The 51,660-nt window shown below is 45.0% G+C and carries 47 protein-coding genes and 1 pseudogene; 36 read left to right on the top strand and 12 right to left on the bottom strand.

Going from position 1 to position 51,660, the window contains the following annotated elements:
* The 4 genes and pseudogenes from R7Q38_RS21275 to R7Q38_RS21290 all read left to right on the top strand — a co-directional run.
* A pseudogene (locus R7Q38_RS21275) lies at positions 1–71 on the top strand (elongation factor Tu); the annotation flags it as partial.
* Between the two features lie 331 nt (positions 72–402).
* Positions 403–591, top strand: a complete 189-nt coding sequence (locus tag R7Q38_RS21280) for a (2Fe-2S)-binding protein (protein WP_005381360.1) — start codon at positions 403–405, stop codon at positions 589–591.
* Positions 592–684: 93 nt separating this feature from the next.
* Complete coding sequence (gene bfr, locus R7Q38_RS21285) at positions 685–1,161, top strand: bacterioferritin (RefSeq protein ID WP_005381359.1); 477 nt, start codon at positions 685–687, stop codon at positions 1,159–1,161.
* 206 nt (positions 1,162–1,367) lie between these two features.
* Entirely contained in the window at positions 1,368–2,645 is a 1,278-nt protein-coding gene (locus R7Q38_RS21290) for a malic enzyme-like NAD(P)-binding protein (RefSeq protein WP_005381358.1), read from the top strand.
* 112 nt (positions 2,646–2,757) lie between these two features.
* On the opposite strand, the gene metJ is transcribed toward R7Q38_RS21290, so the two are convergent.
* Positions 2,758–3,078, bottom strand: coding sequence for a met regulon transcriptional regulator MetJ (gene metJ / locus R7Q38_RS21295; protein ID WP_005381353.1), 321 nt, complete (start codon positions 3,076–3,078; stop codon positions 2,758–2,760).
* Positions 3,079–3,303: 225 nt separating this feature from the next.
* Between metJ and R7Q38_RS21300 the strand changes: the two genes are divergently transcribed.
* The 3 genes from R7Q38_RS21300 (at position 3,304) to metF (ending at position 8,053) form a co-directional block, all read left to right on the top strand.
* Positions 3,304–4,464: an O-succinylhomoserine (thiol)-lyase gene (locus R7Q38_RS21300; protein WP_005382793.1), complete on the top strand. Its 1,161-nt coding sequence runs from the start codon at positions 3,304–3,306 to the stop codon at positions 4,462–4,464.
* A 15-nt stretch (positions 4,465–4,479) separates the two neighbouring features.
* Positions 4,480–6,888 carry a bifunctional aspartate kinase/homoserine dehydrogenase II gene (locus R7Q38_RS21305; protein WP_171343379.1) on the top strand — a complete coding sequence of 803 codons (2,409 nt, stop codon included), beginning with the start codon at positions 4,480–4,482 and terminating at the stop codon, positions 6,886–6,888.
* A gap of 262 nt (positions 6,889–7,150) precedes the next feature.
* Complete coding sequence (metF, locus tag R7Q38_RS21310) at positions 7,151–8,053, top strand: methylenetetrahydrofolate reductase (RefSeq protein ID WP_005381345.1); 903 nt, start codon at positions 7,151–7,153, stop codon at positions 8,051–8,053.
* Between the two features lie 70 nt (positions 8,054–8,123).
* Here the strand turns inward: metF and R7Q38_RS21315 are convergent, their stop codons facing one another.
* The 3 genes from R7Q38_RS21315 to argE form a co-directional block, all read right to left on the bottom strand.
* A complete protein-coding gene (locus R7Q38_RS21315; protein WP_005382791.1) occupies positions 8,124–8,663 on the bottom strand; it encodes a PadR family transcriptional regulator in 540 nt (179 codons plus the stop codon).
* A gap of 425 nt (positions 8,664–9,088) precedes the next feature.
* Positions 9,089–11,722: a phosphoenolpyruvate carboxylase gene (gene ppc, locus R7Q38_RS21320; RefSeq protein WP_005381336.1), complete on the bottom strand. Its 2,634-nt coding sequence runs from the start codon at positions 11,720–11,722 to the stop codon at positions 9,089–9,091.
* A 272-nt stretch (positions 11,723–11,994) separates the two neighbouring features.
* A complete protein-coding gene (gene argE / locus R7Q38_RS21325) occupies positions 11,995–13,131 on the bottom strand; it encodes an acetylornithine deacetylase (protein ID WP_213900083.1) in 1,137 nt (378 codons plus the stop codon).
* 144 nt (positions 13,132–13,275) lie between these two features.
* Between argE and argC the strand changes: the two genes are divergently transcribed.
* From argC to argH, 4 genes are all read left to right on the top strand, one after another.
* Positions 13,276–14,280, top strand: a complete 1,005-nt coding sequence (gene argC, locus R7Q38_RS21330) for an N-acetyl-gamma-glutamyl-phosphate reductase (protein ID WP_053350729.1) — start codon at positions 13,276–13,278, stop codon at positions 14,278–14,280.
* Between the two features lie 21 nt (positions 14,281–14,301).
* Positions 14,302–15,093, top strand: coding sequence for an acetylglutamate kinase (gene argB / locus R7Q38_RS21335; RefSeq protein ID WP_005381333.1), 792 nt, complete (start codon positions 14,302–14,304; stop codon positions 15,091–15,093).
* Positions 15,094–15,177: 84 nt separating this feature from the next.
* A complete protein-coding gene (locus R7Q38_RS21340) occupies positions 15,178–16,392 on the top strand; it encodes an argininosuccinate synthase (protein ID WP_005381332.1) in 1,215 nt (404 codons plus the stop codon).
* Positions 16,393–16,634: 242 nt separating this feature from the next.
* Positions 16,635–18,509, top strand: coding sequence for an argininosuccinate lyase (gene argH / locus R7Q38_RS21345; RefSeq protein WP_017633526.1), 1,875 nt, complete (start codon positions 16,635–16,637; stop codon positions 18,507–18,509).
* A 194-nt stretch (positions 18,510–18,703) separates the two neighbouring features.
* On the opposite strand, the gene R7Q38_RS21350 is transcribed toward argH, so the two are convergent.
* The 3 genes from R7Q38_RS21350 to R7Q38_RS21360 all read right to left on the bottom strand — a co-directional run bounded on the left by R7Q38_RS21350 (position 18,704) and on the right by R7Q38_RS21360 (position 21,751).
* The gene (locus tag R7Q38_RS21350; RefSeq protein WP_017633527.1) at positions 18,704–18,985 is read right to left on the bottom strand and encodes a DUF3624 domain-containing protein; all 282 of its coding nucleotides are present in this window, start codon (positions 18,983–18,985) and stop codon (positions 18,704–18,706) included.
* Between the two features lie 373 nt (positions 18,986–19,358).
* A complete protein-coding gene (locus R7Q38_RS21355) occupies positions 19,359–20,831 on the bottom strand; it encodes a dihydrolipoyl dehydrogenase (protein WP_005382783.1) in 1,473 nt (490 codons plus the stop codon).
* Between the two features lie 191 nt (positions 20,832–21,022).
* Positions 21,023–21,751 carry a redoxin family protein gene (locus R7Q38_RS21360; protein WP_005382781.1) on the bottom strand — a complete coding sequence of 243 codons (729 nt, stop codon included), beginning with the start codon at positions 21,749–21,751 and terminating at the stop codon, positions 21,023–21,025.
* A gap of 169 nt (positions 21,752–21,920) precedes the next feature.
* On the opposite strand from R7Q38_RS21360, the gene oxyR reads away from it, so the two are divergent.
* Positions 21,921–22,832, top strand: coding sequence for a DNA-binding transcriptional regulator OxyR (gene oxyR, locus R7Q38_RS21365; RefSeq protein WP_005381326.1), 912 nt, complete (start codon positions 21,921–21,923; stop codon positions 22,830–22,832).
* Between the two features lie 53 nt (positions 22,833–22,885).
* Here the strand turns inward: oxyR and R7Q38_RS21370 are convergent, their stop codons facing one another.
* Complete coding sequence (locus tag R7Q38_RS21370) at positions 22,886–25,447, bottom strand: PBP1A family penicillin-binding protein (RefSeq protein ID WP_318114349.1); 2,562 nt, start codon at positions 25,445–25,447, stop codon at positions 22,886–22,888.
* A 144-nt stretch (positions 25,448–25,591) separates the two neighbouring features.
* Between R7Q38_RS21370 and pilM the strand changes: the two genes are divergently transcribed.
* The 14 genes from pilM (at position 25,592) to rplI (ending at position 36,780) form a co-directional block, all read left to right on the top strand.
* Positions 25,592–26,608, top strand: a complete 1,017-nt coding sequence (gene pilM / locus R7Q38_RS21375; protein ID WP_005381324.1) for a type IV pilus biogenesis protein PilM — start codon at positions 25,592–25,594, stop codon at positions 26,606–26,608.
* On the top strand, positions 26,592–27,167 hold the full coding sequence (locus R7Q38_RS21380; RefSeq protein ID WP_017821732.1) for a PilN domain-containing protein: 576 nt from the start codon (positions 26,592–26,594) through the stop codon (positions 27,165–27,167). The genes pilM and R7Q38_RS21380 overlap by 17 nt, the downstream gene beginning before the upstream one ends.
* Positions 27,160–27,753 carry a type 4a pilus biogenesis protein PilO gene (locus R7Q38_RS21385; protein WP_054575469.1) on the top strand — a complete coding sequence of 198 codons (594 nt, stop codon included), beginning with the start codon at positions 27,160–27,162 and terminating at the stop codon, positions 27,751–27,753. Before R7Q38_RS21380 ends, R7Q38_RS21385 begins: the two co-directional genes overlap by 8 nt.
* Complete coding sequence (locus tag R7Q38_RS21390; protein WP_005382766.1) at positions 27,743–28,258, top strand: pilus assembly protein PilP; 516 nt, start codon at positions 27,743–27,745, stop codon at positions 28,256–28,258. Before R7Q38_RS21385 ends, R7Q38_RS21390 begins: the two co-directional genes overlap by 11 nt.
* A 25-nt stretch (positions 28,259–28,283) precedes the next feature.
* Positions 28,284–30,029, top strand: a complete 1,746-nt coding sequence (locus R7Q38_RS21395) for a type IV pilus secretin PilQ (RefSeq protein ID WP_005382765.1) — start codon at positions 28,284–28,286, stop codon at positions 30,027–30,029.
* Positions 30,030–30,216: 187 nt separating this feature from the next.
* Positions 30,217–30,735, top strand: coding sequence for a shikimate kinase AroK (gene aroK / locus R7Q38_RS21400; protein ID WP_005381319.1), 519 nt, complete (start codon positions 30,217–30,219; stop codon positions 30,733–30,735).
* A 32-nt stretch (positions 30,736–30,767) separates the two neighbouring features.
* Positions 30,768–31,868, top strand: a complete 1,101-nt coding sequence (gene aroB, locus R7Q38_RS21405; RefSeq protein WP_005381318.1) for a 3-dehydroquinate synthase — start codon at positions 30,768–30,770, stop codon at positions 31,866–31,868.
* 52 nt (positions 31,869–31,920) lie between these two features.
* Positions 31,921–33,432, top strand: a complete 1,512-nt coding sequence (locus R7Q38_RS21410; RefSeq protein WP_054575467.1) for an SPOR domain-containing protein — start codon at positions 31,921–31,923, stop codon at positions 33,430–33,432.
* Between the two features lie 69 nt (positions 33,433–33,501).
* Positions 33,502–34,341: a Dam family site-specific DNA-(adenine-N6)-methyltransferase gene (locus R7Q38_RS21415; protein WP_005382762.1), complete on the top strand. Its 840-nt coding sequence runs from the start codon at positions 33,502–33,504 to the stop codon at positions 34,339–34,341.
* A 92-nt stretch (positions 34,342–34,433) separates the two neighbouring features.
* Positions 34,434–35,105, top strand: coding sequence for a ribulose-phosphate 3-epimerase (gene rpe / locus R7Q38_RS21420; RefSeq protein ID WP_054575466.1), 672 nt, complete (start codon positions 34,434–34,436; stop codon positions 35,103–35,105).
* A gap of 244 nt (positions 35,106–35,349) precedes the next feature.
* Positions 35,350–35,739 (top strand): 30S ribosomal protein S6, encoded by a 390-nt coding sequence (rpsF, locus tag R7Q38_RS21425; RefSeq protein ID WP_005381299.1) that lies wholly within the window; start codon positions 35,350–35,352, stop codon positions 35,737–35,739.
* A gap of 8 nt (positions 35,740–35,747) precedes the next feature.
* Positions 35,748–36,050, top strand: a complete 303-nt coding sequence (gene priB, locus R7Q38_RS21430; protein WP_005381298.1) for a primosomal replication protein N — start codon at positions 35,748–35,750, stop codon at positions 36,048–36,050.
* A gap of 16 nt (positions 36,051–36,066) precedes the next feature.
* Complete coding sequence (gene rpsR / locus R7Q38_RS21435) at positions 36,067–36,294, top strand: 30S ribosomal protein S18 (RefSeq protein WP_000090472.1); 228 nt, start codon at positions 36,067–36,069, stop codon at positions 36,292–36,294.
* Positions 36,295–36,327: 33 nt separating this feature from the next.
* Positions 36,328–36,780, top strand: coding sequence for a 50S ribosomal protein L9 (rplI, locus tag R7Q38_RS21440; protein ID WP_005381278.1), 453 nt, complete (start codon positions 36,328–36,330; stop codon positions 36,778–36,780).
* A gap of 77 nt (positions 36,781–36,857) precedes the next feature.
* Here rplI and R7Q38_RS21445 read toward each other — a convergent pair whose 3' ends face one another.
* Entirely contained in the window at positions 36,858–37,622 is a 765-nt protein-coding gene (locus R7Q38_RS21445) for a DUF481 domain-containing protein (RefSeq protein WP_005381276.1), read from the bottom strand.
* Positions 37,623–37,843: 221 nt separating this feature from the next.
* Here R7Q38_RS21445 and R7Q38_RS21450 point away from each other — a divergent pair, with 221 nt between their 5' ends.
* Complete coding sequence (locus R7Q38_RS21450; protein WP_005382759.1) at positions 37,844–39,244, top strand: replicative DNA helicase; 1,401 nt, start codon at positions 37,844–37,846, stop codon at positions 39,242–39,244.
* 13 nt (positions 39,245–39,257) lie between these two features.
* Positions 39,258–40,334 (top strand): alanine racemase, encoded by a 1,077-nt coding sequence (gene alr / locus R7Q38_RS21455; protein WP_031777284.1) that lies wholly within the window; start codon positions 39,258–39,260, stop codon positions 40,332–40,334.
* A 38-nt stretch (positions 40,335–40,372) separates the two neighbouring features.
* On the opposite strand, the gene R7Q38_RS21460 is transcribed toward alr, so the two are convergent.
* Complete coding sequence (locus tag R7Q38_RS21460) at positions 40,373–40,792, bottom strand: secondary thiamine-phosphate synthase enzyme YjbQ (protein ID WP_042523680.1); 420 nt, start codon at positions 40,790–40,792, stop codon at positions 40,373–40,375.
* Positions 40,793–41,098: 306 nt separating this feature from the next.
* Between R7Q38_RS21460 and pgi the strand changes: the two genes are divergently transcribed.
* Positions 41,099–42,751, top strand: coding sequence for a glucose-6-phosphate isomerase (pgi, locus tag R7Q38_RS21465; protein WP_005381270.1), 1,653 nt, complete (start codon positions 41,099–41,101; stop codon positions 42,749–42,751).
* 99 nt (positions 42,752–42,850) lie between these two features.
* Here the strand turns inward: pgi and R7Q38_RS21470 are convergent, their stop codons facing one another.
* Both R7Q38_RS21470 and zur read right to left on the bottom strand, forming a co-directional pair.
* Positions 42,851–43,312: a chemotaxis protein CheX gene (locus tag R7Q38_RS21470; RefSeq protein ID WP_005381269.1), complete on the bottom strand. Its 462-nt coding sequence runs from the start codon at positions 43,310–43,312 to the stop codon at positions 42,851–42,853.
* Positions 43,313–43,321: 9 nt separating this feature from the next.
* On the bottom strand, positions 43,322–43,786 hold the full coding sequence (gene zur, locus R7Q38_RS21475) for a zinc uptake transcriptional repressor Zur (protein WP_005381268.1): 465 nt from the start codon (positions 43,784–43,786) through the stop codon (positions 43,322–43,324).
* 321 nt (positions 43,787–44,107) lie between these two features.
* Between zur and dusA the strand changes: the two genes are divergently transcribed.
* From dusA to R7Q38_RS21510, 7 genes are all read left to right on the top strand, one after another.
* Positions 44,108–45,088, top strand: a complete 981-nt coding sequence (gene dusA / locus R7Q38_RS21480; RefSeq protein WP_017821727.1) for a tRNA dihydrouridine(20/20a) synthase DusA — start codon at positions 44,108–44,110, stop codon at positions 45,086–45,088.
* Positions 45,089–45,253: 165 nt separating this feature from the next.
* Positions 45,254–45,469, top strand: a complete 216-nt coding sequence (gene pspG / locus R7Q38_RS21485; RefSeq protein ID WP_005381266.1) for an envelope stress response protein PspG — start codon at positions 45,254–45,256, stop codon at positions 45,467–45,469.
* Between the two features lie 98 nt (positions 45,470–45,567).
* Positions 45,568–46,227 carry a TIGR04219 family outer membrane beta-barrel protein gene (locus R7Q38_RS21490; protein WP_005381265.1) on the top strand — a complete coding sequence of 220 codons (660 nt, stop codon included), beginning with the start codon at positions 45,568–45,570 and terminating at the stop codon, positions 46,225–46,227.
* A gap of 157 nt (positions 46,228–46,384) precedes the next feature.
* Positions 46,385–46,615: a hypothetical protein gene (locus tag R7Q38_RS21495; protein WP_005381264.1), complete on the top strand. Its 231-nt coding sequence runs from the start codon at positions 46,385–46,387 to the stop codon at positions 46,613–46,615.
* Positions 46,616–46,732: 117 nt separating this feature from the next.
* On the top strand, positions 46,733–48,604 hold the full coding sequence (locus R7Q38_RS21500; RefSeq protein ID WP_005381262.1) for an assimilatory sulfite reductase (NADPH) flavoprotein subunit: 1,872 nt from the start codon (positions 46,733–46,735) through the stop codon (positions 48,602–48,604).
* A complete protein-coding gene (gene cysI, locus R7Q38_RS21505; protein ID WP_047104170.1) occupies positions 48,604–50,340 on the top strand; it encodes an assimilatory sulfite reductase (NADPH) hemoprotein subunit in 1,737 nt (578 codons plus the stop codon). The genes R7Q38_RS21500 and cysI overlap by 1 nt, the downstream gene beginning before the upstream one ends.
* Complete coding sequence (locus R7Q38_RS21510; RefSeq protein WP_005382748.1) at positions 50,333–51,112, top strand: phosphoadenylyl-sulfate reductase; 780 nt, start codon at positions 50,333–50,335, stop codon at positions 51,110–51,112. The genes cysI and R7Q38_RS21510 overlap by 8 nt, the downstream gene beginning before the upstream one ends.
* Positions 51,113–51,660: the final 548 nt, after the last annotated feature.

Here is a 51,660-nt window from a genome sequence, read left to right on the forward strand (position 1 = left end):
GTCTACGTTTCGCGATCCGTGAAGGTGGCCGTACAGTAGGTGCTGGTGTTGTTGCTAAGATCTTCGACTAATTCATAACGAATTAAACGAAATCTTGCACTGTTCTTCTTTTTGAAGAAAGCGCATCGAAAAGGGAAGCTTAGGCTTCCCTTTTTCATTTCTAGATTACATTTAGTTATAAGTGTTGAAATAAAAGACGTCACTTTTTCGATTTAAAAACAGAGTTTTACCGGCTTTGTTTCTTAACGCTTTTACTCACCCCTCTTAACCCTTTGATCTTTTCCTGCAGCGGTAAAATCGTTATAACCAAATATTCTGAGCGGACACCATAATGCGACTGGTAACAAGAACTATTCTTGTTTATATTGTTTGTCACAGATTAGTTTTATAGGTTTTTTGAGTATGTACGTTTGTCTTTGCCATGGTGTCTCCGACAAAAAAATTAGGAAGTTGGCGATAGATGAAGGCGTAACAGATATTAAAGGAATCAAAAAGTGCACGGCATTGGGCAGCCAATGTGGTAAGTGCATCAGACAGGCCAAGGAAATTTTAGCGGAAACTAGTTACACTGAATTTAAACAAGCCAGCTAATTGCTGTAAGTATGCAGTAATTATTTGCCTTACATTTTGACACCTTCTCATTTGCTTCTACATTTAAATGAAGCCAAAGAGGAGGGTTTTGTCATGAAAGGCGATCCAATCATCATTCAACATCTCAATAAAGTGCTCGGTAACGAGCTCGTCGCTATTAATCAGTATTTTCTTCACGCCCGAATGTATAAAGACTGGGGCTTAAAGCACCTAGCAGACAAGGAATATCACGAATCTATCGATGAGATGAAGCATGCCGATCATCTAATTGAGCGTATTTTGTTCCTTGAAGGCCTACCGAACCTACAAGATTTAGGTAAGTTGATGATTGGTGAAGATACCAAGGAAATGCTCGAGTGTGATTTAAAGCTTGAAATGGCGGCTATTCCAGATTTAAAAGATGCGATTGCCTACGCTGAAGACATTCGAGATTATGTGTCTCGAGATCTCTTCCAAGATATTCTTGAAGATGAAGAAGAACATGTTGATTGGCTAGAGACGCAACTTGGCTTGATTGAAATGTCTGGTATTGAGAATTATCTCCAAGCGCAATACGTGGACGAAGAGTAACGATACTTTCTGAGTTTGCATACTCCAATAATAGTAAGAAGAAAGAGCACCTGACTCGAAAATCAGGTGCTTAACCCCGTTATCTGGTCTAATCTCTTTTATTATCGGCTTTTTAAGGATATTGCTCGCAATCTTGCCTATGAAGTTTGATTTCTATCCGATAGAATTTATGCCCCCTTACCTAAAAATAAAAAAGAGAAACGTCCATGTCTGAAGACAACCACCAAGCAGCCACTCCAGAAGAAGAACATCGCCAAAAAGCATTGGATTACCATGCTTATCCAACTCCAGGAAAGATTGCTGTCGAACTGACAAAGCCTGCGGAAACGGCGGGTGATCTTGCCCTTGCTTACAGCCCTGGTGTTGCAGAGCCAGTGCGTGAAATCGCACAAAACCCGGATAACGTGTACAAGTACACTGCAAAAGGGAACATGGTTGCTGTTATTTCTAACGGTACCGCTATTCTAGGTCTAGGTAACCTAGGTCCACTTGCATCTAAGCCAGTGATGGAAGGTAAAGCGTTACTGTTTAAGCGTTTTGCAGGTCTTGACTCTATTGATATTGAAGTTAAGCACCGCACGATCGATGAATTTGTTGATACTGTTGCGAGCATTGCAGACACTTTTGGCGGTATCAACCTTGAAGATATTAAAGCACCAGACTGTTTTGAGATTGAAAAGCGTCTGATTGAACGTTGTGATGTACCAGTATTCCACGATGATCAACATGGTACTGCTATTGTAACGGCAGCGGGTATGCTGAATGCAATCGAACTTCAAGGTAAGAAACTTGAAGATTCAACAATTGTTTGTCTTGGCGCTGGCGCTGCCGCTGTAGCGTGTATGGAGCTTCTGATCAAATGCGGCGCAATGCGCGAAAAAATCTACATGCTAGATCGCAAAGGTGTGATTCACACTCGTCGTGATGATCTTAATGAATATAAGCAGCTATTTGCGAACAATACAGATAAGCGCACACTAGAAGACGTGATTGAAGGTGCAGATCTGTTCCTAGGTGTATCTGGTCCAAACCTATTGCCAGCGGAAGCGTTGAAGTTGATGGCAGATAAGCCAATCGTATTCGCATGTTCTAACCCGGATCCTGAAATCAAGCCGGAACTTGCTCACGCAGTTCGTGATGACTTGATCATGGGTACTGGCCGTAGTGATTATCCTAACCAAGTTAACAACGTATTGTGTTTCCCATTCATTTTCCGCGGTGCTCTTGATGTGCGTGCAAGTGAAATCAATGATGAAATGAAACTTGCAGCCGTTGAGGCGATTCGTGAGCTAGCAAAAGAGCCTGTACCTGAAGCCGTATTGAAGGCTGCAGGTGTTGATAAGCTAGAGTTTGGTGCGGACTATATTATTCCAAAACCAATGGATTCACGTTTGCTACCACGTGTTGCAAAAGCGGTTGCTCAGGCGGCGGTTAATTCAGGTGTAGCTCGTATCGAGATGCCTGAAAACTACATGGCAGAGTAATATATCTTTCAGATGTGATACACAAAAATGGGACGCTATTGCGTCCCATTTTTTATGTCATTCATTTGGCTCGAGGCAAGAGTTATTACCTGAAACCTCTTATCAGGCTTTTTTATTCTTCGTCGAATGACTCAAATTCGATGCCCATTTCCGTCATCAGCGCTTTTACTTCTGTTGGAATATCATCAGGACGGTCTTTACGAAGGTCTTCATCTGTCGGAAGTGGCTGACCTGTGTACGCGTGCAAAAATGCCTCGCATAGCAATTCGCTATTGGTTGCATGGCGTAAGTTATTGATCTGACGGCGAGTACGCTCATCAGTTAGCACCTTTAAAACTTTTAGCGGGATAGAGACGGTAATTTTTTTTACTTGTTCGCTTTTTTTGCCGTGCTCTGCATATGGGCTAATGTATTCGCCATTCCAGTCAGCCATTGCACACCTTCATTTATGTAATCGGTTAAAAATAATTTAGGTGCTGATTTTAGCTGCATTTACCGCCATAAGCAAAGACATATAGACGTCTAGAAGTGTTGACGTCTCATTTTTTGACGAGTAAAGTGAACATAACAGCAAAGGAAGCGTGTTGATCACTTTATGTTACTCATTAGATATAGCGCATTCCTATTTAGAAGTCATTACCCGTGAAAGGATACACCCATGAGCACTCGCAAACCTGCGACCATTGCAGTACGCACTGGTATTGAATCAGACAGCCAATATCATGCTGTCGTTCCACCTATTTATCTTTCCACTAACTATGGTTTTCCTGCTTTTGGTGAAGTGCCCAAGTATGATTACACACGATCTGGTAATCCAAACCGCGGACTGTTGGAAAGTGCGCTATCTGAACTTGAGTCTGGAAAAGGAGCGGTTGTTACTAACTGCGGTACGTCGGCATTAAATTTATGGGTTTCCGCTTTTCTCGGCCCAGATGATCTCATTATTGCTCCTCACGATTGTTATGGTGGTACCTATCGTCTTTTTAATACCCGAGCTAACAAAGGCGATTTTAAGGTTCAGTTTGTCGATCAATCAGACGAACAGGCTTTAGATGCTGCATTGGCACAAAAACCAAAACTCATTTTGCTAGAAACTCCGTCAAACCCTCTGGTTCGCGTAGTGGATATTGCAGCTACTTGTGAAAAAGCGAAACAAATCGGCGCGTTAGTTGCGGTGGACAATACCTTTTTGACACCCGTGTACCAAAAACCTTTAGAGCTAGGTGCGGATTTTGTTATCCACTCCACAACAAAGTACATCAACGGTCATTCGGACGTAATTGGTGGGGTAATCATCACCAACACAGAAGCGCATGCAGAAGAGCTTGCATGGTGGGGTAATTGTATTGGTGCAACGGGCACACCTTTCGATAGTTACATGACACTGCGAGGTATTCGTACGCTTGCTGCTCGTATGAGAGTACATGAAGAGAGCTCACAGCAGGTACTAGCTTACCTACAGAAACAAGCGTTAGTTAAAACTATCTATCATCCAAGCCTGCCGGAACATCCAGGTCACGACATTGCTAAAAAGCAGCAAACGGGCTTTGGCTCTATGTTGAGTTTTGAGTTTGCTGGTTCGTTTGAGCAGTTAAAGGTGTTTGTGAAAGAGCTCCAACTGTTTTCATTAGCAGAGTCATTAGGTGGTGTAGAAAGTTTGATTTGCCACCCAGCATCCATGACGCACCGTGCAATGGGTGAGGAGGCGCTGGCGGAGGCTGGGGTCTCTCATCAACTATTGCGTTTGTCTGTCGGTTTGGAAGATGCACAAGACCTCATCACAGATTTAGAACAAGCGTTCGCTAAAGCTACCCAGTAATAGGAGACGATAACAATGACTGTACAACGTCAGCTGCATAAGTTTGGTGGCAGTAGCTTAGCAAACCCAGAATGCTACTTACGCGTTGTGGGTATTCTCAAGGAGTATTCGACAGAAAATGATCTGGTGGTCGTCTCTGCTGCAGGAAAAACCACTAACCGCTTGATTGAGTTTTTGGAAGGGTTAAATAAAGATGGCCGAATTGCGCATGAAGCGCTTCAAAGCTTAAGACAGTTTCAAACTGAGCTAATAGAAAGCTTGTTGGAGAGTGAAACAAAAGAAGAGCTGTTAGCTTTATTACATGATGAGTTCAGTACTCTCTCGGAGCTGACTGCACCACTCACTAATGCGCAAAAAGCCGCGGTACTGGGGCACGGAGAAGTATGGTCTGCTCGCCTATTGGCCGCGTTATTATCTCAACGTTCTATCCCTGCGGTTGCACAAGATGCACGAGCGTTTTTACGTGCAGAAGCGGGAACTCAACCAGAGGTTGATCGCGCTCGTTCATACCCTTTAATTAAAGAGATCCTCGCGCAGCATAACCATAAACGTGTGGTAATTACTGGCTTTATGGCTCAGAACGAGGCAGGAGAAACCATTCTACTTGGTCGTAACGGCTCTGACTATTCTGCAACGGTCATAGGCGCGCTTGCTGAAGTCAGTACTGTCACGATTTGGAGTGATGTTGCTGGTGTCTATAGTGCCGATCCACGTTTGGTGTCTGACGCTTGTTTATTACCGTTACTTCGATTGGATGAAGCCAGTGAACTTGCTCGCTTAGCTGCCCCAGTGCTACACAGTCGTACGCTTCAGCCTGTGGCGCAAAGTACCATGGACCTTAATCTCAAGTGTAGCTATCTGCCAGAGTCGGGTTCTACTCGTATTGAGCGTGTATTGGCATCTGGTCGTGGCGCTAAAATTATTACTTCACTGGATGATGTTTTATTGGTGCAGTTGTCTTTCATGCATGGGCACGACTTCGAAAAAACACAGAGTGATGTATTACAAGCGTTGCAGCGCGCGCAATTAGAGCCACTGGCATTTGAAGCTCAATCCGATCAGCATACGCTACGCTTGGCTTACACCGCAGAAATCGCCGGTGGTGCATTGAAACACTTGCAAGAGCTTGCGGTAGAGGCAGAAATTAAGCTAAAAGAAGGTTACTCGCTCTTAGCTGCGGTAGGTGCAGGCGTTACGAAAAACGCCAATCATTGCTTTGGCTTTTATCAGAAGCTAAAGCACTCTCCGGTAGAATTTATCTCTGAAACAGACTCAGGGCTGAGCCTAGTCGCTGTTTTGCGCCGTACTGATACCGAGGCGTTGGTTCAAACGATTCATAGCCAGTTGTTCCAAGCGCAAAAACGCGTGGCAGTGGCTTTATGTGGCAAGGGTAATATTGGTTCTAGTTGGTTAAATTTATTTGCGACGCAAAAAAGTGAGCTCGAAAAACGTCATGGTATGAGCTTTGATCTTGTCGCGGTTGTGGATAGCCAAACCTATTGGTTCGATGAGCAAGGTATTGAGGCGGCGAGTGTTGCTGAACGATTTGATGATGAAAGCATAGCCAACAATGGGGATTGGCTGGCACGTTTGGGAGCGCTTAAAAGCTATGATGAAGCCGTCGTGCTTGATGTTACCGCGAGTAAAGAGTTAGCTCAGCGCTACGTAGAAATCGCACAGCAAGGCATTCATTTGATTTCCGCTAACAAAGTGGCCGGTTCCGCAGATAGTCAGTACTACCATCAGGTTCAAGATGCATTCGCTAAAATTGGTCGTCATTGGCTATACAACGCAACGGTTGGTGCTGGGTTACCGATAAACCATACCGTGCGAGATCTTCGTGAAAGTGGGGATGAAATCGTCGCTCTATCGGGGATTTTCTCGGGGACGTTATCATGGCTGTTCCAACAGTTTGATGGTTCTGTGCCATTTAATGATTTAGTCGATCTTGCTTGGCAGCAAGGGTTAACCGAACCTGACCCTCGTTCTGATTTAGATGGCTCCGATGTAATGCGTAAGTTAGTCATCTTGGCTCGAGAATCGGGCCTAGATATAGAACCAGACAGCGTTAAAGTTGAGTCTTTGGTGCCAGAAGAATTAAGAGAACTGAGCTTAGATGATTTCTTCGATAATGGAGCATTGTTGAGTGAAATACTTCAAGAGCGTCTGACAAAAGCACAGAGAAACGATCAAGTGCTTCGCTATGTGGCGCGTTTAGAAAAAAATGGTAAAGCAACGGTGGGAGTCGAAGCGTTATCTCGTGAGCACGCGCTCGCCAACTTATTGCCATGCGATAACATTTTTGCCATAGAGAGCAAGTGGTACAAAGATAACCCTCTGGTCATTCGAGGACCAGGCGCAGGCAGAGAAGTGACAGCCGGCGCTATTCAATCCGACCTCAACCGATTGGCTGGTTTATTTTAAAGTTGCGATTGACCTAAAAACCCTGGAATTAATCCAGGGTTTTTTATTCCCCTATCAGTGCCATACTGAAGTCATAACCCGTGCAAAATGGCGAGATGATGCTCAAGTAGAAACTTGAACTATCTTCATTATTAACTTGAGAAAAATTCATAATTACAAGGTTGACATTAAATCGTATTCAATACATTCTGTAGACATATAGACGTCTAAACGTCGATTTTAAGGATTTGTTTTCGTGGCGGAGTGCCGCAGGGAGAGTAAGATGGGATATACGCACGCAGGCCATATCGACGCCTTGAACCAGAATATTGCTGAGTTATCAGATAACATCAATGTATCGTTTGAGTTTTTTCCGCCAAGCAGCGCTAAGATGGAAGAAACACTTTGGAATTCAGTGCACCGTCTTAAAACGCTTCAACCTAAATTTGTTTCTGTGACTTACGGTGCGAACTCCGGCGAGCGTGACAGAACACACTCCATCATTAAAGAAATTAAAGCAACAACCGGATTGGTTGCCGCTCCCCATCTCACTTGTATTGATGCGACTCGTGAAGAGTTGATTAATATTGCCGATGATTATTGGAACAATGGTATTGAAAATATCGTCGCTCTGCGTGGTGATATTCCTCCAGGTGGCGGTGCGCCTGATATGTATGCCTCGGATTTGGTTGAGCTGCTGAAATCACGCCACGATTTCGATATCTCCGTTGCTGCATTCCCTGAGGTTCACCCTGAAGCTAAAAGCGCTCAGTCTGACTTATTGAACCTAAAACGTAAGGTAGATGCAGGTGCAAACCGTGCTATTACTCAGTTCTTTTTTGACGTTGAGTCTTACCTGCGATTCCGTGACCGTTGTGTCGCAGCAGGAATTGACGTAGAAATTGTGCCAGGAATTTTGCCTGTATCGAACTTTAAGCAAGCTTCTCGCTTTGCGGCACAGAACAACGTGAAAGTACCAGGATGGATGAGCAAACAATTCGATGGTTTGGATGATGATCCGGTGACTCGCCAGCTTGTAGGAGCTAGCCAAGCTATTGATATGGTGCGTGTACTGAGTCGTGAAGGGGTTAAGGACTTTCACTTCTACACACTAAACCGTGCAGAGATGACTTACGCGTTATGCCATACGTTGGGTGTTCGTCCTCGCGCAGTAGTCGGTGCGTAAATCTGGTTTCAAAAAGATAAAAGGCTTGCCAAGTGGCAAGCCTTTTTCGTTTTATCAAAGCAAAAGGAGTTTAACCAATCACTTCAAGTTCAGTTAGAACTTCTTCTGCCCAAGTGATCCAAGTTTCACGTAACAGTAGGTTACGGCGAAGCGTTAGACGTTCTAGGCGAGCTTGTTTATCTAAAGTTGACGGCGTTGCGTAGTAAGCCGCTTCAATTTCTTTGTAGTGAGAAACCAGTTTGCGAGACTCTTCAACTAGCTCGGCGAGTTGGTCACGGAATGGAGCCGCTGGTTGAACGGCACATGCCATCAATTTCGCTGAAAACTCATCACGAACTGTTGGGTGTGCAGTTGGTTGATCAAACCACTCTCCTAAAGCGCTGCGACCAGCGTCTGTAATGGAGTAAACCTTGCGGTCTGGTTTGCCTTCTTGGGGTTCTAATACGCAAGTAACCAGTTCTTTCTCAGCCATTTTGTTGAGTTCACGGTACACCTGTTGGTGGCTTGCTTTCCAGAAGTAACCGATGCTAGCAGAGAATTCTTTAGTGATATCGTAACCGGTTGCGTCGCGAGTGCTAAGAACAGTTAAGATTACGTGTGGTAATGACATGTCTTCAATCCAAATGGTCAATAAACTTGTAAACAAGCTACTTATACTTTCAGCTGCGCTCTTACTGGCACTTGAGTTTTTTAATGTATAAGTAGCACCAACAATGTTGGTCCTGTCACCTTAAAGCCGTTTATCACCTAGAGAGATGGGGAGTCCCATCAAGGCTGGAGCAGGTATGATTGGATTTATGAGCTCTCAGCAGGCAAGTAGTATATAAATAATAAGCATGAAGTGGAATAGTAGGACAAAATTACCCTAAAAAACTAACATAATAATCAATAGTGTTAACTTGTGGTTTTTTATTCTTTTATTTTGGTATTTTTTGGGTCTATAGTGGTATATTTAACTGCCTTTGTTTTGGTGCGATTATCCTGTGATAAAAAAAAGCTGAGCATTTGCCCAGCTTTTTATTAAAAATGAAACGATTAGCCTGTGTTGCGCATACCAGCAGCAATACCAGCAATCGTCACCATCAACGCTTCTTCCAAGTTTGCAGAAGCTTCTTCGGTTTGACGCGTGCGGTATAGTAGCTCTGCCTGTAGCATATTCAATGGCTCAACGTAGATATTGCGTAAGCGAATCGACTCGAGTCCCCAAGGGTCATGCTGCATCAAGTTTTCATTGTTCTCTACATTCAGTACCGCTTTGATGTCTTCTTGAAGCTGAGCACGAAGTTTTTCACCGAGTGGACGGAGCGACTCATCCACCAATCGCTCATCGTAGTAGCGAGAGATATCAATATTACACTTCGAGTACACCATCTCTAGCATGCCGAGACGAGTAGAGAAAAACGGCCATTCGCGGCACATCTCTTCGAGCAATGCTTGGTGGCCTTTATCGATCGAGTATTGAATCGCTTCACCTGCGCCTAGCCATGCAGGAAGTACCAAACGGTTTTGACTCCATGAGAAGATCCACGGGATTGCACGTAAGCTTTCTACTCCGCCCTTAGGGTTGCGTTTTGCAGGACGAGAACCAAGTGGCAACTTACCGAGTTCGAGTTCTGGTGTTGCTTGGCGGAAGTAAGGCACGAAATCTGGCTCGCCACGAACCACATTTCGGTAAGACTCACAGCTTACTTCTGATAGCACTTCCATCAAGTCGCGCCATTCTTGTTTTGGCTCCGGTGGCGGTAACAAGTTGGCTTCCAGAATCGCACTTGCGTATAGGTTAAAGCTGTTTACTGCGACATCTGGGAGTCCCAGTTTAAAGCGGATCATCTCGCCTTGCTCTGTTACACGTAAACCGCCTTTCAAGCTTTTTGGTGGTTGCGACAAAAGCGCAGCATGCGCAGGTGCGCCACCGCGACCGACTGTGCCCCCACGACCATGGAATAGAGTTAGCTCAACGCCTTCTTCTTCAGCCACTTTAACTAACGATTCCATCGCATGATACTGAGCCCAACCTGCAGACATAACACCTGCATCTTTCGCTGAGTCAGAGTAACCAATCATGACCATCTGGTGGTTTTGGATAAAACCACGGTAAAGGTCAATCCCCATAAGCTGCTTGATGACCGATTCCGCGTTGTTCAAATCGTCTAGCGTTTCGAACAGAGGACACACATCCATGCGGTAAGGGCAACCAGCTTCTTGTAGCAGTAGATGAACGGCGAGTACGTCAGAGGCGGTACGTGCCATTGAAATAACGTAAGCGCCAAACGCTTCACGCGGTTGTGCTGCAACAATCTTGCAGGTATCCAAAACCTCTTTGACGGGTTCAGACGGTTCCCAATCACGAGGGAGAAGCGGACGTTTAGATGCCAGCTCGTTAGTTAGAAAAGCAATCTTATCTTGCTCACTCCATTGTTCGTAATCACCAATACCTAAGTAGCGAGTTAGTTCAGACAAGACGTCTGAGTGACGCGTGCTCTCTTGGCGGATATCAAGACGTACAAGATGGATACCAAATGCTTTTACGCGGCGTAGTGTATCCAGTAGTGAGCCGTTGGCTATTACACCCATGCCACATTCGTTTAGTGACTGGTAGCAGGCATACAGCGGTTCCCAAAGTTGCTCGACTTTTTGCAGTGGTGCTTTAACGGCCAGTTTTTGACCGTGGATCTTAGCATCGAGAATATCTTTGGTTTCATTGAGCAGAGTGCGTAATTGCTTCAGGATCGCACGGTATGGTTCGTGCTGATCTTCGCCAGCAAGCTCACGGACTTGATCGTTTGAAACTGTCATAGACAGCTCGCTGATCAACTCGTTGATGTCATTGAGATAAAGATCGGCGGCTTTCCAACGAGACAAAAGTAAGACTTCACGCGTAACGTTGTGAGTAACAAACGGGTTACCGTCACGGTCACCGCCCATCCAAGAGGAGAAGTGCACTGGGCGAGCATCAATGGGTAAACCTTCTCCAAGGTAAGATTTTAGACGGTCATTCATCTCACGTAGGAAGTCCGGTACTGCTTCCCATAGAGAGTTTTCAACGACCGCAAAGCCCCACTTTGCTTCATCCAACGGAGTAGGGCGTTGTTGTCGAATCACGTCTGAATGCCAGCCTTGGGCAATCAGTTGCTCTAGGCGGCGTTCGGTTTTTCTGCGCTCTTTAGAAGAAAGATCGCTTAGCTCCAACTTTGATAAGCACTCGTTTATCTTGACCAGTTTGTTGATCATCGTGCGGCGCGTAATTTCTGTTGGGTGAGCCGTCAATACCAATTCAATATTCAGATCACGAACCGCTTGGGCAGTGTCCAGTTTGCTCACATCGTTTTGTACCAGTTTAGAAAACAGCGAGTTAATCGCGTCTGGTTCGCAAATGTGCTCTTCACAATGGCGTGAAATCGTGTGGTATTGCTCAGCGATATTGGTGAGGTTTAGAAATTGGTTAAACGCGCGAGTAACGGGCGTTAGCTGCTCATCAGGTAGATGTTTGATTTCTTCGATCAAGCTGTCCCTGTCTGCTTGATTCCCTGCTTGAGCTGATTTGGATAATTTACGAATGGTTTCCACTTTCTCGAAGATTTCTTCGCCATGGGCATCGCGAATGGTGTTACCCAATAAGTGGCCTAACATGCGCACATTACTTTTGAGTGCGGCGTATTTCTCGTTCATTGTCGTCCTGCCTCGTAAAAAAACTACATCCATTGTCCTTGTTAAGACTCCAATCTAGCGAAAAGCACCAGTTATAGTCAAATAAAGCAGACTAAGTTTGCAATTATTCCGCTGTCTCCTGATTTAGAGCAAATTTACGGCAGCCATAGAGTAAGAAGTGAAAATTAATTACAAAATAACAAGTTAAATAAGTGTTAAGACTAGCGCTAAATTGTGAAGATAAAAAGATGCAGCTCAATCGAGCTGCACAGACTTTCGAGCTTAAACGCGTATTAACAGCAGTACTTGACCATCGCCTTTGAAAGCACATCAATTGTGGGGTCGATAAAGTCGAAGGATAGAAACTCATCCGGTTGATGGGCTTGGTCGATTGACCCAGGGCCGAGCACCAAGGTTGGACACAACTGCTGTAGAAATGGTGCTTCAGTACAGTAGTTCACGGTTTCTGAACTGGTTTGGCAGATCTCTTCAACACCACCAATAAATGGGTGGTCATGTTGGCATTCGTAACCCGGAATAGGCTCATGCAATGGAATAATCTCCAGTCTCCCAGGCCATTTCGCTTCGACTTCTTTTAATGCTCCGCGCAACATGTTCTCTAAACCATCAAGGCTAATGCCGGGAAGAGGACGCACGTCGTAATGCAGCTCACAGCAACCACAAATACGGTTAGCGCTGTCACCACCGTGAATGTGTCCAAGATTTAGGGTAGGGCTTGGAATGGCAAAACCCGGATGGTGATATTCTTTAATCAATTTGTCACGCAGTTGCATCATGGCGAACATGACTTCATGCATGATCTCAATAGCGTTAACGCCAAGCGCTGGGTCCGATGAGTGACCGGACTTGCCTGTTACGCGAATGGCATTTGCCACATGCCCTTTATGACCTCGAATTGGTACAAGGCTGGTGGGTTCACCAATGATGCAGTAATCCGGCTTAAATGGGGCGTTTGCTGTGAAATGTCGCGCGCCCAGCATGGTGGTCTCTTCGTCACAAGTGGCTAATACGTAAAGTGGTTTGCTCTGCTTGCTCCAATCGACTTTCTTCACTGCTTCATAAATAAAGGCGAAAAAGCCTTTCATGTCTGCTGTGCCTAAACCGTAGAAGCGGTTGTCTTTTTCCGTCAGTTTATGCGGTTCAAAATTCCATCGCCCTTGATCGAATGGCACGGTATCACTATGGCCAGCAAGTAAAAGGCCACCTTCTCCCTCTCCCATACGTGCGATCATATTGTGCTTGCCTGGCTCGACTTCGATCACTTCAACGCTAAAACCCAGATCTTTAAACCAAGATGCGAGTTTTTCGATGACTTTTGCATTGCCCTGATCCCAGCTCGGATCCGTGGAGCTGATAGAAGAGGTGCTGATGAGTCCTTCATAGACCTCTAGAAAAGTTGGTAATTGCATGGATTCTTCAAATCTCCTGTTGACAGACAGACCACAAAAATGTAAAACACATATTAAATCATATTTAATGAATAAAAAATCAAAATAAAGCAAAAATTAAATATGAATAGTCATTTGAGCCTTTAAGTATATGGATGTCACACAATGCTAAAAACCACGATTATTGGAGCCAGCGGTTACACCGGCGCAGAGTTAGCGTTAATGGTTAATAAACACCCACAACTCACGCTATCAGGTTTATACGTTTCCGCCAACAGTGTTGATGCGGGAAAGAGCATCGCGCAGCTACACGGTAAGCTAGCGGGCATCATTGATATGCCAGTTTTACCACTAACGGATCCACTGCAAATCGCTCAAGAATCGGACGTGGTGTTTTTGGCAACGGCTCACGAAGTCAGCCATGATTTAGCCCCAACTTTCCTGGAGACAGGCTGTCAGGTATTCGATTTATCGGGTGCATTCCGTGTGAAAAGTGAAGGCTTTTACGACACTTTTTATGGCTTCGCACATCAACATAACAACTGGCTAGATAAAGCAGCATACGGCTTAGCAGAGTGGAACCAAGAATCAATAAAAACCACTCCTTTGATTGCAGTAGCAGGTTGCTACCCAACCGCTTCACAGCTTGCAATCAAACCTTTATTAGAACATGCGTTGCTCGATACCAACCAATGGCCAGTGATCAACGCAACCAGTGGTGTATCTGGTGCCGGGCGTAAAGCCTCCATGGTTAACAGCTTCTGTGAAGTGAGCTTGCAACCTTATGGTGTATTTAACCATCGTCACCAGCCAGAGATTGCTCAGCACTTGGGTTGCGATGTGATTTTTACTCCGCACCTCGGCAACTTTAAACGCGGCATTCTTGCCACGATCACCATGAAGCTTGCGCAAGGTGTGACAGAAGCACAAGTGGCACAGGCGTTTGAACAAGCTTATCAAGGCAAGCCTGCGGTGCGTCTTAAAGGCGACGGTATTCCACGTATTCAGGATGTCGAAAATACCCCTTTCTGTGATATCGGCTGGAAGGTACAAGGCGAACACATCATTGTGATTTCAGCTATCGACAACCTACTTAAAGGTGCATCGAGTCAAGCGATGCAATGTCTCAATATTCATTACGGTTACCCAGAACTGACAGCGTTGCTGTAGTCGTTGAAAGAGGGAAATGCGATGACGCAAACCAATCAAGCTCCTTTAGTCATTAAGCTAGGTGGTGCAGCTCTATCATGCACTCAAACCTTAAGCCAACTTTTTGGTGCCATTGCGGCTTACCAAAAATCGGCACAGCGACAAATCGCCATCGTTCATGGCGGTGGCTACCTAGTTGATGAGTTGATGGCAAAGCTTCAGCTTGAAACCGTAAAGAAAAACGGTTTACGCGTAACACCTTACGATCAAATTCCTGTGATTGCAGGCGCGCTTGCAGGCACTGCGAATAAGTTACTTCAAGGTCAAGCGATTGCGGACGGTCTTAACGCTGTGGGCCTTAGCCTTGCGGATGGTGGTTTGTGTCTTGTTGAAGAACTTGACCCAGAACTCGGCGCGGTAGGCAAAGCATCACCGGGTGACTCAGCACTATTACAAGCGGTGCTAAACACAGGTGCACTGCCGATCATCAGTTCAATTGGTTTAACCAAAGATGGCCAGATGATGAATGTGAATGCTGATCAAGCAGCAGTCGCGGTTGCGGGCGCATTAGATGCGGAGTTAGTCCTGTTATCAGACGTGAGTGGTGTATTAGATGGAAAAGGCCATTTGATCAAAACCCTGTCAGAGCAGCAAGCTAACTCGTTGATCGATGGACATGTGATCACCGATGGCATGATCGTCAAAGTTAAAGCCGCTTTGGAGGCCGCCAATGATCTTGGCCGTCCAATTGAAGTCGCGACCTGGCGTTACCCAGAAAAATTAGCACAGTTATTCGCTGGTGAAAGTATTGGTACTCAATTCTTGCCTCAATAAGCATCAGCAAAAGAATTCAATATTAGGAAGTCGTAGTTGGCACTGACCGCCGAGCGCAGCGCCAGTTAAGTTTGGAGAAAAAACATGAGCAAAGTGAACGTAAATAAAGTGGTAGTCGCATACTCAGGCGGTCTAGATACTTCAGTAATTATCCCGTGGCTAAAAGAGAACTACGACTGTGAAGTAGTGGCTTTCGTTGCCGATGTTGGTCAAGGTGCCGAAGAGCTAGAAGGCATTGAAGCGAAAGCAAAAGCCTCTGGTGCTTCTGAGTGTTACATCGCGGACTTGAAAGAAGAAATGGTCGCAGACTACATTTACCCAACGCTAAAAACCGGCGCGTACTACGAAGGTAAGTACCTGCTAGGTACATCAATGGCGCGTCCAATCATTGCCAAAGCGCAGGTTGAAGTGGCACGTAAAGTGGGCGCGGACGCTCTGTGTCATGGCTGTACAGGTAAAGGTAACGACCAAGTACGTTTTGAAGGCGCATTCGCAGCACTAGCACCGGACTTACAAGTGATTGCACCTTGGCGTGAGTGGGACCTAGTGAGCCGTGAAGAGTGTTTGGATTACCTAGCTGAGCGTAATATTCCTTGCTCTGCGTCTCTTACTAAGATCTATTCACGTGATGCAAACGCATGGCACATTTCGACGGAAGGCGGCGTTTTAGAAGATACGTGGAACGCACCAAACGAAGACTGCTGGGTGTGGACTGTCGACCCAGAGCAAGCGCCAAATGAAGCGGAATACGTCACGCTGAAAGTAGAAAAAGGTGAAGTGGTCGAAGTTGATGGTGAAGTGATGACACCATATAACGCACTGGTTTACCTAAACGAGAAGGGCGCTAAGCACGGTGTTGGCCGTATCGATATCGTGGAAAACCGTCTTGTTGGGATGAAGTCTCGTGGTTGTTATGAAACACCGGGAGGCACCATCATGATGGAAGCGCTGCGTGCTGTAGAGCAGCTTGTGCTAGACAAATCATCATTCGAATTCCGTGAGGAGCTAGGTCTAAAAGCGTCTCACCTTGTATACGATGGCCGTTGGTTTACGCCACTATGTAAATCGATCCTTGCCGCTTCAGAAGAGCTAGCGCAAGACGTTAACGGTGAAGTGGTTGTTAAGCTCTACAAAGGTCAAGCGACAGTGACGCAAAAACGTTCTGACAACAGCTTGTATTCAGAAGAGTTCGCGACTTTTGGTGAAGATGAAGTTTACGACCAAAGCCATGCAGGTGGGTTCATCCGTCTTTACTCGCTATCAAGCCGTATTCGTGCATTGAACAGCCAGAAGAAATAATCCATTAACATCCATCTTGGATTGAATAAAGACCCGCCATTTATAGGCGGGTCTTTTGGTTTCTAAAAGCGAGTATCTAAAGTTTGTTTGAATATATATGTAAAAATATTGAATTTATACTTTATTTTTTATCGAAATTGCCGTAACGTTGACCCATAAGAAAAAGTGAGCAAATGACCATCAAATTGGTTACTACTCATTCGAGAACGTTAGAGTAAGCAATAGTCATCAGGAGAGACGCAATGGCATTATGGGGCGGAAGATTTACCCAAGCGGCAGACACCAGATTTAAAGAGTTCAATGATTCGTTGCGTTTTGACTACCGATTGGCTGAGCAAGACATCGTAGGTTCAATCGCATGGTCTAAAGCTCTGCTTTCTGTTGATGTGCTATCGGCAGAAGAACAGCAAAAACTGGAACTTGCTTTAAATGAGCTGAAGTTAGAAGTGATGGAAGACCCTCACCAAATTCTTCGCTCTGATGCAGAAGATATCCACTCTTGGGTTGAACAGCAGCTAATCAGTAAAGTGGGAGATTTAGGTAAAAAACTCCACACTGGGCGTTCTCGGAATGACCAAGTCGCCACAGACTTGAAACTTTGGTGTCGTCAGCAAGGTCAGCAATTATTGATTGCTTTAGATCGCCTACAAGCACAAATGGTCCATGTTGCTAAACAGCACCAAGGCACCGTATTGCCAGGCTATACTCATCTTCAGCGTGCTCAACCTGTAACCTTTGCTCACTGGTGCTTGGCTTATGTTGAAATGTTCGAGCGTGACTACTCTCGTCTGAATGATGCCTTACAGCGTCTCGACACTTGTCCACTTGGCTCGGGTGCTTTAGCGGGAACGGCTTATCCGATTGATCGCGAACAATTAGCACATAATCTCGGTTTCCACCGTGCTACGCGTAATTCACTCGATTCGGTTTCAGATCGTGATCATGTGATGGAACTGATGTCGGTGGCGTCGATTTCTATGCTTCACCTTTCTCGTCTTGCAGAAGATATGATCTTCTACAATTCAGGCGAGTCAAACTTCATTGAGTTAGCGGATACGGTGACATCTGGTTCGTCATTAATGCCACAGAAGAAAAATCCAGATGCACTTGAGTTGATCCGTGGTAAGACAGGGCGTGTCTATGGCGCATTATCGAGCATGATGATGACAGTTAAAGCCTTGCCATTGGCGTACAACAAAGACATGCAGGAAGATAAAGAAGGGTTGTTTGACGCTTTAGATACATGGAACGACTGCATGGAAATGGCAGCTCTGTGTTTTGACGGTATTAAAGTGAATGGCGAGCGCACACTAGAAGCGGCGAAACAAGGTTACGCAAACTCGACTGAGTTGGCTGATTACCTAGTGGCGAAAGGCATCCCATTCCGTGAAGCTCACCACATCGTCGGTGTCGCGGTCGTTGGTGCTATTGCTAAAGGCTGTGCGCTGGAAGAATTGTCTCTGCAAGAGCTAAAAGCCTTCTCTGAGGTGATTGAAGATGATGTGTATGACATTCTGACTATCGATTCGTGTTTGGAAAAGCGTTGTGCTTTGGGGGGGGTTTCGCCTCACCAGGTCGCTTACGCGGTAGAACAAGCGGATAAGCGCCTGAGCCAGCGTGACAGCTCGGCGGTGAAAGTGCGTCCTGCACGTTTGACGGACATTGAAACGTTGGAAGGTATGGTTGCTTACTGGGCGAACCTTGGTGAGAATCTTCCGCGCTCTCGTAATGAGCTCGTGAGAGATATTGGCTCTTTCGCGGTGGCTGAGCATCATGGTGAAGTGACGGGTTGCGCTTCTCTATATGTGTATGACTCAGGGTTGGCTGAAATACGCTCTCTTGGTATCGAAGCGGGCTGGCAAGGCCAAGGGCAGGGCAGTGCGATTGTGAACTATTTGGTTGAGAAAGCGCGCCAGATGGCGATCAAGAAAGTCTTTGTTCTAACGCGAACGCCTGAGTTCTTTATGAAGCAAAGCTTTTTACCGACATCGAAGTCATTACTGCCGGAGAAAGTTCTGAAAGATTGCGATCAGTGCCCACGTCAACATGCATGTGATGAGGTAGCGCTTGAGATCAATTTAATGGAGCAAGTGATCCAAAAAACGCATGTGGCATGAACTGAAGTTGTGGAGTGATTTTATTAGCATTCAATGACATAGTCATTTTCCTGTTTACTTACATCAGTATTCGCTAAAAAAATCGAAAAAATTTGGAACCTTTGAGAGGAAGCCCGGTCTATTAAAGTACCACTGCTTTTTCTTAGAAGAATCTAAGAGAGCCCCAGAACTGACATTGGTTTTGGGGCTTTTTTCTATCTGTCACTTTTCTCTTTTTTATTCGCCTTTTTTTGTCCCCGTCGACGCTGCCAAGGCAAGATGACAAAACGCATCCATAAGTGTAAAAACAACAAAACGTTGAAAGCGAAGCCGGCAAAGATCAAAGCGATCGACTCGATGCTTTGTGGATCATCTTTGAGCGTAAACCACCATACAATCCAACACAGTACAGAAAGTACCGTCAATTGATCCAAGCATCGTTGGCAACGTCCAAGTTTTTTCCAAAACCAATGTTCTTCGCAGCGGCGACAAGTCATAGTGTTTTCCAAACCATTAGTGTTGCTTCAGATTATATATCTAACTAAATGGTGGAAAGCGTTTCTTGTACCGGACTTAGAGAGCTATGACACAACCAAAAATGGAAAGTTAGCTTTGTAAAAGCTTTGTGGCACGTAATTGATGTATGGTGCGCTGTCAGTCTTTAACAGGAAATATAATGATGTCGACAGAGTTGAAACTTGCGCTGAGTATCGCTGGTGGGTTCTTTATGATCGGTGTTGTCGCGATTTGTATGGTCAGCCGCTATGCAATGATGGCAGCGTAAGAGAGATTTCATTGCGCCGAAGTAGTAAAGCAAAGCCTCGTTGATGACGAGGCTTTGCTTTATATTTAGATAGAAGCCTGAAAGCGTTAGCAGCCAGGGCCGCAGTCAAGACAATGTTTCACCATTTCTGGCCCTAAGTGTAGTTTTGCATTCAAATCACGTAGAGCGGTGCGGACGCCTTCTTCAATCACTGGGTGATAGAAGGGCATATCTAACATCTCAGAAATCGTCATCCTATTTTGGTGCGCCCATGCTAAAAGGTGAGCAAGATGCTCTGCATTCGGGCCCATCATTTCTGCACCTAAAAAACGTCCAGTGCCTTGCTCTCCGTAGACATGCAGAATGCCTTTATTACGAAGCATGACGCGCGAACGTCCTTGATTTTCAAACGAGACTTCACCGGTTGCGAAACATCCACATGTGCCTAGACGTGTTTCTAGTTGTTTATATGTTTCGCCAACCATAGCAATTTGAGGGTCGGAGAACACGGCTGAAATTGGTGAGCGACGCAGACCCGCACGAATATCTGGGAAACGGCCTGCGTTGTCTCCAGCAATACGGCCTTGGTCAGCGGCTTCGTGCAGCAGTGGAATTTGGTTACTTGCATCACCTGCGATGAAGATGCTCTCTACCGAAGTTTGCAATGTATAGTGATCCGCCGTTGGTACGCCACGTTCATCGAGCGCCACATTGGTGTTCTCGATCGTCAGCTTATCTACGTTTGGACGACGACCCGTTGCAGCCAATACGTAATCGACAACGAAAGTTTCTAATTCGCCATCATGGTTGATGAATTGGATTTCGACCTTGTCTTCGCCGTCATTGTCTGACGAAGCAATGCGTTTCATGCTTTCGACTTTTACATCTGCATCAAGGTAGAACTCTTCCTTAAAGGCTTTATCTGCATACGCCATCACCTCTGGGTCTGTCAGTGGGCCCACTTGTCCTCCAATGCCAAAGAGCTTCACGTTTACTCCTAGGCGGTGTAAAGCCTGACCCAATTCAAGGCCGATGACTCCTGGGCCAAATACTGCCACGGACTCTGGTAAGTCATCCCAGTCAAATACATCATCGTTAATCACTAGGCGATCACCCAGTTCATTCCAAGCTGCCGGATATGCTGGACGAGATCCTGTCGCAATAACAATGCGCTGTGCGGTGACCTGAGTATGATCATCTATGATGAGAGTGTGGTCATCGGCAAACTTCGCGTAGCCCGATAGTTTGTCTTCAGCGGGAATATCATCGACACTTTCAAGCACAAAGCCAACAAAACGATCGCGTTCGCGCTTTACACGATCCATAACTTCTCGTCCGTTAATTCGTACTTCACCTTGCGGGTGTATCCCAAATCCAGGTGCTTTTTCGATTTGATGAACACTTTCTGCTGCCGCAATTAACAGCTTAGACGGCATGCATCCGACACGAGCACAGGTTGTTCCGTAGGGACCGCCCTCAATCATTACCACGCTGTTGGTATGAGCTTTTGCTGCTCGATAAGCACCAAGACCAGCCGTCCCGCCACCAATAACCGCTACGTCGACATTAACTTGTTTCATCGTGAACTCTCGCTTTTGTTTTAAGCCAAGCTAGCTACATTGAGCTTGGAGAGTGAATTGGATAGTTGAATCTGGATAAGTAGTCACCTTATTGGTAGATGACTACTTATCTAGACTAGTAGAAGAAGTGGTTTAGGGTTGGCCTCCGAGCCAAAAGGCACCGGAGACCGAGGGTGTAGGCTATGGACAGCTTAGCCTAGATACGCTTCTAGCTCTTCGCTACCGCCGATGTGCTTGCCACCGATAAAGACTTGTGGAACAGTCGTGCGACCAGATATAGCTCGTAGACTAACTGTTGTTGCGTCTTTACCCAGAATCACTTCTTCATATTGAAGACCGTGGTCAATCAGATTTTGTTTCGCTTTCATACAGAAAGGGCAGCCTGGTTTAGTGAACACAGTGATGGATTCTTGCGTTTTGTAGTCAGGCGCTATGTAGTTCAGCATCGTATCTGCGTCTGACACCTTGAATGGGTCGCCTGGTTCGTTTGGCTCAATGAACATTTTTTCCACTACGCCATCTTTTACTAGCATACTGTAACGCCATGAACGTTTGCCAAAGCCGATGTCGTTTTTATCCACTAACATACCCATGCCATCGGTGAATTCACCATTACCATCCGGGATGAAGGTAATGTTTTCTGCTTCTTGGTCTTGTTTCCATGCATTCATCACGAACGTATCATTGACCGAGACACAAATAATCTCATCCACTCCGTGCTCTTTAAATACAGGGAACAATTCGTTGTAACGAGGTAGATGGCTTGATGAACAGGTTGGAGTAAATGCACCCGGTAAGCTAAATACGATAACGGTCTTACCTTTAAATAGCTCATCGGTCGTTACATTCACCCAAGAGTCACCTTGACGAACTGGAAAAGTAACTTGAGGGACTTGTTGACCTTCTTTAGATACAAACATAATGATTTCCTTTAACTATTTTAAATTATGCGTATAGAGCTTAGCGTTTTTCGTCGCTCTGTTTCGTTTTGTTGAGCCCATTATTGTAAAAATCCTTTGATAGCTCTAATCGTTTGGTGTTATGGTTTTGATAGGTATTAGCTATTGTTAAAGAAGCGAAGCGTGAATTATGAATATTCGAGATTTTGAGTACTTAGTTGCACTTGCGGAACATAAGCACTTTCGCAAAGCGGCAGAGGCATGTTTTGTTAGCCAGCCAACATTGAGTGGGCAAATTCGTAAACTAGAGGATGAACTCGGGACCACGCTTTTAGAGCGAAGCAGCCGACGTGTTTTGTTTACCGATTCAGGGTTACAGCTGGTGGAGCAGGCTAAACGCATCTTAAGTGAAGTGAAAACCTTCAGAGATATGGCAAGCGGTCAAAGCGGAGCCATGACTGGACCGATGCATATTGGTTTCATCCCGACGGTTGGGCCTTATCTACTACCCAAAATTCTGCCGCAGATAAAAGAAGCATTTCCTGAGCTGGAGCTATTTCTGCACGAAGCTCAGACACATCAATTAGTGCGTCAATTGGAAGAAGGCAAACTAGATTGCTTAGTTTTAGCTTCGGTTGATGAAACTGCGCCATTTAAAGAGATCGAAGTGTATCAAGAGCCATTAAGTGTCGCAGTGCCATGTGACCATGAGTGGGCCTCTCTCGACCATGTTGATATGTTGGAGCTGAATGGTAAAACCGTTTTAGCGTTGGGAGACGGCCACTGTCTGCGAGATCAAGCGTTAGGTTTTTGTTTTGCCGCTGGTGCAAAAGACGATGAGCGTTTTAAAGCCACCAGCTTGGAGACGTTACGCAACATGGTTGCTGCCGGTGCGGGGATTACGTTATTGCCTCAGCTTTCTATCCCTAATGAGAAGCAAAAAGATGGCGTATGCTACGTACCAGCTGTTAACCCAACCCCCTCGCGTAATATCGTTCTCGTATACCGTCCGGGCTCACCATTACGAGCTAGGTTTGAAGCTTTAGCAGCGAAGATTAAAGAGGTGTTGGCTTCTTATCCATCATTGAATGCTGCAGCATAAAAAGCAGAAATAAAAAAGGGAGAGCTTGATGCTCTCCCTTGTGCTTTTGTGATTTAGAACAGTTCTTCTGCGCCAGAGCCTGAAGAATAAATACTATCTTCTAAACGGTCGCCAGCGTATTCGGTAGGCTCCGTGCCTTTTTCAAAGTATTCGAACATTGATGTGCTATCTACTTTGTGCGTTAGCATACCGCTGTTGCGATCAATACGAACTCGAATAATATCCTCTGGAATATTTTTACCTTGCTCCGGCGTCCCTTCTAGCGCAACACGCATGAAGTCAATCCAAGCAGGCTCTGCGGTTTTCGCACCCGACTCGGCACCAGAAATTTGGCCTTGCCCTAGGTTGCTGTTAACAGTGGTGCGGCCAAGTGCACGTGAATGATCATCAAAGCCAACCCAAGCTATCGCAACGACACCAGGTCCATAGCCATTGTACCAAGCATCCTTGGAATCATTCGTTGTACCCGTTTTACCCCCGATATCTCGACGACCAAGTTTTTGCGCGCGCCAGCCTGTACCATTCCAACCTGTGCCTTCACGCCAGTTACCGCCACCCCAAATGTTGCTGTACATCATCTCACGCATTAAGAATGCATTCTGTTCAGAGATAACTTGCGGTGCATATTGAGGTTCATCATTTTCAAGGGCATTGTCTGTTGCAAGGCCATCAATTGCGACGTCTTGTTCGCCAAATTCATCAGCGTAGCGATTTTCTGGCTGCTCGCTCATTTGCGGACAATCCTTATGACAAACACTCTTTGGATTGGCTTTAAACAGTACTTCACCGAATGCATCTTCCACGCGTTCTACATAGAATGGTTCAACGTAATAACCACCGTTCGCAAACACAGAGTAACCTTGTGCCACTTTCATTGGTGTTAAGCTGCCAGCTCCGAGTGCGATGGTCTCTGAGCGCGGTACTTGGTTAATATCAAAACCGAAACGAGTAAGGTACTGACGTGTCTCCTCGAGGCCAACTTCACGGAGTGTACGCACTGCCATGACGTTTTTTGATTGAGCTAAGCCGAGGCGAAGACGCGTTGGACCACCATAAGTCGGTGGTGAGTTTTTTGGTCGCCAAGCTGAACCAGAACCTGCATCCCACTTGTTAATCGGCGCATCGTTAATCAAAGTGGCTAGAGTCAGCCCTTTGTCAATTGCTGCCGAGTAGATGAAAGGCTTGATACTTGAACCAACCTGACGCACTGACATGGTTGCACGGTTAAACTTGCTGTGAACAAAGTTGAAACCACCAACCAGCGACAATATCGCGCCATTTTCTGGGTTCATCGCAACAAACGCGGTGTTTGCTGTCGGCACTTGGCTCAGTTTCCAGCTCAGTGTTGTGTTGTCATCTTCATCGGTTTCACTTACTTCGCGAACCCAAACTTGTTGACCTGTCGCTAGCACATCATGCGCTGACTTTGGTGTTGAGCCTTGGCGGTTATCAGTAATGTACTTACGCGCCCAGTGCATTCCAGTCCAAGGGATGGTTTGCTCTTTATGGTTCTTAACCCATACTTGTGCCGTCTTATCATCGACTTTCGTCACAACCGCAGGGTAAAGGTCACCATAAGTTGGCTGTTTCTTCAGGTGCTTTTCTATTTGCTCATTGTCCCAGGCCGCTTCCCCTTCTTTCCAAAGCACACTTTCTGCACCACGGTAGCCATGACGTTCATCGTATGACAAGAGGTTATTTACCGCAGACGTATTTGCAGCATCTTGCAGTTTAGAATCCACAGTCATGTAGATATTCAAGCCAGAGGTATAAGCTTCTTCTTCACCGTATTCTTTTACTGCCCATGCACGAGCCAACTCTGCTACGTAAGGTGCGGAAAGCTCAATCTCAGCGCTATGATAACGCGCCACAATAGGCTCATTGCGTGCTTCGTCATACTGCTCTTGTGTAATGTATTTCTCATCAAGCATTCGCATTAATACAACGTTACGGCGTTTTGTTGCGCGCTCAAGAGAGTAAATTGGGTTCATGGTTGATGGCGCTTTTGGCATACCAGCGAGTGTTGCAATCTCACTTAACGTCAATTCATCAAGGCTCTTGCCAAAATACACTTGAGCGGCAGCACCAAAGCCATATGAGCGGTAACCAAGGAAGATTTTATTGACATAAAGCTCCATGATTTCTTGCTTACTTAAAAGCTGCTCAATATGGATAGCAATAAAAATCTCTTTAATCTTACGCATGATCTTCTTCTCATTAGATAAGAAGAAGTTACGAGCTAGCTGTTGCGTAATCGTACTTGCACCCTGTTTAGCCGAGCCTGAAACCGCAACAACAACCGCTGCACGAGTGATGCCGATAGGGTCGATACCAGGATGCTCATAGAAACGACTATCTTCGGTTGCGATGAGCGCGTGAATTAAGTCTTGAGGAATTTCGTCATAAGTAACAGGAATACGACGCTTTTCACCGAACTGTGCGATCAGCTTCCCGTCTTGACTAAACACCTTCATAGGTGTTTGTAATTCAACGTCTTTTAGAGTTGCAACATCTGGCAATTCAGGCTTCACGTACTGATAGAAGCCAAATATTGTGGTGACTCCAAGAATTATGCAAATCAATGTTAAAAATAATAAACGCTTTATGAACTTCACCGGAGAATCCCTGATTGGTTGAGGCTGTGTAACGGCAAACCCTTGTACTCTTAGGTCAAAAATTTAGCACATAAGAGATATTAACTCTTATTTGGATGCTAATAACAACCTTTGCACGAAGAAATTTCGGAGCGAGAGTAAGAGATGGATAAGCTAATCGTTACCGGCATCGATATAGGCCATAACAGCCTCAAAGCCGTAGTACTTAAACCCACAGGCAACAATTACGCTCTGTTGGGTTACAAAGAAATATTACTAAAGGAAGGTATTGTCGCTGAAAATAACACCATAAATCATCAAGAAATTGTAAAGACCCTCAAGCAGATAAAAAAAGAACTGCCTTTTGGTGCTAAAAAAGTTGCGATCTCAGTTCCTGATAACTCGGTAATTAGCAAGAAACTGCAAATAGAACAAAATCTTGAAGAGAGTGAAGTTGAGTTTGCAGTGATACAAGCCTTTTCTCATCAATCGCCATTCCCTGTCGAAGAGCTGAGTTTAGACTTCGTTCGTCTTCGCGCTGAGGGCGGGCAGAGTGGCAGTGATAGCTATCAAGTGTTTGCGACAAGAAAAGATGTGGTAGAAGGCCGAGTCGATGCATTACAAAAGTCCGGACTAAAACCTGTTTTAGTGGACGTGCATTCGCAAAGCCTTGGTCATATCTGGAAGCTCACCGCCGATCGCTTTCCTGACAAAAACAAATACTGCTTACTCGATATTGGCACTTTATCGAGCTCCTTCACCATGTTTACCGAACAAGGTGAACTGTTTCACAAAGAGTTTGCTTACGGCACACGCGGAGCAAACAGCGCTTCTCCAGTCGATTTTCTGTCCGATGATGCTCAGGAGAAAACAGAGCTGTTTAACCGTCAAATCGTAGAGCGAGTAAAGCGCCAGATGCAGCTCTATACCTCAATCAATGGCTCACAAAACATCAAGGGTATCTGGTTATCAGGGGAAGGTGCCTCCACTCCCATGCTCGCAGAGGAGTTGTCTCAACAATTGTCGTTAGAGTGTGAATTGCTAAATCCGCTAGGGCTATTTGAGATGAAGGTGTCTAAGCGTAAGCGTCGTGCTGTGGATTGGCAGCATTTCTCAACAGCAGCCGGACTGGCCGTTCGTGGCATTCATTGGCTAGGAGGCGCCCGTGCTTTATCGCATTAATTTACTTCCTTGGCGAGAGAGTCAAAGAGAAGAGCACCGACGTCGTTTCATCAGTTTGGTCGCATTAGGCATGTTGGTCGCTGTTGGCATCCAGTGGGGTATTGGAAAGTTTTTTGAGTACCAACAAGATCAACAACAGGAGCGGCTCGATTACCTCACTCACTACATTGCCGAACTCGACCAGCGTATTGAAGCAATGAAAATTGCAGAGCAAGAGCACAGCAAAATCCTCGAACGTCTAAAGGTCGTTGAAGGTTTACAAAACGGACGAAACAAAACGACCGAGTTCATGAACTTAATGCCTGCCGTTATCCCTGAAGGTGTATATGTCGACAAGATCAAAATGAATGATCTGGAAATTGAGATCTCTGGGATCTCAGATAGCACTCCAAAACTTGCCACGATGCTGGACAACATGGAGCGCTCGGCCAAGTTGAACGACGTAGAAATGCATTCCATCGTTCACGGCAAAGCCCGTTTTGGGAAAGAGTTTCAAACATTCAAAGTGTCTTTCATGTTCAAAGTAACGGAGAAGAAATTGGAGGCTCAACGTGGTTGATTGGCAGGATCTCGAAATCGATGAAATGGCCGAGTGGCCATTGTTGCCCCAGATTGTAGTAATCGCGCTTCTGATCATGGTGATTCAAGGCTTAGGTTATTGGCTTTACCTTAAACCGAAAGACGAACAGTTGAATCACTTGATTCAGCAGGAGCAGACACTCAAGGTGGCATTGAAGATCAAAGCGAACAAAGTGGCAGCGTTGCCTCAGCTTCAATCTCAATTGGATGAACTTACCACTCGTTACGAGTTATTACTGCAACAACTGCCTGCACAAAAAGAGCTGGCTACAATGCTCGCTTCAGTGAATGAGCTTGGCATCGACAATAAGCTGACTTTCACCCGAATCGACTGGGGCGAAAAACAATCAGAGCACTTCCTTTATCGTCTCCCTTTAAACATTGAGTTAACGGGCGACTTTCATGACATCGGCCATTTTTCTCAGGCGATAGCGACGCTACCTCGAATCATCACGTTTAAAGATGTGACTTGGCAACGTGTCAGCCAAGAGAGCGAAACCCTGCACTTTCGGGTGCGTGCTAATACCTATCAGTTTAAGCCGGAGGAGACGAAAAATGACAAGTAAGTCTTTGTTGTTGGTATTGATGGGTTCTCTATTGATGGGCTGCCAGGCGAATGATGAATCATTGACGGATTTTATTCGAGGAGTGGAAACACAGGCGCGTCGAGAGGTCGAGAAGCTTAAGCCCGCAGACAAGTATGTTGCAGTCACGTACGCACCGGAAGTACAGCGTGCACCCTTTGAATTACCCAAAGAAGCCACCATCGCGACTCAGCCAGTTGCAAGAAAAGATTGTTGGCAACCGCCCTCAAGAAGGCGAACTGGCAAATTAGAAAAATTCCCATTAAGCCAATTACGTTTGAAAGGTGTCATGGGCATGGATAACACGGTTTCTGGCCTCGTTCAGGCTCCCAATGGCACCGTCTATAAAGTTAAGCCGGGTCAATACCTCGGACGCAATAATGGCAAAGTGACCCATGTCAGCCACTCCTATTTGTTGATTAATGAAACGTTGCCCGACGGCTTAGGATGTTGGCAAAAACGTAAAGTTAAGTTGGCTTTGAGATAGCCCCATTTATTTTTGATATTGAGTAATGAAAATGAGACAAGGATTAACACGTACACCAAGGATACTTACTGGGCTCTTCTCCTTATGGTTGTTTGTATTTTTAGCCCCTTTAGCGGCAGCTGAAGAAGTTTCGTCCAATGCCCTAAAAAGTATCGACTTTCGAACTAATAAAGATAAAGACGCCGTGATTGTCGTCGAATTGGCGTCACCGGCCGCGATTGTAGATATCAAGCGTGTACAGGAAGGGTTAAGTATCGATTTGCTTAACACTTCAGTAAAAGACGAGCAATTGTATCTCCTAGACGTGAAAGATTTTTCGACTGTGGTTGAGAGCGTAGAAGTGTTTCGCGACACCTCGACGACGCGCTTGGTTGCGCACATCAATGAAGAATACATGCATGATTACCGTTTAACGGGGCGTTTTTTGGAAATCAAAGTAGCGAAGATCAAACCCAATGAGAAAGCCCCAGATAAAAGCATTTTAGAAAGAGAAGGTAAGCTTATTTCGATTAACTTCCAAGATATTCCTGTGCGAAACGTCTTGCAGCTTATTGCTGATTACAACCAATTCAATTTGGTTGTCTCCGACTCTGTAGAAGGCAACCTCACGCTTCGTCTTGATGGTGTCCCTTGGCAGCAAGTGCTGGATATTATTTTGCAAGTTAAGGGGTTAGATAAGCGTGTTGATGGCAACGTGATTTTAGTTGCTCCGACTGATGAGTTGGACTTGCGTGAGAAGCAGCAGTTAGAAAAACAAAAATTGACGGAAGAAATGGGAGAGCTTTCATCTGAAATCATCAAAGTTAATTTTGCTAAAGCATCAGACATTGCGGAGATGATCAATGGAGAAGGAAATATCAGCATGCTGTCAGAGCGCGGCAGTATGACCATTGATGAGCGAACTAACTCGTTATTGATTAGAGAGTTACCTGAAAACATCGAGGTGATTCGAGAAATTATTGAGTCTTTGGATATTCCAGTTAAACAGGTTCAAATTGAGGCGCGTATTGTGACCATCAATGAAGGTAACATGGATGAGTTAGGGATTCGTTGGGGTTTTACGTCTATTAATGGCAGTAATACAGTGGGCGGTTCTATTGAGAACAACCTTGCCACGATCGGTCTCTATAATGGAGAAGGGGGCGACGACGGTGGTGACGGTGACGGAGTGGGGATCGATGACTTCCTAAATGTAAACTTAGCTGCAACCAGCCCGAATGCGACCAGCATTGCTTTTCAGGTCGCAAAGTTAGGTTCAGACACCTTGTTGGATCTTGAGCTTTCTGCGCTGCAACAAGAGTCTAAAGCTGAGATTATCTCGAGCCCACGTTTGATCACTACCAATAAGAAACCTGCCTATATCGAACAAGGTACAGAGATTCCTTACCTAGAGTCATCATCAAGTGGTGCAACGACGGTGACGTTCAAAAAGGCGGTATTAAGTTTGAAGGTAACCCCGCAAATCACACCGGATAACCGCTTAGTATTGGATTTAAGTGTCACGCAAGATAGACCAGGACAAGTCGTGAAGACAGGCACTGGTGAAGCTGTTGCGATTGATACTCAACGTATCGGGACGCAAGTGTTAGTGAATAACGGTGAAACGGTCGTTCTTGGTGGTATTTTTCAGCACAGCATTACTAACTCGGTGGACAAAGTGCCTTTGTTGGGCGATCTGCCGCTATTAGGTGCGCTTTTTCGTCGAAGTTATGAAAATGTTGGTAAAAGTGAGCTGTTAATTTTCGTCACGCCTAAGGTGGTGATTCAGTAGTTCTGTCTCGGGAAAAACTGATTAAATCAAAAATAAAGTTGCAATAGTGGCACCATGCTTGGATAATTTCGGGTCTTATCACGAATTATCTGTGAGGAACTGGTGCCACAAGCCTTGTAGAACAGCAGTTTAGCTGTGTTTTCTTGTGGCGATCTTATTGAATCAATGTTGTAAATTACTGCTAAACATGGCTGAGAAACGTAATATTTTCCTTGTTGGCCCAATGGGCGCCGGCAAAAGTACAATTGGTAGACATCTAGCACAGCAACTGCATATGGAGTTTGTTGACTCCGATACAGTGATCGAAGAACGCACTGGTGCAGACATCTCTTGGGTTTTTGATGTAGAAGGTGAAGAAGGCTTCCGCAAGCGTGAAGAAGCGGTACTTGAAGACCTAACACAAGAGCAAGGCATCGTGCTTGCGACTGGCGGTGGCTCTGTTAAGAGCAAAGAAAACCGCAATCGTCTTTCGGCACGTGGTGTTGTTGTTTACTTAGAAACGACGATTGAAAAGCAACTTGCGCGTACAAACCGCGACAAGAAGCGTCCTTTACTTCAAACGGATAACCCTCGCGAAGTATTGGAGCAATTAGCTGAAGAACGTAATCCTTTATATGAAGAAGTAGCGGATTACACTGTTCGCACTGACGATCAAAGTGCAAAAGTGGTAGCCAACCAGATCGTAAAAATGCTAGAAGAGAGATAAGTCTTTATCTTTTTTTTAATTGGAGCAAACCGATGGAACGGATTACGGTCAACCTAGCTGAGCGTAGCTACCCAATCTCTATTGGCGCCGGGTTATTTGAGGACCCGGCGTACCTCTCTCAAGTTCTCTCAAACAAAAATGCAAAACAAAAAGTTGTTGTGATCAGTAATGTCACAGTGGCGCCTTTGTATGCAGACAAAATTTTAAAGCAACTCGAGCAGCTCGGCTGTAGTGCATCCTTGTTAGAATTGCCTGACGGTGAACAGTACAAAAACTTGGATGTATTTAATCAAGTAATGAACTTCTTACTGGAAGGGAGTTATGCTCGTGATGTTGTGATCATCGCGTTAGGTGGTGGTGTTATTGGCGACCTTGTGGGTTTTGCGTCTGCCTGTTACCAGCGTGGGGTCGACTTTATTCAAATACCGACCACATTACTATCCCAAGTGGACTCTTCGGTTGGTGGAAAAACCGCGGTTAACCATCCGTTGGGTAAGAACATGATAGGTGCGTTTTACCAACCTAAAGCCGTGATCATTGATACCAACTGCCTGTCGACGTTGCCTGAACGTGAGTTCGCTGCGGGTATCGCCGAAGTCATTAAGTACGGCATTATTTACGATGCAGATTTTTTTGTATGGTTAGAAGACAATCTTGAGCGCTTGTATGCGTTGGATGAAGAAGCACTAACTTATGCGATCGCACGTTGCTGTGAAATAAAAGCGGAAGTGGTGGCTCAGGATGAGAAAGAATCGGGCATCCGTGCTTTGCTTAACCTAGGTCACACCTTTGGTCATGCGATTGAAGCGGAACTTGGCTATGGCAATTGGCTGCATGGTGAAGCGGTATCTTCCGGCACTGTTATGGCGGCCAAAACGTCGCATCTACGCGGTCTGATCTCGGAAGAGCAATTTGAGCGTATTGTTGCGATTTTGCGTCGTGCAAAACTGCCTGTGCATACTCCAGACAGTATGAATTTCGATGACTTCATCAAGCACATGATGCGAGATAAGAAAGTCCTCTCTGGTCAATTACGATTGGTTTTGCCTACAGGCATTGGCACTGCCGAGGTAATTGCTGATACGACGCAAGACGTACTCAAGCAGGCAATAGACTTCGGTCGCGATATTTAACCTTGTAATGGTGCCTTTGGGCGTCATTCTTGTAGTGTATTAAGGTTATTAGATGAGTGTTGCTCACGTACTGGAATTAGATTCTCAAATCGAGTTGCTTGATAGATTAGGTCTACTGACTAACTTTGGTTCCAATCTCATTGCGATTAATGGTCATGATGGGTACGGGAAATCTTGGTTAGCGCAGCGATACCTTGAAGTGGGTGCCAGTAACAAGAATCAATGTTTGTTACTTTGTCATTCTAATCAAGACGATATGCAGCATCGCGTCCTTATTTTGAGTCAACTAGTTTCGGACGCATTGTTTAATCAGCAAGAGCCTTTACTTGATAGCCTTGAAAGGCTTTTAGGTGATGAGCCGTGTGACATTGCAATTGTTGTAGATGATGCGCATTTATTGAGTGAGACACTTATCTCTGAGCTTTGGATGCTGGTCTTAGAGGCGCACCATAAGCCAAATTGGACCATCAATGTCTTACTGTTTACACAGTCTGGACGTTTAGAAGGTTTGCTAGCACGTCTCAGTTATGGACAAGAGATAAAGCCTGTTGAGCTTGATATTGATATGTTGTCCGAAGTGGAAGCTCGTCGTTTCTTTGAGTCACTTGTAGCGCGCTACGTCGATGATGAGTCTGAGAAACGGGTTCGAGATGCATTTAAAAAAGTCGACCCAGTACCGGGGGACATCATGGCGTTAGGAGAGATGAAAGTGGAAAAAAGGATCATTATCCGCTCGATTGTCGGTTCACCCCTGAATATTGCGTTGGTGGTATTAGTATTACTGTTGCTTGCTGCTGGTGGCTATTGGTGGATGCTTAGTCAACCAAGTCCTGATGATAAGGCGCAGCAAATTGCTGGCAGTTTAGAGCAAACGGCTATTCCAACTTTTGAAGAGTCAGTAATCAGTGCAGCGCAATCTTCACTGCAACCTGTAACCGATGGCTCTAGCAGTCTTGATAACTCTGGTGCGGTTGATGATTCTGATTCATTACCGCCAGCAGTGACAGAAGAAGTAGCGAGCGTAGGCAGTGATGACAATCAACAAAGAGTGGTGATTGAGTCGAATGTGGTCGATGCATTGCTTGAAGGTAAAACTGATTCAGCAGACACAAAAGCGATTGATGACGTCGTAGGTACTGAGAAAACAGAAACCGCCGATGAAACTAGCTCTCCTTTGATTAAAGTCGTAAAACCGAATCAAGATATGGCGCAAGCACCTGCTCAGTCAGAAGAGGGTGAGGCAAACCAACCTGTTGTGAAGTTTTCATTTGCTCGTGAAGAACTAAAAGCGCTATCGCCAAGAGCTTATACTTTACAACTCGCAGCTATGACCTCAATGGAAGATGTACAATCCTTTCTCAATGAGCATCAACTGAATAATCAAGTGCGAATTTATCCTACCGTTCGTAATGACACCGAGTGGTATATCATCACATATCAAGATTATCCGACAATTCAAATGGCTCGTGATGCCGTCGCAAGCTTGCCAGATTCGGTTAAGTCGGTGAGTCCTTGGGCAAAATCACTCCGTCAGGTTCACCGTGAAATTGAACGAGTGAAATAAACCTGAGCTTCCCTGAAAAATATGTTACATTCCGCAGCCTTAATTTTTGGTCGATAGATAGAGCAGTAGATGAAAAAGCAACGAGCCTTTCTTAAATGGGCAGGAGGAAAATACGGACTGGTTGAAGACATCCAACGTCATTTGCCGCCGGCTCGAAAGCTAGTTGAACCTTTTGTTGGTGCGGGCTCAGTGTTTCTGAATACCGATTATGACCATTATCTACTTGCAGATATCAATCCAGATTTGATCAATCTGTACAACCTGCTGAAAGAACGCCCTGAAGAGTATATCTCTGAAGCGAAGCGTTGGTTTGTCGCTGAGAACAACCGCAAAGAAGCCTACCTACACATTCGCGCTGAATTTAATAAAACCGATGACGTGATGTACCGCTCTTTAGCGTTTTTGTACATGAACCGCTTTGGTTTTAATGGCCTATGCCGTTACAACAAAAAAGGTGGCTTCAATGTACCGTTTGGCTCTTACAAAAAGCCGTATTTCCCTGAGGCGGAATTGGAGTTTTTTGCAGAAAAAGCCAAAAAAGCTACGTTCGTTTGTGAAGGTTATCCTGAAACATTTCGTCGTGCGCGCAAAGGGAGCGTCGTGTATTGCGATCCACCTTATGCGCCGCTTTCAAATACGGCAAATTTCACCTCATACGCAGGTAATGGTTTCACGTTGGACGACCAAGCTGCATTAGCCGACATTGCTGAAAGAACAGCGACTGAACGTGGCATTCCTGTGTTGATTTCTAACCACGACACTACCTTGACACGTCGGTTGTATCACGGTGCGGATCTTAATGTGGTAAAAGTAAAGCGTACCATTAGCCGTAATGGTAACGGTCGTAATAAAGTTGATGAGCTACTTGCGCTTTTTCATGCCCCAGACATGGATAAATCAAGCTCTTAATTCTCACACTATTATATCTAAATAGTGGATCTCCCCACTGGCTTCGGTAGAATTGCGCGCAGATTGTTTGCTCATTACTACTGAGGTCAGGTATGAAAGATTTTCTTATTGCTCCATCCATTTTATCGGCAGATTTTGCTCGTCTCGGTGAAGATGTAGAAAAAGTACTCGCAGCGGGTGCGGATGTGGTGCATTTCGACGTTATGGATAACCACTATGTACCAAACCTGACTTTTGGTGCGCCTGTGTGTAAAGCACTACGCGATTATGGCATCACAGCGCCAATCGATGTTCACCTAATGGTGAAACCCGTTGACCGTATTATTCCTGATTTCGCAAAAGCGGGTGCGTCGATGATTACGTTCCATGTAGAAGCTTCTGATCATGTAGACCGTACACTGCAGTTAATTAAAGAGCACGGCTGTCAGGCTGGTGTGGTACTAAACCCAGCAACGCCACTTGCAAGTCTTGAGTTTATTATGGATAAAGTCGACATGATTCTACTGATGTCGGTAAACCCTGGTTTTGGTGGTCAATCATTCATTCCTCATACACTAGATAAACTGCGTGCCGTTCGTAAGATGATTGACGAGTCTGGCCGTGATATCCGCTTAGAAATCGATGGCGGTGTGAAGGTTGACAACATTCGTGAAATTGCAGAAGCGGGCGCAGACATGTTTGTCGCAGGCTCGGCGATTTTCGGTGAGCCAGATTACAAACAAGTGATCGATCAAATGCGCGCTGAACTGGTTGAAGTTAAATAAGCAACGATAAGCCAACGCAATAACACGCTGATTTTAAAGGCTGCTAGCTTGTTGGCAGCCTTTGTGTTTTCTAGTATTAGAAGAAATTAAATATCCGCTGCGCTGAGCAAATAATCACTTGCCTATTTTACGCCCTTTCTGTACTATTCGTGCTCCTTAAACTCAGTCAATTATCTTTAGTTCCTTGCTTCCTCTGGACGACTGAGCCATTTGTGGAAGCTGAATAATCCGTAAGGAGCAACCAATGCGTCATTACGAAATCGTATTCATGGTGCACCCAGATCAAAGCGAGCAAGTTGCTGGCATGATCGAGCGTTACACTGGTTCAATCACTGAAGCTGGCGGTAAAATCCACCGTCTAGAAGACTGGGGCCGTCGTCAACTGGCTTACCCAATCAACAAGCTTCACAAAGCTCACTACGTTCTTATGAACGTTGAAGCTGACCAAGCTGTAATTGATGAGCTAGAAACTGCTTTCCGTTTCAACGATGCAGTTCTACGTAACATGATCATGCGTACTAAAGCAGCGATCACTGAGCAATCTATCATGCTTAAGCAAAAAGAAGAGCGTGCTCCACGTCGTGAAGAGCGTTCTGAAGCTAAGCCTGAAGCTAAGTCAGAAGCTGCTGAGTAAGTTTTTTTATGGCCAATCGAATGGAGCTGAGCGGCACCATTGCCAAACCGCCCATTCGTAGTAAAAGCCCTGGTGGCATTGAACACTGTCGGTTTTGGCTGGAGCATCGCTCTACTATTATCGAAGCTGACTTACCTCGACAAGTTTATTGTCGTATGCCGGTAGTCGTCAGCGGGCTTGGGTCACAAGCACTAACTCAGAATTTAGTTCAAGGCAGTAACATTAAGGTAAGTGGTTTTGTCACTTATCAAACCGGCCGAAATGGCGTGGGAAAATTAGTGTTACACGCCGACAACATTACTCAAATTTAAGATCAGGAGATAGCCCATGGCTCGTTTCTTCCGTCGTCGTAAATTCTGCCGTTTCACTGCAGAAGGCGTACAAGAGATTGATTACAAAGACGTAGCAACTCTTAAAAACTACATCACTGAAGCTGGTAAAATCGTACCTAGCCGTATCACTGGTACAAGCGCTAAGTACCAGCGTCAACTAGCACGTGCTATCAAGCGTTCACGCTACCTAGCTCTACTACCGTACACTGACAAGCATCAGTAATCGGTTCATTTTATTAAGAAAGAGGATTAAGCAATGCAAGTTATTCTACTTGATAAAATTGGTAACCTAGGTGGTCTTGGCGATACTGCAAACGTTAAATCTGGCTACGCTCGTAACTTCCTTATCCCACAAGGTAAAGCAGTTATGGCAACTAAAGCTAACGTTGAAATGTTTGAAGCTCGTCGTGCTGAACTAGAAGCTAAAGTTGCTGAGCAACTAGCTGCTGCAGAAGCTCGCGCAGAGAAAGTTAACGCTCTAGAAGCTGTAGTTATCGCTTCTAAAGCTGGTGACGAAGGCAAACTATTCGGTTCTATCGGTACTCGTGACATCGCTGACGCTATCACAGCTGCAGGCGTTGAAGTTGCTAAGAGCGAAGTTCGCCTTCCTGAAGGTGCTCTACGTACAACTGGTGAGTTCGAGATCAGCGTTCAACTTCACTCTGAAGTTTTCGCAACTGTGAACCTACAAGTTGTTGCTGCTGAGTAATTCAGTATCAAGACGAAATACTAAAAAGCACCTCCTTGGAGGTGCTTTTTTTATTTCTAAAACTGAGAGAAAAAGGGTTAAAAAGCGAAAAGTAAATTAACGGAAAATACGCTGTCCGCTTTGCTTAAGCCTTCAGGCACTTTATCGTGATACTGACGAGAGTGCGCCAGTTTCAGTGCAATATCTTCAGTAATATCATTGGTTACACTGAGTTCACTATCAGTACGTGTGTTACTTCTACCTGTTACCAACGTAATATCAGCTGCGAAACTTAAATTATCCAACGCATGCCAAGTTGTGTTGATATTTCCTCGAAAAATGCCTTCTCTAACGATATCGGGAAAGACAATATCGTCATCATCTATTTCGTCTAAGTTTGGCTCTTGATAGCGAAAACCAGGGCCTACCTCTACCTCTAAAATGAAGTTCTCAGTGTAGGAGAACTGGTAACCCAAACCACCTGACAACGTATAGTCTTTAAAATAAGCACTGTAGCGAGAATCCACCCCTTTAAAGCTGCCATACAAATATGTCTTAGGGCCTAACTTGTAGTCACTCTGTAGGGAGTAGGTGGATGAGCGTTTGTCTTCTTCACCGTCTTTGTACAAGTTGTAGTACTTCCATTCACCATTAGAACGGTGTCGACCTGACGTATATTCAGCACTCAAACGAGCATTCAGGGAACGAGAGTCCGTGTTACCTGTGTGAGCTTGATAGCCGAACTCCACCTCGGTTTTTAGTGGGTCGGGTACATCAATATTTTGCTCTGGCTGTACTGATTCGTCAGCATACGATGCACTAGCGCACAGTAGGCTAAAGCTAAGTAACCAGTATCGGGACACATCAACCTCGAACGTAATCAAAAAGGAGGGGCATGATACTGATACAGATATTTGGTTGGGTCAATGGTAGGTTAATTTTTATTAGAGCTAGGCGGAAGAACCAGGCTATTACCCGGGTGGTTCACATGATGATTTCTTAACAAGTAATTGTCGCTTCGGGGAAGCATCTCAGTTAGGTTAAGGTTATAATCGTGGGTCAATAGTAGTTATCGAGCAAAGTCATGGCGGAAAACAGAAATCGCAAACCTTCAGACAGTCAGGTCGACGCAATCAAAGTGCCACCTCACTCACTAGAAGCCGAGCAATCAGTAATTGGTGGTCTTTTACTGGATAATGAACGTTGGGACACCGTTGCCGAACGTGTTGTGAGCAGTGATTTCTATAGTCGTCCACACCGCCTGATTTTTGAAGGTGTAAAAACCATTCTTGAAGCGGGTAAACCTCTCGATCTTATTACTTTATCGGAATATCTAGAGCGTCATGAGTTGTTAGAAGATGTAGGCGGTTTTGCTTACCTCGCTGACTTGGCGAAGAATACGCCAAGTGCAGCTAACATCAATGCGTATGCTGATATTGTCGCTGAGCGTGCGATTGTTCGTGGCCTTATTGGTGTCGCGAATGAAATTGCGGACGCGGGCTATGACCCTCAAGGTCGTAGTTCTGAAGATTTAATAGACATGGCGGAGAGTAAAGTTTTTGCTATCGCCGAGTCTCGAACTAGTGAAAACGAAGGACCACAAAACGTCGACAACATCCTCGAAAAGACGTTAGAACGTATCGAGTTGTTGTATAAAACGCCACAAGATGGTGTTACGGGGGTCGATACCGGTTTCACCGATCTCAATAAGAAAACCGCAGGTTTGCAAGGCTCTGATTTGGTGATTGTCGCAGCGCGTCCATCGATGGGTAAAACGACCTTTGCGATGAACTTGTGTGAAAATGCGGCCATGCAACAAGAGAAGCCCGTACTTATTTTCTCGTTAGAGATGCCAGCTGAACAGTTGATGATGCGTATGTTGGCCTCTTTGTCTCGTGTAGACCAAACCAAGATCCGTACGGGTCAGCTAGATGACGAAGATTGGGCGCGTATTTCTTCTACTATGGGTATCCTGATGCAGAAGAAAAATATGTACATTGATGATAGCTCTGGTCTAACTCCGACCGAAGTGCGTTCGCGCGCTCGCCGTATCGCTCGTGAACATGGCGGTCTGTCGATGATCATGGTCGACTACCTTCAGTTGATGCGCGTGCCTTCGTTAACCGATAACCGCACTCTTGAGATTGCTGAGATCTCGCGCTCTCTTAAGGCGCTGGCAAAAGAGCTAAATGTGCCTGTTGTGGCACTGTCGCAGCTAAACCGTTCCCTAGAGCAACGTGCGGATAAACGACCAGTAAACTCGGACTTGCGTGAATCCGGTTCCATCGAGCAGGATGCTGACTTGATCATGTTCATCTACCGTGATGAGGTTTATCACCCAGATAGTCCGTACAAAGGTACGGCCGAAATCATTATTGGTAAACAGCGTAACGGTCCTATCGGTTCTGTTCGCCTCACTTTCCAAGGTCAACATTCGCGTTTCGACAACTACGCGGGTCCTGCATTCGATATTGATGATGAGTAATCCCATGAGCTATATGAAAGCGGCCAAGGCGTGCATTGATTTGTCTGCGTTGCAGCACAACTTACAGCGCGTAAAAGCTCAAGCGCCACAAAGTAAAGTGATGGCTGTCGTCAAGGCCAATGGTTATGGTCACGGATTACGTCATGTTGCAAAACATGCTAACCATGCGGATGCGTTTGGTGTGGCTCGTATTGAAGAAGCATTGCAACTGCGCGCTTGTGGAGTAGTAAAGCCGATTCTATTGCTAGAAGGTTTTTACTCTCCTGGTGACTTACCTGTTCTTGTGACGAACAACATCCAAACCGTGGTGCACTGTGAAGAGCAGCTTATCGCCTTGGAGCAAGCAGACCTTGAAACTCCGGTTGTCGTGTGGCTGAAGATTGACAGTGGCATGCACCGCCTTGGGGTTCGTCCTGAACAATATGACGAGTTTGTAACGCGGCTAAAGGAGTGTCCAAATGTAGCGAAACCGTTGCGTTACATGAGCCACTTTGGCTGTGCAGATGAGCTGGATAGCGATATTACCCCACAACAGATTGAGCTGTTTAAATCGTTGACTTCTGGTTGCCAAGGGGAACGTTCACTGGCGGCATCTGCGGGGTTATTGGCATGGCCTCAAAGCCATTTAGATTGGGTTCGTCCGGGTATTATCATGTATGGTGTGTCGCCATTCGATGACAAAACGGCGCAAGATCTTGGGTATCAACCTGTTATGACACTTAAATCCCACCTTATTGCGGTACGTGAAGTGAAGAAGGGCGAAAGTGTTGGCTACGGTGGTATTTGGACCAGTGAGCGAGATACAAAAGTGGGTGTCATCGCTGTAGGGTATGGCGACGGTTACCCAAGAAGTGCTCCAAACGGTACGCCGGTGTGGGTTAATGGCCGTAAAGTACCTATTGCAGGTCGAGTTTCCATGGATATGCTGACGGTCGATTTGGGACCAGACGCAACGGATAAAGTCAGCGACGAAGCGATTCTTTGGGGGAAAGAGCTCCCAGTAGAAGAAGTGGCGGGTCACATTGGTACGATTGCGTATGAACTCGTGACTAAGCTAACGCCTCGCGTCGAGATGGAATACTCAAAATAAACAATGAAAGGCTAACCCAAGGTTAGCCTTTGTTTTATCTACTCACCGTTAATCGTAGCAATAACGCGGCGGCCGCCACCAAAGTCTCGATGCTCACCCAAGTAAATACCTTGCCATGTTCCTAAAGCTAATCGACCATTTTGGATTGGTACCGTCACACTACTGCCAAGCAGTGATGCTTTAATATGTGCCGGCATGTCGTCGTCACCTTCATAGGTGTGCTGATAATAAGGAGCACGCTCTGGCACAAACTTATTGAAGTGCGCTTCCATGTCCATACGCACGGTTGGATCAGCATTCTCATTTAAGGTCAAACTGGCGGAGGTGTGCTGAATAAATAAGTGTAATAAACCTACTGAAAGTTCGTTTATTTGTGGTAATTGTTGTTCAATTTCATCAGTTATCAGGTGAAAACCGCGGCATCTCGCTTTTAATTGCAGTGTTTTTTGTGCCCACATACGTGTTCCTTTGGAAATTTATAAATTGGCGTCTATCCTATTCCAATTAGAGCCTGTCATTAGTAAATGATATGATTCTTGTCATCGTAAATGAATTGTTCAATTTCAGGGCAGGGAACGTGACCTAACTCAATGTGAGTGTAAAAGCTCTCGGTCATAATTGGCGCCTGAAAAAAAATTACAAAGACTTGTTTTGTGGCAATTTGCCCAAACATCTAATTTATATTCTATTTGCTAAATCGGGGATTCCACAGTTTTCGCTAGACTGTAAGGAATGGAACCTACTGTAACATCGGGATAAAGACCATGTTGAAAAATATCAATCCAACGCAAACACAAGCTTGGAAAGCGCTAACGGCGCATTTCGAATCTGCACAAGATATGGATCTTAAAGAGCTGTTTGCTCAAGACGCAGCGCGTTTCGACAAATACTCTGCACGTTTCGGCTCAGACATCCTAGTCGATTACTCAAAGAACCTCATCAATGAGGAAACTCTGAAGCACCTGTTTGCTCTTGCGAAAGAGACCGAGCTGAAATCTGCAATTGAAGCGATGTTCAGTGGTGAAGCGATCAACCAAACAGAAGGTCGCGCTGTTCTTCACACTGCACTACGTAACCGTGCTAATACTCCAGTTATGGTAGATGGCGAAGACGTAATGCCAGCAGTGAACGCGGTTCTAGAAAAAATGAAATCATTCACTGAGCGCGTTATCGGCGGTGAATGGAAAGGTTACACAGGCAAAGCAATTACCGATATTGTGAACATCGGTATCGGCGGTTCTGACCTTGGCCCTTACATGGTGACGGAAGCTCTAGCGCCATACAAAAATCATCTAAACCTTCACTTCGTATCTAACGTTGATGGTACACACATCGTTGAAACGTTGAAGAAAGTTAACCCAGAAACGACGTTATTCTTGATCGCGTCTAAGACGTTTACAACGCAAGAAACCATGACTAACGCGCACACTGCTCGTGATTGGTTCCTAGAATCTGCGGGTGATCAGGCTCATGTGGCTAAACACTTTGCTGCGCTTTCAACAAACGCGACAGCCGTGTCTGAATTTGGTATCGATACAGCGAACATGTTTGAATTCTGGGACTGGGTTGGTGGCCGTTACTCACTATGGTCTGCGATCGGTCTATCAATTGCACTAGCAGTAGGTTTCGACAACTTTGTTGAGTTGCTTGATGGTGCTCACGAGATGGACAAGCATTTCGTATCAACAGATCTAGAAAGCAATATTCCAGTGATTCTTGCTTTGATTGGTATTTGGTACAACAACTTCCACGGTGCGGAGTCAGAAGCTATCCTACCTTACGATCAATACATGCACCGTTTTGCAGCATATTTCCAGCAAGGCAACATGGAATCAAACGGTAAATACGTTGACCGTGACGGCAATGCTGTAACTTACCAAACTGGCCCAATCATTTGGGGTGAACCAGGTACCAACGGTCAGCACGCGTTCTACCAGCTAATTCACCAAGGTACTAAGCTTATCCCATGTGACTTCATTGCACCTGCAATTAGCCACAACCCAGCTAGCGATCATCACCAAAAACTGATGTCTAACTTCTTCGCGCAAACTGAAGCTCTAGCGTTTGGTAAAAATGAAGAAACCGTGAAAGAAGAGTTGGTGAAAGTAGGTAAGAATGCTGAAGAAGTGGCAGCGATTGCGCCATTCAAAGTGTTTGAAGGTAACCGTCCAACAAACTCTATTCTAGTGAAGCAAATCACGCCTCGTACGCTAGGTAACTTGATCGCAATGTACGAACACAAAATTTTCGTACAAGGTGTTATCTGGAATATCTTCAGCTTTGACCAGTGGGGCGTGGAGCTAGGTAAACAACTGGCTAACCAAATCCTACCTGAGCTTGCAGACGAGTCTCAAATCAGCTCGCATGACAGCTCAACAAACGGTCTAATCAACGCATTTAAAGCGTTCAAAGCTTAATGTTTGAATAGATAAAGAAAAGGTCAGCAAATGCTGACCTTTTTATTGCCTGAGGCAAAAACAAAATAGGTTGGCCAGTGCCAACCTATTTTTTCTCTTTTATTCGAAGCAAATTTCGATAAAGGCATTTCCCCATTGGGAAGAGAAAGGCATGATAATAATTGAGCCTTCACACTTGTGGCGAATCGTATGACCTCGGCCCGAAACCACAACCGGTGTTGCCATATCAAAGTCAAAACCACTTTCCGCCAGAATGCGTTTCGCACCACCAGTAACCATGTTGGTGATCTCACCCACCATATCGGTCACTTCTTCATTGAGCCCATTTGGACGTTCACCAAGCATGTTCTGCATGATTTCTAGGGCGAGTGCTTCATCAAAGGTGATCGACATTGAACCACGAGTTTGTGGGCCTACCATACCAATCAGACCAGAAACGTCACCTCGTGCGATCTCATCTTTTTTGATTCGCGGTTTTTGTGGCTTCAGCTCAAGAGAAGCCATAGTTTTTAGCACGTTCATTAAAGAAGCTAAAAACGGGTTTACAAATTCAGCGCGCATAACGTTCTTCTATACTTTTTCTTTCGTCTCGGAGGAACAGGCCTGGCATTCACCATGAGTTTCAATAACTTGGTTGGTCAGTTTGAATCCATGCTTCTCGGCGTTTTCGGCTAACAAGGATATCAGCGTCTCATCTTCGAGTTCAACGACATCACCACATTTATCGCAAATTAGTAATTGGAAAAAGTGCTGCTGAGTATTGAAAGAACAACAAGTAATAAAGCTATTTGTCGATTCCACTCGGTGGATGAAGCCTTGTTCTAGGAGAAAATCTAATGCTCGATAAACAGTGGGCGGCTTAGCCTGAGGCTCACTCTCTTTTAGTTGCTCCAATAGCTCATACGCACTTGAGGCGCGGCGATTAGAACAAATGAGTTCAAATACGCGTCGGCGTTGCGGAGTCAGTCGTACTCCACGCTCTGCGCAGATACTTTCAATTTGTTCAATGATTGTTGGGTTCAAACCTTTCACCATAACTATCGGACGTGCTCTATGATAAATCATTTCTATACGAAGTTCGTTTAGAAATGCTTCATTTTACCCACTATCAGAACGAAAATCATGAATTAAAGCAAGTCGGTGGTGGTGTGAAGGCGGAATAATCATCACAGAATGAATCAACGAATGACACATTCGTATTACTTCTGCGTATTCCTAAGCACTTGGCTAGTCAGCCAACCAAATCATTCTCGCTGAAACTAGCACCCAGAGGTGCTTGGGTATACAATACCCGACTTATTTTTTGAGCGTACTGCTGCGCTCGACCTTGGCAACATAAAAACGGGTGTTTATATCATGACTCATTCTTGCAGGCTCTCCGTAGCACCAATGTTAGATTGGACTGATCGTCATTGTCGCTACTTCCATCGCTTAATGACCAAAGAAACCCTGCTGTACACTGAAATGGTGACGACAGGTGCGATCATTCATGGAAAAGGAGATTTCCTGGCTTATAACGAAGAAGAGCATCCGTTAGCCCTTCAACTTGGTGGTTCAAACCCAGCAGATTTGGCTACGTGTGCCAAGCTAGCGCAAGAGCGTGGCTACGATGAGATTAACCTAAATGTGGGGTGTCCATCTGACCGCGTACAAAACGGTCGATTTGGTGCTTGCCTAATGGCTGAACCGCAGTTAGTTGCGGATTGTGTCGCAGCAATGAAAGACGTGGTCGATATCCCTGTAACAGTCAAGACTCGCATTGGTATTGATGATCAAGACTCTTACGAATTCCTAACGGATTTCGTTTCTATTGTTTCAGAAAAGGGTGGCTGTGAGCAGTTCACTATCCACGCACGTAAAGCATGGTTAAGTGGTCTAAGCCCAAAAGAAAACCGTGAGATCCCACCATTGGATTACCCACGCGCTTACCAATTGAAGCAAGACTTCTCACACCTAACGATTGCGATTAACGGTGGCGTGAAATCATTAGAAGAAGCAAAAGCACATCTTCAGCATCTTGACGGTGTGATGATTGGTCGTGAAGCATATCAAAGCCCATATTTACTGGCATCGGTAGATCAAGAGTTGTTTGGCTCTAATGCTCCAGTGAAGAAACGCAGCGAAATTGTTGAAGAGATGTATCCATACATTGAAGCGCAATTAGCGAAAGGTGCGTACCTTGGTCATATTACCCGCCACATGTTAGGTTTGTTCCAAAGCATGCCCGGTGCTCGTCAATGGCGTCGTCATATCAGTGAAAATGCGCACAAACCAGGTTCTGGTCTAGAAGTATTGCAAGACGCGCTAGCTAAGATTCCAAAAGAATTGAATGTGTAAAATTCGCCAGTGAATGGCTAAAATTACCAACTAAAGAATGATAAAGCCAGAGTGCAGAAATGCCTCTGGCTTTGTTTTTTTTATTAAAAATCATAATCTTAACTTCGTTTCTGTAAGTTGGTATGGAAACTGCTCTGTTTATTGAAAACAAATGGAGAAGTGATTATGTTGGAGCTAATCTTTATTTTAGTCTTCGCGGCGACCTTGTTGGTTACGGGTATCACAATGATGACCGTATTCGCAGCAACTGGTATTGCGTTAGTTGTGATGTTTTTACTGGGAATGGTTGGAGCGGTACTTAAACTATTACCATGGTTAATCGTGATTGCATTGGGTATTTGGTTCTTCAAGAATTACGTCGCTCAGCCCCGCTATAAATAATGAGTAACATCATTTAGTTGATGGAGAGGCGTGAGAATATGGTATATTTCCTCTCACGTCCTCTACGTGAATATCAGCTATCTCGGAGTAAATACTACATGACAAATAAAGCGAACATCGCTTTAACGGCATTATCGTTGGCAGTATCTTTTCCTGTTTTTGCAGAGTACTCTGTATCGACAAAAGTCGGCGCAGAGGTATGGGCTGCCGACACTAAAGTTAATGAAGTGAGACGAGATAGCAGTACCGCAGGCACTTTTTACGCGGCGATTGAACATGATGTTAAATATGTCCCTAATGCGCGCCTTCGTTACTCAAGTGTTGATGCGGATTACATGGGGTTCGATAAGCTCGATTTAACCTTGTATTACCACGTTCTAGAGCATGATTTATTGCACTTTGATGCGGGTCTCACGTTCAGTAATTTAAGTGACACTAAATACATTGATGCTGGCTCAAGCAGGCGTGTAGAAGAATTTGATGAGCTGATTTGGGCTTGGTATGGTTACGCAGAAATTCAAGTTCCGGATACAAACTTTGATGTGATTGGTGAGATAAACTTTGGTGACAACAAAGGTATCAAAAGCACCGATTTCATGGCAGGTGTTCAATACAATGTACCGCTCGAAAAAGCTCGACTGGCTTTTCGTGGAGGTTACCGTGTGATTGATTTAGAGTCCGATAAATTCATGTCGGATCTAGGGAAAGAGTTTATTTTTGCTAACGGCTTCTTTGTGAGTGCGGAATACGCGTTCTAAATTCAGCCATGTTAGATATTCGATTTACTTAAAACGTCGCTTTATAAGCGGCGTTTTTTTATATCACTTCATTATATCTAATCGAAATTTCTCCCTATTTGGCTGACTTAGACCATGCTTACCTAGGAGCAATGTGAAAGTTAAAACAGGGATAGCGATGACAATAAATGAACTAAGACATCTATTCCGTGAAAATCAGCTTATCGAAGCGATTATTGAGCCTGCAATCCAAGAGGGTGGTTGGGTTGTAGAGTTCAGACATGCGCGCGGTGGTTTTGTTTTTCTAACGGACAGTCACGGCGAAGAATGTCTTTATGAAGATTTGGATACTGCGTCAAAATCGGCAATGGCAGTAGGCTTTCAACAAGTCCGCATTGAAGATCGATGAGCAAAAAGTAAGCCGTTCTTACTTCCAAAAAGTTATAAAACATTCACTTCTATTCTTTCTTGTTATTAAGGAGAGTGGGTACTCTATCGTCACGCAATGAATAGGGATGTCGTGATAATGTCTTTTCAAAAGAATGAGTATTCTCACAAGAATGTGTCTGAAGATAATAATGGGCAAGGAGGAAATCCTCCAATCGCAAGCCCTCTGAATGACCAACAAATTAGCTCACTCCAACAAACTGTCTCTGAGTTGTCTTCACAGCAACTTGCTTGGGTCAGTGGGTATTTTTGGGGATTAGCTCAAAATCAACCAAACACAGCGGTAACGCCAATTGCACAAGCAACGGCAGCCGTATCAGCGAAGCCAGCAGGTAAGTTGAGTATTATTTTTGCTTCCCAAACGGGCAATGCTAAAGGTGTTGCTGAAGCTCTGGAACAGGAAGCAAAAGCAGAAGGAATTGCAGTCGAACTTTTTGATGCAAGCGATTACAAAGGTAAAAACTTAGCCAAAGAAACGCATGTCATTATTGTGGCATCGACTAACGGCGAAGGCGAAGCGCCAGACAATGCCATTGAGCTACATGAGTTTTTGCAATCGAAGAAGGCTCCAAAGCTGCCAAACCTGCAATATGGTGTTATTGCATTGGGAGATTCTAGCTACGAGTTCTTCTGTCAGACCGGTAAAGACTTCGACACTTACCTATCAAAGCTAGGCGCGACTCCATTTATCGAGCGTCTTGATTGCGATGTGGATTATGAAGCCCCTGCAACTGAATGGCGTAAGAATGCGTTAGACAAGGTAAAAGATACACTGTCTTCTGGCTCTGAAGCGGATGTGGTTCAACTTCCTGTGGGTCAAGCTGCGACTGCGCACTCTCCTTACAATAAACAAAATCCGTACACTGCGACGTTACTGACCAGTCAAAAAATCACGGGCCGTGACTCTGGAAAAGACGTTCGCCATATAGAAATCGACTTAGAAGGCTCGGGTTTAACGTATCAGCCAGGTGATGCACTAGGTGTGTGGTTTGAAAATAGCTCGGAACTTGCAAATGCCATTCTTGGTAAGGTCGGTTTGTCTGGGGTTGAGACTGTTGACGTTGATGGTGAAAGCTTGTCAATCCACAGTGCTCTCGTGAGTAAATATGAAATCACAACATCTAACCCGCAGCTCATCACAAAGTTTGCCGAGTTATCCGGTAGCAAGAAGCTACAAAAGTTAGTTGAAGATAAAGATAAGCTTCGCGAGTACTCTGCAAATACTCAAATCGTTGATGTACTGGCAGAAAAGAAAACCAAGTTAACCGCAGATGAGTTGATTGGTTTGCTTCGTCGTCTTACTCCACGCCTTTACTCTATTGCATCAAGCCAAGAAGAGGTCGATGAAGAAGTACACCTAACGGTTGCTTTGGTTGAGTACGAACAAAACGACGAAAAACGATATGGTGGTGCGTCTAGTTTCTTAGCTCAGCGTCTCGAAGAGGGAGATGAAGTTAAAGTATTTGTTGAGCATAACAACAACTTTAAACTGCCGGAAGATGATAGTACTCCAATTATCATGGTTGGTCCTGGCACAGGGATCGCACCATTCCGTAGCTTTATTCAGGAACGTGAAAACCGCGATGCTGAAGGCAAAAACTGGTTGTTCTTTGGTGATCGCACGTTCACTCAAGACTTCTTGTACCAAGTGGAATGGCAAAAGTATCTCAAGTCAGGAGTACTAAGCCGATTGGATGTTGCCTTTAGTCGTGACCAAGTAGAAAAGGTTTACGTACAACATCGCATCTTAGAAAACGCAGCTCAAGTGTGGCAGTGGATCCAAGAAGGCGCTTATATCTATGTCTGCGGTGATGCAACGCGTATGGCAAAAGATGTGCACGACGCATTGGTTATCGTTGCTGAACAAGAAGGCAAGATGCCGCGTGACGATGCAGAACAATTTATTAATGACCTACGTAAAGCGAAACGTTATCAGAGGGATGTTTACTAATGACTTTTTCTACGGACAATAATAAGCAGGTTGTATTAGGTGAAGAGTTAGGGCCGCTATCTGATAACGAGCGCCTGAAGCGAGAAAGCAACTTATTACGTGGCACTATTGAGCAAGATTTACAGGACCCTATTACAGGTGGCTTTACTGCCGACAACTTCCAGTTAATTCGTTTCCACGGTATGTATCAACAAGACGATCGTGATATCCGTAATGAACGCACAAAGCAAAAACTGGAACCATTACATAATGTGATGCTTCGTGCTCGTATGCCTGGAGGCATCATCACGCCAACGCAATGGTTAGCGATCGACAAGTTCGCAACGGAGCACTCTTTATATGGAAGTATTCGTCTGACGACTCGCCAAACGTTCCAGTTTCATGGGGTATTAAAACCGAATATTAAGTTGATGCATCAAACGCTCAACAGTATTGGCATTGATTCGATTGCAACCGCGGGTGATGTAAACCGTAACGTGTTGTGTACCACTAACCCAGTGGAGTCAGAGTTACACCAAGAAGCTTACGAATGGGCGAAGAAGATCAGTGAGCATCTATTACCAAAGACGCGCGCTTATGCAGAGATTTGGCTAGACGGTGAAAAAGTAGAAAGCACAGAAGAAGACGAACCGATTCTAGGCAAGAACTACTTACCACGTAAGTTTAAAACCACAGTGGTTATCCCACCGCAAAATGACGTAGATGTACACGCTAACGATCTCAACTTCGTAGCGATTGCAGATAACGGCAAGCTGGTTGGTTTTAACGTCCTGGTCGGCGGCGGCTTAGCGATGACGCATGGCGATACATCAACTTATCCGCGCCGCGCTGACGACTTTGGCTTTATTCCGCTGGACAAGACACTTGATGTTGCCGCAGCTGTAGTAACAACTCAGCGCGACTGGGGTAACCGTTCAAACCGTAAGAACGCAAAAACCAAATACACATTGGATCGTGTAGGTAGCGATGTCTTTAAAGCGGAAGTCGAGAAACGTGCTGGTGTTAAGTTTGAGCAAAGCCGTCCATATGAATTCACAGAACGTGGTGACCGTATTGGCTGGGTAGAAGGAATTGATGGTAAATATCATTTAGCGCTTTTCATCGAAAATGGTCGCTTATTAGACTTTCCAGGTAAACCACTTAAGACGGGTGTTGCTGAAATTGCCAAAATCCACAAAGGCGATTTCCGCATGACAGCAAACCAAAACCTAATTGTTGCGGGTGTACCTAAAAACGAAAAAGCGAAGATTGAAAAGATCGCTCGTGAACATGGCTTAATGGACGACGGCGTAAGTGAACAGCGTAAGAACTCAATGGCTTGTGTTGCTTTTCCAACTTGTCCGCTAGCGATGGCAGAAGCTGAACGTTTCCTTCCTCAGTTTGTTACTGATGTTGAGGGGATTCTGGAGAAGCACAACCTACCAGAAAATGACAACATCATTTTGCGTGTAACTGGGTGTCCAAATGGTTGTGGTCGCGCAATGTTGGCTGAAATTGGTCTAGTTGGCAAAGCGCCGGGTCGTTACAACTTGCACCTAGGTGGTAACCGTGCCGGTACTCGAGTACCTAAAATGTATAAAGAGAACATCACGGATAAGCAAATCTTAGAAGAGATTGATCTGCTGGTGGCTCGATGGTCGAAAGAGCGTGAAGAAGGCGAAGCCTTTGGCGATTTCACTATTCGTGCTGGCATTATCCAAGAAGTGCTCGTATCAAAGAGGGACTTTCATGCTTGATTCTGTAGCATCCAAGCTGGAGCTCACAGAGTTACTGACATTAACAAAGACGGAGCAAATCCTCCGTCTTGCTCAAATTAATGTCGAGCTCGAAAAGCTTTCAGCACAAGAGAGAGTAGCGTGGGCTTTAGATAATCTAGAAGGCGAGTTCGCGGTTTCTTCTAGTTTTGGTATTCAAGCCGCGGTTATGCTTCATTTAGTTACTCGCGCCAAAGCGGACATCCCCGTCATTCTAACCGATACTGGTTACCTGTTTGCTGAGACGTACCGATTTATCGATGAGCTGACAGATGCTCTCAACCTAAATTTAAAAGTTTATCGAGCCAAAGAAAGTGCGAATTGGCAAGAAGCTCGATATGGAAAATTATGGGAGCAGGGCGTAGAGGGAATTGAAAAATACAACAAGCTCAATAAAGTTGAGCCGATGCGTCGAGCGTTAAAAGAGCTTAATGTTGGAACGTGGTTCTCTGGATTGCGTCGAGAGCAAAGTAAATCTCGTGCAGGTTTACCGATTCTATCAATTCAGAACGGTGTGTTTAAATTTCTACCAGTAATTGATTGGACTAATAAAGACGTTCATTACTACTTAGAACAACACGGCCTTAAATACCACCCATTGTGGGATGAAGGTTACCTTTCAGTTGGTGATACACATACCACTCGTAAATGGGAGCCGGGAATGTCAGAGGAAGAAACTCGATTCTTTGGCTTAAAGCGAGAATGTGGCCTACACGAAGATGATGGCTCTGAACAAGATGGGTCTGGCATATAGCCATAATGCTCTTTAAATAGAGTTTAGGTTAAGTTTAATAAAGATAGCTGCAATAAAGCAGCTTTCTTTATTTATGGTACTTGAAAAAACACGCCTCAAAGAACAACTCTGTGGATAAGTTGTGTGAGAGTTTGGGGTAAAGTTGAATAAATAAAGGTTTGATCGAAAACTCATCGTTTAACCATTATTTTTGCAATTTTTGAAAAATAACACTTGCCAATGTGAGCGCGATCTCTATAATGCCTCCTCGTCGACAGGGCAAGGCCTCACAAGGGGTTAAGCGAAGTTGATAAGGCTGAAAAGAAAAACGAAATAATTTGAAGAAAGTGTTTGACACAATAAATTATCTCGCTAGAATGGCCGCCTCTTCCGAAGTGATGTCAATCACAAAGAAGAGTTGCTCTTTAACAATATAGACCTATCAATCTGTGTGGGCACTCGTTGATGATAATCCAATTCGATACCTCGGTATCAAATTAGGTTTCAATGAAACGAAGTGACCATTGAATCTTCGGATTCAGCACAGTCAATTCAAACATTACTTATGT

The organism is Vibrio sp. Vb0598, assembly GCF_033338935.1.
In the GTDB taxonomy this organism is placed as follows: Bacteria; Pseudomonadota; Gammaproteobacteria; order Enterobacterales; family Vibrionaceae; genus Vibrio; species Vibrio alginolyticus.

Bases quoted from the DNA above. Each gene is read 5' to 3' on its own strand.
- argE (WP_213900083.1), bottom strand. From the start codon at position 13,131: ATGCAATTACCAACTTTTCTAGAGGTCTATGAAGGACTCATCAGCACC.
- bfr (WP_005381359.1), top strand. From the start codon at position 685: ATGAAAGGCGATCCAATCATCATTCAACATCTCAATAAAGTGCTCGGT.
- R7Q38_RS21495 (WP_005381264.1), top strand. From the start codon at position 46,385: ATGACAATAAATGAACTAAGACATCTATTCCGTGAAAATCAGCTTATC.
- R7Q38_RS21315 (WP_005382791.1), bottom strand. From the start codon at position 8,663: ATGTCATTACCACACGTAATCTTAACTGTTCTTAGCACTCGCGACGCA.
- alr (WP_031777284.1), top strand. From the start codon at position 39,258: ATGAAAGCGGCCAAGGCGTGCATTGATTTGTCTGCGTTGCAGCACAAC.
- priB (WP_005381298.1), top strand. From the start codon at position 35,748: ATGGCCAATCGAATGGAGCTGAGCGGCACCATTGCCAAACCGCCCATT.
- R7Q38_RS21305 (WP_171343379.1), top strand. From the start codon at position 4,480: ATGACTGTACAACGTCAGCTGCATAAGTTTGGTGGCAGTAGCTTAGCA.
- R7Q38_RS21500 (WP_005381262.1), top strand. From the start codon at position 46,733: ATGTCTTTTCAAAAGAATGAGTATTCTCACAAGAATGTGTCTGAAGAT.
- dusA (WP_017821727.1), top strand. From the start codon at position 44,108: ATGACTCATTCTTGCAGGCTCTCCGTAGCACCAATGTTAGATTGGACT.
- R7Q38_RS21470 (WP_005381269.1), bottom strand. From the start codon at position 43,312: ATGCGCGCTGAATTTGTAAACCCGTTTTTAGCTTCTTTAATGAACGTG.
- argC (WP_053350729.1), top strand. From the start codon at position 13,276: ATGCTAAAAACCACGATTATTGGAGCCAGCGGTTACACCGGCGCAGAG.
- R7Q38_RS21510 (WP_005382748.1), top strand. From the start codon at position 50,333: ATGCTTGATTCTGTAGCATCCAAGCTGGAGCTCACAGAGTTACTGACA.
- aroB (WP_005381318.1), top strand. From the start codon at position 30,768: ATGGAACGGATTACGGTCAACCTAGCTGAGCGTAGCTACCCAATCTCT.
- R7Q38_RS21360 (WP_005382781.1), bottom strand. From the start codon at position 21,751: ATGTTTGTATCTAAAGAAGGTCAACAAGTCCCTCAAGTTACTTTTCCA.
- rpsR (WP_000090472.1), top strand. From the start codon at position 36,067: ATGGCTCGTTTCTTCCGTCGTCGTAAATTCTGCCGTTTCACTGCAGAA.
- cysI (WP_047104170.1), top strand. From the start codon at position 48,604: ATGACTTTTTCTACGGACAATAATAAGCAGGTTGTATTAGGTGAAGAG.
- pilM (WP_005381324.1), top strand. From the start codon at position 25,592: ATGGATAAGCTAATCGTTACCGGCATCGATATAGGCCATAACAGCCTC.
- R7Q38_RS21280 (WP_005381360.1), top strand. From the start codon at position 403: ATGTACGTTTGTCTTTGCCATGGTGTCTCCGACAAAAAAATTAGGAAG.
- metJ (WP_005381353.1), bottom strand. From the start codon at position 3,078: ATGGCTGACTGGAATGGCGAATACATTAGCCCATATGCAGAGCACGGC.
- rpsF (WP_005381299.1), top strand. From the start codon at position 35,350: ATGCGTCATTACGAAATCGTATTCATGGTGCACCCAGATCAAAGCGAG.
- R7Q38_RS21460 (WP_042523680.1), bottom strand. From the start codon at position 40,792: ATGTGGGCACAAAAAACACTGCAATTAAAAGCGAGATGCCGCGGTTTT.
- rpe (WP_054575466.1), top strand. From the start codon at position 34,434: ATGAAAGATTTTCTTATTGCTCCATCCATTTTATCGGCAGATTTTGCT.
- argB (WP_005381333.1), top strand. From the start codon at position 14,302: ATGACGCAAACCAATCAAGCTCCTTTAGTCATTAAGCTAGGTGGTGCA.
- R7Q38_RS21290 (WP_005381358.1), top strand. From the start codon at position 1,368: ATGTCTGAAGACAACCACCAAGCAGCCACTCCAGAAGAAGAACATCGC.
- rplI (WP_005381278.1), top strand. From the start codon at position 36,328: ATGCAAGTTATTCTACTTGATAAAATTGGTAACCTAGGTGGTCTTGGC.
- R7Q38_RS21410 (WP_054575467.1), top strand. From the start codon at position 31,921: ATGAGTGTTGCTCACGTACTGGAATTAGATTCTCAAATCGAGTTGCTT.
- R7Q38_RS21490 (WP_005381265.1), top strand. From the start codon at position 45,568: ATGACAAATAAAGCGAACATCGCTTTAACGGCATTATCGTTGGCAGTA.
- R7Q38_RS21450 (WP_005382759.1), top strand. From the start codon at position 37,844: ATGGCGGAAAACAGAAATCGCAAACCTTCAGACAGTCAGGTCGACGCA.
- R7Q38_RS21390 (WP_005382766.1), top strand. From the start codon at position 27,743: ATGACAAGTAAGTCTTTGTTGTTGGTATTGATGGGTTCTCTATTGATG.
- zur (WP_005381268.1), bottom strand. From the start codon at position 43,786: ATGGTGAAAGGTTTGAACCCAACAATCATTGAACAAATTGAAAGTATC.
- R7Q38_RS21350 (WP_017633527.1), bottom strand. From the start codon at position 18,985: ATGACTTGTCGCCGCTGCGAAGAACATTGGTTTTGGAAAAAACTTGGA.
- aroK (WP_005381319.1), top strand. From the start codon at position 30,217: ATGGCTGAGAAACGTAATATTTTCCTTGTTGGCCCAATGGGCGCCGGC.
- R7Q38_RS21300 (WP_005382793.1), top strand. From the start codon at position 3,304: ATGAGCACTCGCAAACCTGCGACCATTGCAGTACGCACTGGTATTGAA.
- R7Q38_RS21415 (WP_005382762.1), top strand. From the start codon at position 33,502: ATGAAAAAGCAACGAGCCTTTCTTAAATGGGCAGGAGGAAAATACGGA.
- metF (WP_005381345.1), top strand. From the start codon at position 7,151: ATGGGATATACGCACGCAGGCCATATCGACGCCTTGAACCAGAATATT.
- R7Q38_RS21340 (WP_005381332.1), top strand. From the start codon at position 15,178: ATGAGCAAAGTGAACGTAAATAAAGTGGTAGTCGCATACTCAGGCGGT.
- R7Q38_RS21395 (WP_005382765.1), top strand. From the start codon at position 28,284: ATGAAAATGAGACAAGGATTAACACGTACACCAAGGATACTTACTGGG.
- ppc (WP_005381336.1), bottom strand. From the start codon at position 11,722: ATGAACGAGAAATACGCCGCACTCAAAAGTAATGTGCGCATGTTAGGC.
- pspG (WP_005381266.1), top strand. From the start codon at position 45,254: ATGTTGGAGCTAATCTTTATTTTAGTCTTCGCGGCGACCTTGTTGGTT.
- argH (WP_017633526.1), top strand. From the start codon at position 16,635: ATGGCATTATGGGGCGGAAGATTTACCCAAGCGGCAGACACCAGATTT.
- pgi (WP_005381270.1), top strand. From the start codon at position 41,099: ATGTTGAAAAATATCAATCCAACGCAAACACAAGCTTGGAAAGCGCTA.
- R7Q38_RS21355 (WP_005382783.1), bottom strand. From the start codon at position 20,831: ATGAAACAAGTTAATGTCGACGTAGCGGTTATTGGTGGCGGGACGGCT.
- oxyR (WP_005381326.1), top strand. From the start codon at position 21,921: ATGAATATTCGAGATTTTGAGTACTTAGTTGCACTTGCGGAACATAAG.